This window comes from Microbacterium sp. oral taxon 186 str. F0373 (assembly GCF_000411455.1).
Classification (GTDB): Bacteria; Actinomycetota; Actinomycetes; order Actinomycetales; family Microbacteriaceae; genus Microbacterium.
The window spans coordinates 1,466,625-1,522,568 of sequence record NZ_KE150457.1 but is presented as its reverse complement, the minus strand read 5'-3'; the positions used below and the strand labels follow the sequence as shown (position 1 = coordinate 1,522,568).

Sequence of the window (55,944 nt, the reverse complement as noted above, 5' to 3'; positions counted from 1 at the left end):
CGAGGCGCTTCCGCGACGAGAAGCGCCGCGAGGACCGTCTGCGCCGCGCGGGGCATCCGGTCGCACGCTGGGAGATGGCGGACGCGGTGCGGGTCGAGCCGTTGGCGACCGCCCTGCAGCGCGCGGCCGTCCGGCTCGTCCGCCCGCGCGACCGCGCCGGACTGGCGAGCCTGCGCCAGACGTCCCGCACCCTCCCTCACCAACTGCAGTGAGAAACCACAACGGCGACGACACGCACCTGCAGTGGTGGTTTCTCGTGCCGAAGGTGGTTTCTCGCGGGCGCGGGGACGCGGCGGACGGGCGGGCGAAGCGGGCGGGCGGAGGGAGCGGCGGGGTCAGGCGCCGACGGCCATCTCCTTGGCGCGGGCGAGGGCGGCGTCGGTCGCTTCGGCGAACACGCCGTCCAGGCGGGCGCCCTGCAGCACCGCGATCGCACGCTCGGTCGTGCCCTTGGGACTGGTGACGCGCCGCCGCAGCTCGGCGGGGTCCTCCCCCGTGGCATCCAGCAGCGCCGCGGCGCCGATGAAGGTCTGCTCGGCCATCAGGCGCGCGTCGGCGTCGGAGAAACCCTTGCCGCGCGCGGCCTCGGTGAGCTCCTCGACCAGCAGGAAGAAGTAGGCCGGACCCGACCCCGAGATCGTCGACAGGGCGTCGATCTGCGACTCGGGCACCTCGATGACCGCCCCGCACGTCTCGAACAGCCGGCGCACCAGCGCCAGCTCGTCCGCGGATGCCGTGGGGCCCGCCGACAGGCCGGTCACCGCCTTGCCGACCACCGCGGGGGTGTTCGGCATGGAGCGGATCACCGAGACCTCTTCACCCACGATGGACGCGAATGTCGCGATCGTGACACCCGCGGCGAGGCTCACGATGATCGTCCCCGGACGCAGCACGGGCGCGATCTCGCGGAGCAGATCGGGCACCATCACCGGCTTCACACCGATGAGCACGATGTCGGCGGCTGCGGCGGCAGCCGTGTTCGCGTCGCCGTCGGCCTCGAGCGAAAGGCTCGTGACGCCGTCGAGTCCCACCAAGGCGTCAGCGCGCACGGCGGTGCGGTTGGTCACGGTGATCGCGGGGGCATCACCCGAGCGGACGAGGCCCTGCAAGATCGCGCCTCCCATCGAGCCGGCACCGAGGATCGCGATCGAAGGGAGGGGGGAAGCCATGCCCTCATCCTCGCAGAGGAACGAGCGGCGTGCAGAGAAACCACTCACCCGTGCTCGGCTGCGCCGGTTTCCCAGCTGAGGGAACCCGTGATCGACGGGGTCGCCGCCGCCGTGCGGTGGGCAGAGAGCCTGACGGCCCTCGGCAGACCCACCCGTACGGCAGGGCCGTACGCACCTCGGGACCACGAGAACGCATGGTCGGGTCCGCCGCTCGGCGCACTCCGACTCTTCACCTGAGAGTCCGTTCATGACGACAGGTCGGCGGAGTAGGATGCGGTCATGACGCTCCTCGACGGCATCACCGCCCGGATCATCGACACCGACCGGCTGCGCGTCGGCATCCTCGAACGCGTCGGCGACAACCCGGCCGCGACCGCGGACCAGACCGTGATCCTGGTCCACGGCAACGTGTCGTCGAGCCTGTTCTGGCAGGAGCTCATGCAGGATCTGCCCAGCGATCTGCGGATCATCGCCGTCGATCTGCGCGGGTTCGGCAACACCGAGAGCGCGCCCGTCGACGCCACCCGCGGCGTCCGCGACTTCAGCGACGACGTGTTCGCCACGCTGCAGGTGCTGGGCATCGACACGGCGCACCTCGTCGGGTGGTCCATGGGAGGAGGCGTGGTCATGCAGTACGCCATCGACCACCCCGTGCGCTCGCTCACCCTGCAGGCGCCGGTCTCGCCCTACGGCTTCGGGGGCACCCGCCGCGACGGATCGCGGGTGACCGCCGACGACGCCGGCTGCGGCGCGGGCGGCGCCAACCCCGACTTCGTGCAGCGACTCACCGACCGCGACATGACCGACGAGGCACCGACGTCGCCGCGCAGCGTCTTCCGCTCCGGCTATGTCGCACCGGGATACACGAGCGCGCACGAGGACATCTGGGTGGAGTCGATGAACACCACCTCCACGGCCACCGGCAACTACCCCGGCGACAGCGTCACCAGCGAGAACTGGCCCGGGTTCGCCGCCGGACGCCTGGGCGTGCTGAACACCATGGCGCCGCAGTACTTCAACACGTCGAGCATCGTGGACATCACCCCCAAGCCTCCCGTCCTCTGGGTGCGCGGCTCGGCCGACGCGATCGTCTCCGATGCCTCCTTCTTCGACATCAACCACCTCGGCGCCCTCGGGGTGATCCCGGGGTGGCCGGGCGCCGCGTCCGCACCCGCGCAGGAGATGGTGTCGCAGACCCGCGACGTGCTGGATGCCTACCGAGCGGCGGGAGGCGCCGTCACCGAACTGGTCTTCGAGGGCGTCGGCCACGCGCCGCACCTGGAGCGCCCCGCGGAGTTCCGTCGCGCCCTGCTGGAGAACATCGGCTACATCGGCCGTCGGGCCGACCCCGCCCCGCCCACCGAGGCGATCATCCTCAGCTCCTCGGACTGAGGCAGGGACCTCCTCAACGGCGGGCGTCGAAGAAGGTGCGCAGCAGGGCGCGCGCGTCGTCCTCCAGGATGCCGCCAACCACTTCGGCCCGCACCGGCAGCCGCCGGTCACGTAGCACGTCGTACACCGATCCCGCGGCGCCCGCCTTCTCGTCCCACGCGCCGAACACGACCCGGCCGACGCGAGCCTGCAGGATCGCGCCCGCGCACATCAGACACGGCTCGAGGGTCACGGTCAGCGTGCACCCCTCGAGGTTCCACGACCCGACGGATGCCGCGGCCTGCCGGAGGGCCACGACCTCCGCATGGGCGGTGGGGTCGGCGGTCGCCTCCCGCAGGTTGAGACCTTCACCGATCGCCGCACCCCCGGCATCCACGACGACCGCGCCCACCGGGATCTCTCCCGCGTCCGCCGCGCGAGCGGCCAGTGCAAGGGCACGACGCATCACCGTCTCGTCGTCGGCACGCACGGGCAGGCTCATCCCTTCAGCGTAGGCTGAGATCATGCGCGTGCACGTTGCCGATCACCCCCTCATCACCCACAAGCTCACCGTGCTGCGCGACGAGCGCACACCATCTCCGGTGTTCCGACAGCTCACCGAAGAGCTGTTGACCCTGCTCGCGTACGAGGCGACCCGCGGCGTACGCGTCGAAGAGGTCGAGATCCAGACCCCGGTGACCACCACGACCGGCGTGCGCATCTCGGAGCCGCGACCGCTGGTGGTGCCGATCCTCCGCGCCGGCCTCGGCATGCTCGACGGCATGGTGAAGCTGCTGCCCACCGCCGAGATCGGCTTCCTGGGCATGGCGCGCAACGAGGAGACGCTGCAGCCGTACACGTACGCCGAGCGCCTTCCCGACGATCTCAGCGACCGACAGTGCTTCGTGCTCGACCCGATGCTCGCGACCGGCGGCTCGCTCGGCGCCGCGATCGATTTCCTCTTCGCCCGCGGCGCGCAGGACGTCACCGCGATCTGCATCCTCGGCGCTCCCGAGGGCGTTGCGAAGATCGAGGAGCTCGTCGGCGAGCGCGACGTGACCCTCGTGCTCGGGGCGCTCGATGAGCGTCTCAACGAGAAGGGCTACATCGTGCCCGGCCTCGGCGACGCCGGCGACCGCCTCTACGGCACGGTCTGAGCGGCTTCATCCGCCCCGTGTCGTCGCTATCGGATGCCGAAGGCGACGCGAAGGTACGGACGAGCGAGGCTCACAGCCACCGCCGCCGCTTGAAGATCAGGTAGAGCACGGTGGGGAAGGCCACCATCACGCCGAGAGCGACGGGGTAGCCGTACTCCCAGTGCAGCTCGGGCATGACGTCGAAGTTCATGCCGTACACCGTGCCGATCAGCGTGGGCGCGAAGATGATCGCCGCCCACGAGGAGATCTTCTTCACCTGCTCGTTCTGCGCCAGGTTCACCTCGGTCTGCCGCCGGGAGACGAGCGCGGAGTGCACGATGAGCGCCTTGTCGAGCACCGCACGGAAGCCGTCGATGCGCTCCGTGACGCGGAGGGCATGGTCGCGGACGTCGCGCAGCCGCCGCTGCAGCTCGATGTCGACGTGGTAGGCGTCGTGGCCGCGCTGCAGCCATTCGATGATCGGCACCAGCGGGTGGGTGGCTCGGAAGAAGCGGTTCAGCTCTCCGGACAGCTCGTAGATGCGGCGCGAGAGGGCATCGTCGTCGGCGTCTCCGAACAGGTCGTCCTCGATCTCGTCGATGTCGTTCTCGATGCCGGCGACCAGCGGCTCGTACTCGTCGACGACGCGGTCGAGCACGGCGTACAGCAACGCCTCCGATCCCAGCGCCAACAGTTCCGGCTGCTGCTCGAGGCGCCGCCGCACCGCTCCGAGATCGGGGGATTCGGCGTGGCGGATGGTGATCACGAAGTCGGGGCCGACGAACAGATGCAGCTCGCCGATGTCCAGCTCCTCGCGCTCGTCGTCGTAGCGGGCGGGGCGCAGCACCACGAACAGCGTGTCGCCGTAACGCTCGACCTTGGAGCGCTGATGCCCCAGAGCCGCATCCTCGATGGCGAGCGGGTGCAGTTCGAACTCTGTCGCGACGGACGCCAGCTCCTCGTCCGACGGACGGTACAGGCCGATCCACGCGAAGCCCGTGTGGGCTTCCTGGAGGGCGTAGGCCTCGTCGAGCGAGGCGGGGGTGGCAACGCGCACCCCGTCCTTGTACACGGCGTTGTCGATCAGGGTCATGGGTCTCTCCTCGTGGACACGCGGTCGCCGAGCGCCGCGGGGCGGGCACGCACGAAGGATCGCGCGCACGTCGGAGCGTGCCGAGCGGACGGCACACACGAAAACGCCGCGGGTGCGCCGGCCTCAGAACGAGAGGATGCCGGCGGCGAGCACCGCGGCGCGGCTACTATCGTCTGCCATGGTGTCTCACCGCCTCTGATCGCGGCTCGTCGTGATCGGATGCACGGGGACGAGCCTCGGGGAGTATATCCCCCGAAGATGACCGGCGCGCGGTCGAGACCGGTCGCGGCCCCGGGCGACGGTATCGTCACCCTTCGGCGCGTCGCCCGGTCTCCTGCTCCCAGAACTCCAGCTGCTGGGTGAGCGCTTTCGCCAGCTCGAACACCTGCTGCGGGGGGATGCGCACTCGCTGCACCACCCGAGCGGGCACGACCGTGACGGGCGCACCGTCGGCATCCGCCCCGGCCTGCGGAGGCCGCACGAGAGAGACGAAGTCCATCACGAACACGTCGGGCGTGTGCCACACGTTCGCGAAGTCGGCGAAGCTGCCGGCGATCACCTCCGGCGGCAGATCGATCTCAAACTGCCGGGGCATCTCATCGCTCATGTCGTGCTCCTGTTCGCCACGTCGCGGAGGTGTTGCCCCGCGGAACTCGACCGGTGTGCGTCGACCGATAGGCCGAGTCTAGGGCGCGTCCGCGCCGACGAGACGGGCGAAGGCACTGAGGCGGGCGACACCGTCGGGAGTGCGGGGCAGGTCGTCGAGCAGCCCCGTACCGTAGACGACGAACGCGGTGTGCTCGGCCCGCGAGATGGCCACGTTCAGACGGTTCTGCAGCAGGAGGAACTCGAGCCCTCGCGGTGCATCACGGCCGCTGGATGCCGCGAGCGACACGATCGCGACGGCAGCTTCCTGACCCTGGAACTTGTCGACCGTTCCGACCGGGATCTCCCCGAGCCCGGCCGCTGCCAGCACGGACTCGACGAGCACCTGCTGCGCGTTGTACGGGGTGACGACGATCAGATCCGCGGCCGTGAGCGGTCGCGGGCGCGCCTGTTCGGATGGCGTCCACGCCCGCCCGAGGAGGTCGCGAGCGAGGGCGAGGACGGCGTCGGCCTCCTCCGGCGACTGTGTGGCGTTGCCCGCGTGGGTCAGCGGCATGGGGACGACGCCGGCCGCAACGCCGTCGAGGTGACGCCCCGAGGTGGACGGATGCGCCGCGAGTCGCCCGTCGTAGGACAGTTCGGAGACGGGAGCGGCGACCTCGGGGCGCATCCGCCGCGTCTGTGCGAGGAAGAAGCCGCGATCATCGGGGACGACCGCGACGCCGTCCATCACCCATCCGAGTGCGGAGGTGTCGACCGGCTCGGGATGGGTGCCCTGGCTCACCTGCGGCAGCTGCTGGGGATCGCCGAGCAGCAGCAGTCGCTGCGCCGCGACCGACACCGCGATGGTCGAGGCGAGCGAGAACTGTCCGGCTTCGTCGATGACGAGCAGGTCCAGACTCGCGCGGGGCACGCGTCCGGGGTGGCTCAGGTCCCATGCCGTACCGCCGATGACGAACCCGTCCGGGTGTGCCTGGGCGAAGGCCGCATAGCCGTCCTTCGCGATGGCGGTGAAACTCTCCGCACCGGATGCCGCGCCCTTCGTCGCCTTCGCGACGCGCTCACCCGGCACCCCCGCATCGACGATGCGCGCGAGCATGTTCTCCACGACCGCGTGCGACTGCGCCACCACGCCGACGCGGTATCCCTTCTCGCGGACCAGGCGCGCGACCACGTGCGAACCGACGTAGGTCTTGCCGGTGCCCGGCGGGCCTTGCACGGCCAGATAGCTGCGGTCGAGATCGTCGACGGCGCGGGCGATCTCGTCGACCGCGTCACCGTCGCCGCGCGCGAGCGTACCCGAGCGCGTGCGCGGGATTCTGCGCAGCAGCAGGTCGGTCGCGGGGTCGAACGGGAAGTCCGCCGAGCGCAGCGGGGCCGCCTGGATGATTGTGTCGGCCCAGTGATCGATCGCCGCCTGCTGCGACCCGGCCTGAGGCGGCGCGGGCGGGGTCGAGGCGATCGGCAGCTCCTGCCAGGTGAATCCGTGGACGGAGTTCTCCTCCACGACCATTCCGTCATCGAGGACGTCGACGACGCGGACCGACCGCGCGGCGTGGATCCATCGCGGGCTGGTGTCGATCGGGAACGGTGTCGGCAGCTCGTACAGCAGGAAGACCGATCCCCCCGCGGACAGCTTCGTTCCCGGCGCGAGGTCGCCGCGCAGCTCGAGCACCCGGCGCTGGACGCGACCGCCCTCCGGCACGTGCCAGTCGGTCAGGACCCGGCAGCGATCATGGTCGAAGACGACGACGTCGCGGGTATCCTCCCAGATCGAGACGGGCTCCCGCAGCCGCAGGAAATGCGTCGCCCAGAACGTCTTCGCCTCGCGGGGGTAGTAGTCGATCGCCGCCGCGGCGAGCTTCAGCGCGGTGACCGCGGCCTCGTCGGGCGCGTCGTCGGTGTCGGCGACGCCGGCCATCCGCGTGAGCGCCTCGGCACGCGGCGAGGGCTCGTACGGACGCTCTGCGGCGTCGACATCGGCGGAGGGCAGGAGCTTGGCCTCCCGGGCCCGCTCCACGAGCCAGTTGCGCAAGCGCCGCGTCGAGACGCAGTCGTAGCGGTTGTAGTCGGCGAGGTCATCGAGGATGGCCGCTCCCGCGGCATCCTCCCCCGCCGCCATCAGCTCGCGCGCTTCGACGTACTTGACAATCGAATCGTCGCCGCGCTGCACGTCGCTGGTGCGCACCTCGGCGCCCATGTAGAGCGGCTCGAGCTTCTTGATCGAGTACGAGCGCGACCCCACACGCAGGGCGCGCCGGACGATCGGATAGAGGTCCACGAAGACGCCTTCACGCAGCAGCGTGTCGACCTCGGCCTCGCGCACCCCGTACCGCGCGGCCATCGCCAGCAGGTGCGTCGGCTCGTACGGCGCGTAATGGTAGATGTGCATGCCGGGATGGGCGCGACGGCGCAGCGCCACCACATCCAGGAAATCCTCGAGCGCCCGCTTCTCCTCTGCGAACGAGTGCGCCCACAGTGCCGCGTACTGCTCGTCGTCGTCGACCCACCCGAACAGGTAGTCGATGCCCCACGACGCTCCCCCCGCGTCGGCGGCTTCGGTGTAGAGCGGATCGCCCTCGAAGTCGAAGAACAGGTCGCCGCGGTCGGGCCGGGGCAGCGCGCCGATCGCCTTCGGAAAGACCACCTCGAAGGTCGGCACCGGCGGCGTGGACGCGGTGGCCGTCTCGCCCACGCCGCCTGCGGGGCTGTCCAGCTGCAGACGCGCCTGCGTGCGCAGTCCGGCGAACGTGTCGCCCGACATCCGCTCGGGAGCTTCCGTCGCGGCGGCCAGGTCGTCGATGGTGCGGATACCGGCCGCACGCAGCCGATCGCGCTGCACGGGGCGCATTCCCGCGACCAGCAGCAGGTCGCGGTGCGCGACCACCTCCGCATCGCACGTCGCGCACCGCCCGCACGCGACGATCCTCAGTTCGCCGCGGTCATCTCCCCACCCGATCGGGGCAGCGTCGACGCCGGCCGCGATGTCACGGTCGACGATGAGCGCGCGCAGTCGCTGCCGGCGCAACCGGAAGACGGGCATGAGGTCGCTGACGGTGTGCGTCGAGGTCGTGCCGTCGCCGAGCAGCAGTTCCACCCGGCCGCTGCGCGGCGCGCCGAGACGGTCGAGCTGGTCGGCATATGCCGCCAGCTGCATCAACGCGGTCACGCGTGCGTGGCGCGCGAGCTTGGTGTCCTGGACGACCCACGGGTTCTCGGAGCCGTCGACGATGCGAGCGGGATCTTCGCGCACGAGGAAGTCGGCGAATCCGACGAACTCCGCGGTCGCGAACACCGCCTGATAGATGACCGCGACGGAGGGGTCGGCCAGCGCCGCCGAGGTCGCCGCGACCGCGGCGGCGACCGCGACGGCATCCGACGATCGCGTCTCGGGCAGTTCGACGACACGTCCGGGGTACTGCGCGCGGTACAGATCGAGCTGGCGCAGCTCGTGCTGTGTGCCGAGCCGACCGGCGCGCTCGAGGGTGAGGTCTTCGGGCTCGACGACCGCCGGCACCCGTCCGAGCTTGGCGTCGATCGCGCGCAGCCACGCGAACTCACACTCGGCGGCTGCTTTCAGGTCGCTCGCACTCCAGACGATGCGCGCGCCGTCGCCGGTGTCCTCGATGTATCGCATGTCACCCTTCCGCCTCCGACGCTAGTCGGCGCCGCCGACATCGCCCAGCGCCGGTGCACCTGCCAGACTGGAGGGGTGAGCGAGAACCTGCCGTTCGAGAGCGCCTACCGGCACGGGTTCGCCCGGGTCGCCGCGTGCACCATCCCCGTCGCGATCGCCGACCCGGCGCGAAACGCCGAGGCGGTCATCGATGCGGCCCGCGCGCTCAGCGACGACGCCGTCGCCGTCGCCGTCTTCCCGGAACTCTGCCTGAGCGGATACGCCATTGACGACCTCGTCATGCAGGATGCCGTGCTCGACGCCGTCCACGCCGCGATCGGCACCCTGGTCTCGGCCTCGCACGATCTGCGGCCGCTGCTGGTCGTCGGCGCGCCGCTGCTGCTGGGCGCCCGCCTCTACAACTGCGCCGTCGTGATCCACCGCGGACGCGTGCTCGGCGTTGTCCCGAAGAGCTACCCGCTGACGTACCGCGAGTTCTACGAGGCCCGCTGGTATGCCGCGGGCGCCGGCGCGCCGGCGACCGCCGTCCTGGCCGGACAGCAGGTGCCCGTCGGCACCGATCTGCTGTTCGCCGCCGACGATGTGCCGGGCCTGGTCGTGCACGCAGAGGTGTGCGAAGACATGTGGGTGCCGGTCCCGCCGTCCTCCGCTGCGGCCCTCGCCGGCGCGACGGTTCTCCTGAACCTCTCCGGCAGCCCCATCACCGTCGCACGGGCCGATGACCGTCACCTGCTCGCGAAGTCACAGTCGTTCCGCTGCAACGCCGTCTACGCCTACGCGGCTGCGGGCCTGGGCGAGTCGACGAACGACGTGTCGTGGGACGGCCAGACGATGATCTACGAGTCCGGCGCCTTGTTGGCCGAGACCGAGCGCTTCCCGGACGGCCCGCGCAGCGCCATCGCCGACGTCGACCTCGACCGCATCCGCCAGGACCGGCTCCGGCAGGGGACGTTCGACGACAACCGACGCGCGGTCGCCCCGGCAGCGGCGCCGATGCGCATGGTGTCGTTCACGGTCGATCCCCCGGCATCCGACATCGGGCTGCGTCGCCCGCTCGACCGCTTCCCCTTCGTACCCGACGACCCGGCACGCCTCGACCAGGACTGCTACGAAGCGTTCAGCATCCAGGTGTCTGCGCTCGCGCGGCGGATGCGCGCCATCGGGTCACCCAAGCCCGTGATCGGCGTGTCCGGGGGGCTCGACTCGACCCACGCTCTTCTCGTGGTCGCCCGCGCGATGGACCGCATGGGTCGCCCGCGCAGCGACATCCTCGCCTACACGATGCCGGGCTTCGCGACGAGCGATCACACGAAGTCGAACGCCATCGCCCTCGCCGAGGCGATCGGCGCGTCGATCCAGACGATCGACATCCGTCCCATGGCGACGGAGCTGCTGACGGGCATCGGCCACCCCTTCGCGAACGGCGAGCCCGTGTACGACGTGACGTTCGAGAACGTGCAGGCCGGGGCGCGCACCGACTTCCTGTTCCGACTCGCGAATCAGAACGGCGGATTCGTCGTGGGCACCTCCGACCTGTCGGAGCTCGCCCTGGGATGGGCCACCTACGGCGTCGGTGACCAGATGAGCCACTACGCGGTGAACGCCGGGGTGCCCAAGACTCTCATCCAGCACCTGATCCGATGGGTCATCGCCCACGCGGGCGAGGACGGCACGAGCCTGTCGGATGCGGCGAAGGAGGTGCTGCAGGCGGTGCTGGACACCGAGATCAGCCCCGAGCTGGTGCCCGCCGGCCAGGACGGCAAGGTGCAGTCGACCGAGGACACGATCGGACCCTACGCGTTGCACGATTTCGCGCTGCATCACGTGCTGCGCTACGGCTTCCGGCCGTCGAAGATCGTCTTCCTCGCGGAGCACGCATGGCGCGACGCGGATGCCGGGGCGTGGCCGCCGGGCTTCCCGGCATCCGACCGCTACGGCTACGACCGCGAGACGATCGTGCGCTGGCTGCGCGTCTTCCTGACGCGCTACTTCGGCTTCGCGCAGTTCAAGCGCACCGCGATCCCCAACGGCCCCAAGGTGCTCCCTTCGGGGTCGCTCTCGCCGCGCGGCGACTGGCGAGCGCCCAGCGACGGCAACGCCGCGGTGTGGCTCGCCGAGCTCGACCGCGCCTTCCCGTCCGCCTGAGCTCACCCTCACCTCGCGCCCCGCGGCGTTCGTCCGTCCGCTCTGGTCGACTCACCCTGTCGGATGCGGCAGCAAGGGACGGATGAACACGGGATTCAGGCCGCGGGAAGCGTTCCGATCGCGATCGTGATCACCCAGCTGTCGCGCGAGGCGTCCACGAGCGTGTACTTCATGTTGCGGTCCGGGATCCACCCCTTCAGCCGCCCCATGTCCAGCCGCACGTTGTCGGGTGCGACGCGCACCCCGCGACCGTCGGCCTCGAGCACCGCCTGCACCCGCACCCAGTGCTGGAGCAGGTCGGGGATGTTGTTCGGGTCGAACAGGTGCGAGTGCTTCTGCATGAAGCGGATGTCGGCGGGTTCCGGTGTCATGTCGCGGATGTCGATACCCAGCGGAAGGCCCGGGTCGCAGATGGCGACGATCGTGGCGGCACGGAAGCTCGCCGTCACGATCGCGATCGGCAGTTCCTCACCGTCGCGCGAGGCGATCAGGCGCGTGTGGTAGCCGAAGCCGCGCGGCGCCTCGCGCTCGATGCGAATGTCGTTCACGTCGCAGCCGAGGCGAGCGGCGATGAGCTCCTTCGCGAGAATGCGGCGACGATCGTGGACGGTCGTGGCCGGGTCCCAGCCGAGTCGCGCGGCCACCGAGGGCGGAGTGTCGAGCAGAACCGAAGTGAGTGTCATGGCGTCCCTTTCATCGGGCGTCCCACCGCGTGCTCGCACCGGCGGGATGCCGCGTACTCCCATCCTGTCTCAGGATGGCATGGCACGGTCACCGGATGCGACGTGAGAAACGTCGCGGACAGCTCACCGGGAACAAAGTCACAGTGAGTCGATAGGGTCGACATACCGCCGCCACGCCGACGTCCTTTGGACGAGGCCGCGCGATGTTCGGACACGACGAAGGAAGAGCAGATGTCGACACCCCCGCCCACGAATCCTCAGGATCCGGACGGCTCGGCCGCCGACGGCTCCGACGCGGTCGCTCCCGACGCTGTGGACTCCACCCCCACCGAGGTCTACCCGCCCGCAGCCCCGCCCACCCCGCCCGCTCCGACCGGCGGCTACGGGGATGCGTACGTCGCACCGACGGCGCCGCCGCTGCCACCCGTGCCCGGGCAAGCCAGCGCGCCCAACGGGGCACCGACCGTCCCCTACGGCGCGCCGACCCCGCCGTACGTGGCGCCCGCGGGCCCACCGGTGCCCGACACGAGGTCGAAGGCCATCGCGTGGACGGCGCTCGGGCTCGCCGCCGGCGGCACGCTCCTCAGCATCATCGGCATCGTGCCGGTGCCGTGGGTGGGTCTGGTGGCCGTGCTGATCGGCGGCCTGCTCCTGCTGGCGGGCTTCATCTTCTCCATTGTCGGGCTCGCGGGCAAGCGCTACGGCGGAAAGCCCCTCAGCATCACGGCGCTCGTGCTGTCGCTGGTGGGCGCGACGATCGGCTCTTTCGCTCTCATCTGGTCGATCATCCTCGTCGGCGTCTCTTCGGCGGGCTCATCGATCGACGAGATGATGAGCACGCCGAGCCCCGTCCCCTCCGTCGAAGTCAGCCCCGGCGACATCCTGCCCGGAGAGGGCGACGATTCTGCGACACCGACGGAGTCGGCGGAGCAGCAGGAGTTCATCGCGGATGTCCGCCCGAAGGTCAACCAGATCCTCGGGGAGGTCGACCCGACGGCGACGCCCGAGATCATCGAGCAGGTCCTCCCCGACGAGACGCTGATCCTCATCGGCGAGACGCTGCTCACGACCGGTGAGGCGGGAATCGACGACCTCGTGCAGCAGACGATCACCAGCGTGGGAGCCGATGAGAGCTCCGCCGACATGCTGCGAACGCTCTACGGCGAGATCCTGACCTCCGCGCGGACCTACCTGCAGTAAGTCAGCGCGCCCGCTCGACAACGGGGGCTCGGACGGCATCCTGACGGATGACGCTCGGGCCCTCCGGCGTCGATGCGACCTGCAGCTGCGCCGGCAGCTGCTCCTTCATCGCCTCCACATGGCTGATGACACCGACGGTGCGCCCGCCGGTGCGCAGGTCGTCGAGGGTCCGCAGCGCCAGCTCGAGCGTCTCGGGGTCGAGGGAACCGAACCCTTCGTCGACGAAGAGCGTGTCCAGACGGATGCCGCCGGCCCGGGCCGTGACGACCTCGCCGAGACCCAGCGCGAGGGCGAGTGAAGCGAGGAAGGTCTCGCCGCCCGACAGGGACTGCGGCGGACGCAGCCGGCCGGTGTGGGCGTCGAGCACGTCGATGCCCAGGCCCGACGCGCGCCCCCGTGCGGCACGGGCGTCGGAGTGGTGCAGGGTGTAGCGCCCCGACGACATCTCCGCCAGCCGGACGTTGGCGGCCGCGACGATTTCCTCCAGCTCAGCGGCCAGCACGAAGGTCTCGAGGTCCATCCGCATCGTGTTCGGCGCCCGCCCGGCCACACTGTCAGCCAGACGGATCACCCCGGCGGTCTCGTCGGCGCTCTCCTGCACCGCCGCCAGCGCCTGGTCGACCTGCTGCAGCAGGTCATCGAGCGCCTCAGCCGTGCGAACGGCTCCCGCGTGCGCGGAGATCGCCTCGGTGCGCGCGACGTCGGCGATTTCCACCGTGAGGCGGGAGGCGTCGACATCGCCGGCGGAGGCGTCATCGCCGCCGGCATCGAGTTCGAGTTCGAACAGTCGCGAACGCGTCGCCGACAGCTGTGCCGCATGGTCGGCGATCACGATGTCGATCGCCTCGATCTCCTCCTCGGAGATGAGCGCCGCCCGCGCGGCGTCGAGATCGTCGAATCCGGAGGCCGCGAGCCGCGTGTCGAGCTCATGCCGCGCGTCGCGGTGCGCACGCGCGCGCTCATCGCGTGCGGCGTCCGCCGCGACGACCGCGCGCGCCCGGTCACGCTCCGCCGCGACCGCAGCGATCCGCGCCGCAACGGTCGAGAACGGCCCGAGTGCGGCGGTCACGACCTTCTCGAGCCGCGCGATGTCGGACTCGGCCGCGCGGGCACGCTCGCGCGTGGTCGCGAGCTGTTCGACGCAGGCCGCACGCCGCTCGTCATCGGCCGCCGCGGCCTGATCGGCGGCGGCCCGGCGCTGCGAGAGCAGGGCGAGGGCCGCGGCCGCGCGCTCGGCCTCGGACTGCGCCACCGCCGCCGCGGCGAGCCGGTGCTCGGCCGTCGCGCTGTCGAGTCCTCCGGCGGCGATGCGGGCCTCGGCGAGAGCATCGCGCGCGAGCGCCGCGCGCTCGCGCGCGTCGACGTCGGCGGCGGAGGCGTCGTCTCGCGCGCGCTCGGCCGCAGCCAGCAGCTCATCGGTGACGGGGTCGTCGGCGGGCGGCGAGGGATGCGGGTGGTCGACGGAGCCGCACACCGGGCAGAGTTCCCCGGGCACGAGAGAGGCGGCGAGCTCGCCCGCGACACCGGCAACGCGTCGACGCAGCAGCGCGCCGAGCGCGGACGAGGCGGCCTCGGAGTCCGCCACCGCCGCTGCATACGCCGCCTCGGCCGCGGTGAGCGCGGCCGAGAGATCGTCGGCACGGCGCGCGGCGGCGACGTTCTCGCGCAGACGTACGTGTTCGGCCCGCAGATCTTCCAGACGCGTCGCACGCATCGACAGGTCGGCGATCTCGGCGTCGATCTCCGCACGTTCGGCGGGGCGGGCGGCACGGCGGGCGTCGATCTCAGCGAGGTCGTCCTGCAGCGTCGCGATCGTCGCGACCGCGGTCTCGTGCTCGACACGACGCGCGACGAGGTCCCGCTCCTGGGCGGCGGCGATCTCCCACCGGGCGAGGTCACCGGTGAGCTGCTCGACCGCGTGAGCGGCGTCGATCGAGACGTCGGCGCCACCCGCACGCCACCGGTCCCGTGCCGCCGCCGCGTCGTCCGCCGCCGCCAGGGCAGCACGCTCGGCTCGCTCGAGCGTGTCGAGCGGCGCGCGCAGCACCGCGGCGGCGCGCGCGTCGTCGAGTCGGCGACGCGCACGTCCGATCTCTTCGGCACGGCCCTCGAGTTCGATGAGGCGGTCGCGCAGCGCCTGCCGTTCCCGCGCGCGCTCGGCAGCGGCCACGACTGCGGCATGGGCGGCGGTGGCCGTGGCGAAATGCTCCTCTGCCGCGGTGCGCGCGAGCTCGGACTGTTCGACGCGGTACCGCGCGCGCTGGTACGCCCGGGCGAGACCCTCACGCCGGGTCGCCACCGTCGCCTGATCTGCACGCGTCGCATCAGGACCCGCTTCAGGGTTCGTTCCGGGCTCGTCGGCCGTCCCGAGGGCTCCGGGGTCGTCGTGGGTCTCCGCTGTGTCGAGGTCGTGAGCTCGCGCGAGCCTCTCCCCCTCTTCGACGAGCGTGCCGGCGCGGGACTCCACCGCCGCCAGAGCCGCCTCGGCCTCTCGGCGCCGCCGGTCGAGCTCATCACGGTACTGCTCGAAGCGACGCGTGCCGAAGAGCGTGCGCAGCAAACCCTGGCGTTCCTCGCCGGAGGCGAGCAGGAACCGCGAGAACTTGTTCTGCGCCAGCAGGATGACCTGCTGGAACTGCTGCGCGTTCAGCCCGAGGATCTCACCGAGCGCCTCGCCGACGGTGCGCGGCTTCGCCGCGCGGCCGACCCAGCGCCCCTCGACCTGCTCCTCCAACTCCGCCCGCGGTGGTTCGGTCGTCAGCCCGCCGCCGCGCTTGGCGGGACGGTCGTACTCCGGCGCCCGCGTCACGCGCCAGCGTCGCTCGCCGACGGTGAACTCCAGCCGCACCTCGGTCGGGTCCGTGAGACCGGCGTGGTCGCTGCGCAGACGCTTCTCGCTGCCGTCGTAGCGGGGCACGCTGCCATAGAGGGCGAAGCTGACCCCGTCGAGAATGCTCGACTTGCCGGTGCCGGTACGCCCCGAGATCAGGAACAGGCCGTCGGCGTCGAACGCGTCGAAGTCGACGACCTGCGTGTCACGGAAGGGTCCGAAACCGGTGAGCTCCAAGCGGTGGAGCTTCATGCGAACGCCTCGACGACGGCGCGCTCGTCGATGACCTCGCGCAGCACCTCGCGCTCTTGCTCCGTCAGCCCCTCGCCGCTGCGCACGTGCGACAGGAACGCGTCGATCAGCTCGACATCGCTGCGGGCGCCGCGGACACGATCGGTGTAGCCCCGGCCGTCGCTCTCGCGCGTGACGGCCGGCACGTGCACGACCTTCGCGCAGTACGGAAAACGCTGCTGGAGCCGGCGCAGCGGATCGCGCACCGGAAGATCATCGGTGTATTCGACGCTGACCCACGCGTCGCGAGCGTCATCGTCGGACGAGGTCGCGGCCAGGATCTCCTCGAACGGCCCGCGCAGGGTGACGAGGCGTCGGGGTACCGGCAGTTCGACCCACACCGCCTCCGTCGCTCCCTCGGCATCCATGTCGATGAGCCAGGATCCGCGCGGCTTGTGCCCTTCACCGAAGCTGTAGTGCAGCGGCGCGCCGGCGTAGCGCACATGCTCGGCCAGCTTCTGGCGACCGTGGATGTGACCGAGGGCGACGTAGTCCACACCGTCGAAGGCAGACAGGGGCACGACGTCGAGACCGCCCTGCTGGATATCGCGCTCGAGGTGCGGGGTGGGCTCGACGCCGGCCGCGAAGCAGTGCGCGATCGCCACCGTCCGTCCGCCGCGGGAGGCGTGGTCGACGCGGACGACGTCCATCGCACGGCGGAGCGCATCGGCCTGCGTACGCACCCCGGGCCACACCGCACGTACGAGCGCGGGTTCGAGGTAAGGGATGCCGTAGAAGTGCACCGGACCGTGCTCGTCCGACACCGTGATCGGCTCGCCGATCGCCGCCGGGTCGGTGCGCACGTGGATGCCGTCGCGCAGCAGCGCCGCCTGGAAGCCGAGCCGCGCCGCGGAGTCGTGGTTGCCGCTGGTGACGATGACCTGCGCGCCGGTGTCGGCCAGCGCCCGCAGCGTCTCGGACAGCAGCGTGTAGCAGGCGGCGGCCGGCGTCGCGGAATCGAAGACGTCGCCGGCCACGATGACGACGTCGACCGCGTGGGTGCGGACCTGTTCGGTGAGCGTCTCGAGCACGCCCCGCAGCGCATCGAGCGTCGAATGACCGTGGAAGGTCCGCCCGATGTGCCAGTCGGAGGTATGCAGGATGCGCATGGCTCCACGGTAGGCGCAGCCGCCGACATCGCACGGACGGCCCGCGGGTGGGCTCAGTCCTGGGCCGCTCTGCGCCGCGCGCCGAGGTCGATGACCCCCAGCAGCAGCGCGATGCCCAGGAAGACCCCGACGGCCACCATGCCGTAGGCGTACGCATCGTGGAAGACCGCGAGCGCGTCGCCCGCGCCGTCCTTCTCGCGATAGACCGTCGAGTAGAACAGCGAGAGCCCGATCGCGGTGCCCACTGCCGTGCCGACGCGCTGGCCGAGCTGGCCGACCGAACCGGCGAGGCCCCCCTCGCGCGTCGGGATCTCGGCGAGGGTGAGCGTCTGGTTCGGCGCGACGACGAAGCCGGCGCCGGCACCGGCGACCACCATGACGCCCGCCATCGCGTACTCCACGACTCCGGCCGGCACCGTGTACGCGACGATGGCGAGAGCCACGACGCTCACGAGCACCACGATCAGCCCGCCGACCACGAGGGGGCGCCCGAGCCGCGCGACGAGCGAGCCGCCGAACCACGCGGTGATGGCGCTGGCCACGGCGAAGCCGATCGACACCATGCCGGCGAAGACGGGCTCGGTGCCGATGCCGATCTGCAGGAACAGCGTGGTCAGCAGGAACATCGCCGGGATCGCCGTGAAGTAGGTGGTGACGACGAGGGTGCCGTTGCGAAACGACGAGATCGAGAAGAGCGAGAACGGCACGAGCGGCGAGCGACCGGATGCCGCATACCGCCGCTCCCACCAGGTGAACGCGCTCACGAAGACGACGAAGAGAACGAGGCTCCACCACCGACGCGGGTCGTCGGTCGGGGCGCCGGTCGTGAAGAGGAAGGGCCACATGAGGGTCACGATTGTGAACGCGAGCAGGATGAGGCCGACGGGGTCCAGCTGTAGGCGACCGGGCGTCGATCGACGCGTTCGCGGGAGCAGGCCCAGCACGCCGGCGATGACCAGTGCACACAGCGGCACGTTGATCCAGAAGATCCACCGCCAGCCGTCCTGCACCCCGCCGACGGCGATCATCAGGCCACCGAAGGTGGGGCCGATCGCGGTGGCGACACCGATCGTGGCTCCGAACAGTCCGAAGGCGCGACCGCGCTCCTTGCCGACGAAGATCTGCTGGATGGTCCCCAGCACCTGCGGCATCTGGATGCCAGCGGCGAGGCCCTGGACCAGGCGGGCAGCGATGAGCACCTCGATGGTCGGCGCGAGGGCGCACACGACACTGGTGATGAGGAACAGGCTCAACCCGACGAGGAACAGGGTTTTGCGCGAGCGTTGATCGCCGAGCCGCCCGAAGGGCACGAGCGCGAGACCGAACATCAGCACGTAGCCGGAGACGACGATCTGCAGCTGGGTCGAACCGGCGCCCAGCGCCTTCTCGATCGAGGGCAGCGCGACGTTCACCTTGCTCAGATCGAGGATCGTCAGCGCCGCGACGGACACGCAGACCCAGAACGCGCGCCAGCGCTGCCCGCCGTTGAGGGAGATGCTCGCGGTACCCGGACTGGTCATCCGTCCACGCTATCGCTCACTCACGCGCGGCCGTCCTCGACAGCTGACGCAGAGGACGGGCGGCTCGGAGACGCTCTCCGAGCCGCCCGTCGCGGTGGGTGCGGACTCAGCCGTTTCGGATGCGGCGGCGTCCGATCAGCAGGGCGGCTCCGGCCACCAGCAGTAGCGCTGCGAGCATGCTCGCCGCCGTGATCAGCACCGGGCTCTGACCGCTCGTGGCCAGCGAGGCCGCGCCCGGGTCGCTCTGACCTGCGCCGCTCTGGCCTGCGCCGCTCTGACCCGTGCCGCCCTGACCCGCATCGTCGGTGGGGACCGGCGAGGGCTCAGGTTCCGGCGTCACGACGACGTCGGCCAGCGTCACCGCGTCCGAGTTCGACACCTGCACGAGCTGATCATGGTAGCCGTCGTACTGCGCCGTGACGGTGCGGATTCCCGAGGGGACGACGACGCTCGCCACGCCGCGCGACACGGGCACCTGCACCGACCACGCGCTGGCGCGCGCCAGCGTGGAGGTGGCGGCCTGCCCCGTGAACGTGACGGTTCCGGCGACGTCGCCGCCGTCGGCGGCGGCGACACGTGCGGTGACCTTACGCTCCTGCGCGCTCAGCGACGTCGCCGAGGCGACCGCGCTCACGCCCGTCCACTCGTGCATGGCGGTCAGCACCGTCTGCGGAACGCTCACGAAGGCACCGTGGCGAGGGCTCTCCGGAAGACCCCCCGGCGCACGCACGCTCCAGGCGGCGCGCTGCGACAGCCGGTCGCTCTGCGTGCTGGAGGCGATCGCATCCGCACTGGTGACGAACGCGCGGTAGCCGCCGGCGCCGTAGTTGTCCACGAGGAACACGTAGCCGTCGCCCGTGTTGTTCGGGTCGCCCGCGTTGAGCTTGACGATCTCGGGGCCCTCACCGGCCTGGCCCGTCTCGAGGGACGTCATGTGCGTGTCCAACAGCTGCCACGTCGTCGACGGGTCGGCCGTCCAGCTGGATGCCGTGGTGGGAGCCGTGAGCACCTTCGAGCGCTCGAGGAAGATGTCCTTGCCCGCCTCGAGCGGACCGGCGGCGCCGCCCTCCTCGTTCTTCGTGAAGCGGTAGTAGTAGTCGCCGATCTTGGTGACGGTCGAGTCGATACGGGCGTATCCCGTGTCCTGCCAGCTCGCCGGGGGTGCCGTGTAGGTGCGGAAGTCACGCGTGAGCACAGCGAACATCCGCGCATACAGGTTGTCGTTGTTCGTGTGGCTCGCATCGGAGTACAGCCGCGACGCGAAGAACACGACGTACGACTGGAGCGCGTCGTCCCAGTACGCCTCCGGCGCCCAGGTCATCCCCGCAGCGGGCTGGTTGACCGTGATGCCGCTGTCCTCGCCGTTGGTGCGCTTCCAGTTCACGAGGTCCGTCGACTCCCACACCTCGATCTTGAGGCTGCCGGCGGATTGGGCGGGGCCCCAGCCGGTGCCGCACCCGATGCACAGATCGGTCGCGACCATGTAGTACTTGTCGCCGTCCTTCGAGCGCAGAATGTACGGGTCGCGCAGGCCCTTCGTGTCGGTCGTCGAGGTGATGACCGGGTTGCCGCCGTTGACCGGCGAGAACGTGAAGAAATCGTTGCCGCTGGTCGCCGCCTGGTAGATCTTCTCGTCGCTGTCGGACTTGAAGTAGGCCGCGGCGTAGCCCGCGTCGGGCGCGGTGCGACCGTGCTCGGCCACCGTGACGGTGAAGGTGCGCTCATCGTGCATGCCGTTGAGGACGGCGTGCGCCGTGAGGGTCACCTCACGGTCACCGGCGCCGTACGCCGGTCGGGTGACGATGCCACCACCGCGGTACGGGTCGGCGAGCCCGACGGCGGGCGCGGTGTACCCCGCGTCGGTCGCCGTCACCAGAGACGGATCGGAGGAGGTCCAGGTGATGGCCGCACCGTTGACGGCACCCGTGGTCGCCAGCGGCAGGTTCTCGGTGGTGCGGTTCGCGAGGACGATCGCGTCGAGGTCGGCCGAGACGGTCGGTGCGATGACGGTCACGTCGAACGTGATGGTCGAGCCGAGCGTGCTGACCGCGGTCAGCGTCACGGGGGTGTCGGACGAGATCGCCCGCGAGACCACGCCCGAGGTCGAGACGACCGAGGGCGCAGACGACGACCACGTCAGGCCGACGCCGTTGACCGTCGCCGGCAGGGTCAGATTCGACGTGACGTTCGTCAGCGCGGAGTTCGCGCCGAGCATCTGTGCCAACACGTCTCCGCGCAGCAGGGCCGCGGTGGTCGCCTTCTTCTGCTCGGCGGTCGGCATGCTCGCCGACACCTCGCCGGACGTCAGCGCGACGTCCCAGAACTTGACGTCCGACACGTCCGCGCGCAGCAGCGGGTCGCCCTGGTACAGCGAGCGGCCCAGGTAACCCATGACCGCACCCGTCGGGATGATCGAGCTCAGCGAGAGCGAGTGGGTGAGGGTCGAGATCTGCTGCCCGTCGCGGTACAGCGTCAGCGTGTTGCCCGAACCGACCATCGTGAGGGTCGTGAAGCCCGGGTTCAGGCCGCCGCCGGCCGGCATGCGCGTCTCGCCGTTGCTGTTGCCGTTCTTGACGCGGATCGCCGCCAGCACCTGGTCGGTGTAGCCGCCCTGCGCCGAGCGCGGGCTGAGGAAGATGTGGTTGCCGAGCTGCGTGGTGTTCCACGGGCCGACGCCGTCGCCGATGACCCATCCGAAGTGGTTGGCGGAGGTCTGGGTGGACACCGTGTACTCGACGGTGAAATTGTTGTCCGATCCGGTGATCAGGCCGGACGGCAACGACGCGTAGCCGTCGGCGCGGAAGCGCAGCACGGCGTCGCCCGCGGCATCCGCGAAGGAGGCGTCGGTCAGTCCGGTGAGCGTGGCATTGCGACCGTTGCCCGACATGTCGAGCAGCGTCGATCCGCTGTGCGACATGTCGTAGTGGGCGCTCGGGGCCGGCACGTCGGCGGCGGATGCCGCGTTCGGCGCGGCCAGGCCGACGCCGGTGAGCGCGAGAACGCCGGCAACGGTCGCGGCGAGTGCTCGACGCGGTGTGCGCCCGGGCGCCGAGGCGCGCGGGATCCGTGTTGATCTCATCATCGAGAGAGTTCCTCGTGTTTCGGGTGGGGGTGGTGAGGTCGGGGTCAGAGGCCCTGGGCCAGGCGGTAGTACGCCTGGTTCCAGCGCAACTCCTTCTGGAATCCGCGCACGGTCGTGTCCTCGTCGATGACGAGAAGCTCGGTGCCGGCGATGTCCGCGAAGTCGCGGAACACCTCGATGCCGACGGCGGTGGTCATCACGGTGTGGTGGGCGGCGCCGGCGGTGAGCCAGCAGGCGGCACTGGTGGCGAAGTCGGGGGCCGGCTTCCAGATCGCCCGCCCGACGGGAAGCTTCGGCAGGTCGGGGGCCTCGACGTTCTCGACGACGTTGGCCACGAGACGGAACCGATCGCGCATGTCACTCATCGCGACCACGACGGCCGGGCCCGGGTCGGCCGTGAAGACGAGGCGGACGGGGTCGTCCTTGCCGCCGATGCCGAGCGGGTGGATCTCCAGCCGCGGCTTCTGCGTCGTCAGCGAGGGCGAGACCTCGAGCATGTGCGCGCCGAGGATCTTCTCGTCCCCCGCGACCAGGTCGTAGGTGTAGTCCTCCATGAGGCTCGCTCCGCCGGGCAGCCCCGCGCCCATGACGTTGGCCACGCGGACGAGGATCGCGGTCTTCCAGTCGCCCTCCGCGCCGAAGCCGTATCCCTCGGCCATCAGGCGCTGCACGGCGAGCCCGGGGAGCTGCGGCAGAGCGCCGAGGTCCTCGAACGAGGTCGTGAAGGCACCGAAGCCACCGGCTTCCAGGAACGTCCGCAGACCGACCTCGATCGCGGCGCCGTCGCGCAGCGACTGGTGGCGTTCGGCACCGGGCAGCAGCTCCTCGGCGACGTCGTACTCGTCGAGGTACACCTGCACGAGGGCGTCGATGTCGGCCTCGGATGCCGCCGCGACGGCATCCGCGAGCTCGTTCACGCCCCACGTGTTCACCTGCACGCCGAAACGGAGCTCGGCCTCGGTCTTGTCGCCCTCGGTGACGGCGACGTAGCGCATGTTGTCACCGAAGCGGGCGAGCTTCAGCGTGCGCGCGGCCTGCCACCCGGCGGCGGCGCGCTGCCACTGCTCGATCTGAGCGAGAACGGCGGGGTTGGAGACGTGCCCGACGACCGTCTTGCGCGCCACGCCCAGGCGCGTCTGGATGTAGCCGAACTCCCGGTCGCCGTGGGCGGCCTGGTTCAGGTTCATGAAGTCGAAGTCGATGTCCTCCCAGGGCAGCTCGACGTTCGCCTGCGTGTGCAGGTGCAGCAGGGGCTTCTGTAGGGCGTCGAGACCTGCGATCCACATCTTCGCCGGGCTGAACGTGTGCATCCAGGCGACGACGCCGATCACCGAGTCGTCACTGTTGGCGTCGAGCGCCAGGCGCCGAATGGAGTCCGAATCGGTGAGCACGGGCTTCCACTCGACGCGCACCGGCAGGGCGCTCAGGCCCGCCGCCACCTGCTGGGACTGCGCGGCGACCTGGCGCAGGGTCTCCTCTCCGTACAGCCCCTGGCTGCCGGTGACGAACCAAACGGTGTAGTTCTCGAGAGAGGTGGAGAGGGTCATGATGTCTTTCCGGTCGGTGAGTGTGAGAAGCCTCGAAGATCGAGACGTCCTCAGAGTGAGTGGACGGCCGCCGCCTCGACGGCGAGGCCGGCTCGGTAGCGGTCGAGGTAGGTGGCGAATCCCGCGACATCCGCGGGAACGGGCTCGACGACGGATGCCGCGGCATCCGCGAACACGGTCTCGTCGAGGTAGGTGCCCAGCGTGAGGTCGCGCCCCTGGGCCACGGCGCGGTGGAACGCCGCCAGGACGGCGATGCCCCACGCCCCGCCCTCCGAGGCGGTCTCTCCCACGGCGACCGGCGCATCCAGCGCCGCGGCGAGGAAGCGCTGCGCGACCCCGGCCGTGCGGAAGACCCCACCGTGCGCGTACATGCGATCCAGCGCCACGCCCTCTGCGGCGAGCACCTGCATGCCGAGGGCGAGCGTGCCGAACACGCCGTAGACCTGTGCGCGCATGACGTTCGCGAGACTGAGTGTCGATTCCGGGGTGCGCACGAAGAGCGGGCGCCCCGCCGTGAGGCCGGCGATCGGCTCACCGGCCAGGTGGTTGTACGCCAGCAGGCCTCCCGCGTCGGCGTCGCCGTCGAGGGCTTCGCGCAGCAGCACGCCGAAGACCTCGTCGTCGTCCAACGGGGTGCCGGATGCCGCCGCGAACCGACGAAACAGCCCCGCCCACGCCGCCAGCTCGCTGGCGCCGTTGTTGCAGTGGACCATCGCGACGGGGTCTCCGGCGGGAGTGGTGACGAGATCGAGCTCGTGGTGCTGGGCGGCGAGCGGGCCCTCCAGCACGACCATCGCGAAGATGGAGGTGCCGGCGCTGACATTGCCGGTGCGCGGCGCGACGGCGCCGGTCGCGACCATGCCCGTGCCCGCATCGCCCTCCGGAGGACACAGCGGGATGCCGGGACGCAGTCGGCCGCTCGGATCGAGCAGGGCCGCACCGTTCGCCGTCAAGGTGCCGGCGTTCGCGCCGGCGGGCAGCGCCTCGGGCAGCAGGGCACGCAGCGGGGGGATCGCTCCCGGCGCGAGTGCGTCGAAGCGCGCGATGAGCCGCTCGTCGTAGTCGGCGGTGCCCGCGGCGATCGGGAACATGCCCGACGCGTCACCGACGCCGAGCACGCGACGACCGGTCAAGCGTTCGTGGACGTATCCGGCGAGCGTGTTGACGGCGGCCACTCGCGACACGTGTGACTCTCGGTCGATGACCGCCTGGCGCAGGTGCGCGATCGACCAGCGCAGCGGAATGTTGACCCCGAACAGCTCGGACAACTCCGCCGCCGCTGCGGCGGTGTTCGTGTTGCGCCAGGTCCGGAAGGGAACGAGCAGCTCGCCCGCCTCGTCGAAGGCGAGGTAGCCGTGCATCATCGCCGACACACCGATCGATCCCACGGACTCGGGGGTCACGCCGTGGGTGCGCTCGAGATCGGCGACGAGGTCGGCGTACGCGGCCTGCAGCCCCTCCCAGATCGCTTCCAGCGGGTAGGTCCACAGGCCGTCTTCGAGTCTGTTCTCCCACGCGTGCGAGCCGACGCCGAGCACGCTCGCGGGCGCTTCGGCGTCCACGAGACAGGCTTTGATGCGCGTCGAGCCGAACTCGATGCCGAGACTCGTGCGACCCGTGCGGATCGCGTCCGCCGCCTCCCCGCTCATCGACGCTCGTCCGTTCCCTGCCCGTAGACGTTCTGGTAGCGGTTGTAGAGCGCGTCGATCTTGTCCTGCGGGATCGGGATCAGCTCGCCGGCCTGGCGCGCGATGTGCACCGTCCGGGCGACGTCCTCGCACATGACGGCGGCCTTCACGGCATCCTTGGCGTTGACGCCGATCGTGAAGGGGCCGTGGTTCTGCATGAGCACTGCGCGACTGCGGTGCCCGCGCAGCGTGTCCACGATGCCGCGGCCGATGGAGTCGTCGCCGATGATGGCGAACGGCCCGACCGGGATCGGCCCACCGAACTCATCGGCCATGGCCGTGATGACGCAGGGAATCTCCTCGCCGCGCGCCGCCCACGCCACCGCGTAGTCGGAGTGGGTGTGCACGACACCGCCGACCTCGGGCATGTGCCGGTACACGTACGCGTGGGCCGCGGTGTCGCTGGACGGGCTGCGGTCGCTGCCCGACGTTCCCGCGATGACGGCGCCGTCGAGGTCGCAGAGGATCATGTTCTCGGGGGCGAGGTCGTCGTAGGAGACGCCCGAGGGCTTGATCACGAAGAGGTCGCTGTCCGGCACGCGCCCAGAGACGTTGCCGCCCGTCCAGACCACCAGGCCGTACCGCACGAGCTCCGTGTGCAGCGCGGCCACATCGGCGCGGACGGCGTCGATGCGCTCCTGCAGGTGCTCGTCGATCATCGGGCTGCCTGCCGGCGCGCTCACTCGCTCCTCCGCTTCGTGAGCACCCGCTGCAGCAGCACGAAGGCGAGGAGGATGCCGCCGGTGATGATCGTGAGGTACTCGGGCTTGATCGAGCCGTCCTTCGTGATGATCATCCACAGGGCGGCGAGCACGAGCGTGCCCACCACGGAACCCAGCACGTAGCCGACGCCGCCGGTGAGCAGCGTGCCGCCGATCACGACCGCAGCGATCGCGTCGAGCTCCCAGCCGATGCCGGTGACGTTCTGCGCTTTGCCGCCCACCTCTGCGGTGTAGACCACTCCGGCAAGGCCGGCGAGAGCGCCGCTGAGGATGTAGATCCACACACCCGCGTGCGGGCCACGGGCAGGCCCATCAGCTGGGCCGACGACTCGGCACCGCCGATCGCGTAGATCGTGCGTCCCGTGCGGGTGCGGTGCAGGAAGAAGACCGCGGCGATCACGACGACGACGGCGATGAAGAAGCCGGGCGTGAGGACGAGATCGTTGGTCTTAGGGCCGTCGATGAGCTTGAAGTCCGTGGCCAGCAGCAGGATCGGAGAGCCCTCCGGCGCGTGCACGGGCACCGTCGACAGGATCGAGGCGAGGCCGCGCGCGAGGAACATCATCGCGAGCGTCGCGATGAAGGGCTGCACGTTGAAGAACTGGATCAGCACGCCCGAGACCAGACCGAACAGCGCGCCGAGCACGATCATGATGACGATCGCGAGCCACGCGTTCACCCCCGCGCCCATGAGCATCACCCCGGCGACCGAGGTGAACGCCACGACGGCGCCGACGGACAGGTCGATGCCGCCGGAGAGGATCACGATCGTCATGGCCACGGCCAGGATGATCGTCGGGGCGAAACTCACGAGCAGACTCGACATCGTGCCGAGGTGGAAGACCCGGCCGTAGGCGATCTCCGCGTACACGAGCATGCTGATGAACAGCACGACCGCCGCGAGCGTGGGAATCAGCGACTGGCTGCGGCCCCAGACACGCGACCACGCGGTTGCGCGGGGGGTGGCGATCGCCGCGGCCTGCCCGGCCGACGGGGGCGTGGAGCGTTCGCGAGTGGTGGATGCGTCGCTCATGCGACGACCTCCTTCGGCTGCGTGGACTCGGAGAGGGGGGCCGCGGGTGTGCGGGTGCGGTTGCCGCCGCGGAGCACCAGGGAACGGATGCGCTCGGACTGCAGCAGCACCAGCGCGACGATGACGATCGCCTTGAAGGCCGGCGTCGCGGCGGCCGAGACTCCGAGGAAGAGGACCGTCTTGTTGAGGGTCGCGATCAGCAGGGCGCCGATCGTCGAGCCCACGATCGAGAACTTCCCGCCGGCGAGCGAGGTGCCCCCGATGACGACGGCGAGGATCGCGTCGAGCTCCATCTGGTACCCGGTGCCCGAGACGTCGACGGTCATGACCTCCGACACCGTGAACAGTCCGCCGACAGCGGCGAGCGCCGCCGACAGCACGTACACCGCGATGAGGATGGGGCGGGGGCGGATGCCGGCGAGCCGGCTGGCCTGCGGGTTGATGCCGATCGACTCGATCATGAGGCCGAGGGCGGTGCGGCGCATCACGAGCGCGACGACGATGACGATCGCGATCGCGAGCACGAAGCTCAGCGGAAGCCCGAGGAACTGACCGTTCGCGAGAGCCCGGAAGGGCGCGTTCTCCGCGTTCGTGTTCTGGCCGCCGGTGATGACGCGCGCGATACCGCGCCCGGCGAGCATCATCACGAGCGTGCTGATGAACGGCTGCAATCCGATGACGGCGACGAGCAGGCCGTTGATCGCGCCGAGCACGATACCCAGCAGCACGGCGAGCCCGATCGCGGTGAACATCGCACCGACCGAGGTGGGCTGGCCCAGACCGCTGACGGTGACCATCGCGACCGCGCCGCCGACGGCCATGACGGAGCCGACCGACAGGTCGATGCCGCTGGTGGCGATGACGAACGTCATGCCCAGCGCGATCATCACGATCGGCGCCGACACCCGCAGGATGTCCAGAAGGTTGCCCGACAGCTGACCCGTCGTCGGGTTGACCCCGAGGGCGAGGTAGGTGGGGTCCTTCAGCGTGTTCAGCGCCAGCAGCAGGACGATGCCCACAATGCCCCAGAACCAGGGGGTGCGTACGAGCGCCCTCAGACGGGTCATGCCTGTTCTCCTTCGACCTCGTCGGCGAGCGCTTCCGCGTTCGCTTCGGCGGCGGCCTCGGAGTCGGCGGCGATGATCGAGACGATCCGCTCCGCCGTGACGTCCGGACCGTTGACGACCTCGCCGACCTTCTGGTGGTCCTTCATGATGACGATGCGCTCGGAGAGGCGGACGACCTCCTCCAGCTCCGAGGAGATGAAGACGACGCTCATGCCGCCCTCGGCGAGCTCGGCGACCGTCTCCTGGATGTCGGCCTTCGCGCCGACGTCGATGCCGCGCGTGGGCTCATCCAGCAGCAGCAGCTCGGGATCGGTCGCGAGCCAGCGCCCGAGGAGGACCTTCTGCTGGTTTCCGCCGGACAGCAGGCGGATGGGCCGATCGGGGTCGTTGGGGCGCACGCTGAAGCGCTCCATGTACATGGTGACGAGCCGGTCGACCTCCTTGGCGGGAACGCGCCGCAGCCATCCGCGCTGCGCCTGGACGGCGAGCATGATGTTCTCGCGGATGCTGAGGTCGCCGACGATGCCGTCGTCGCGACGGTTCTCCGTCGAGTAGGCGATGTGGTTCGCCAGGCCCGAGACGGGCGAGGTGATGCTGGCCTTCTTGCCCTTCAGGCGCACCGTGCCGGCATCCGGCTTGTCGGCACCGACGATGAGGCGCGCCAGTTCGGTGCGGCCCGAGCCGAGCAGGCCGGCGAAGCCGACGACCTCACCCTTGTGGATCTCGATGTCCGTGGGGGCCAGAGCACCCTTGCGGGCGATGCCGTCCGCGGCGTAGACGGGCGTCTGCGTGCGGTCGCGCTCGTCGACCTGGCGGTTGGAGCCGAGGGCCCGCAGGGCGCCGAGGTCCTTGCCGATCATCTTGGAGATGAGCTCGGTGCGGTCGAGGTCGTTCTTCAGGTACTCGCCGACGAACCCGCCGTTTCGGAGCACCGTGATGCGGTCGCTGATCGCGTAGACCTGGTCGAGGAAGTGGGAGACGAAGAGGATGGCGACGCCCTGGTCGCGCAGCTGGCGCATGACGCCGAAGAGGGTCTCGACCTCCGCGGCATCCAGGCTGGAGGTCGGCTCGTCGAGGATCAGGACCTTCGACTTGGTCACCATGGCCCTACTGATCGCGACGAGCTGCTGCAGGGCGATCGAGATCGACTGCAGCGGGGCACGCGGGTCGAGGTCGCCGAGACCCATCTCGGTGAGCACCTCGTGGGCGCGGGCGTGGGTCTTGCGCCAGTCGATGCCGAAGAGGGAGCGGCTCTCGTGGCCGAGCATGACGTTCTCACCGATGGTGAGGTTGGTGCAGAGGTTGACCTCCTGGTACACCGTGGAGATCCCGGCGGCCTGCGCCGACGCCGTGCCGGAGAAACGCCGTTCCTCGCCGAAGACGAGGATCGATCCGGAGTCGATCTGGTAGACACCGGTCAACGCCTTGATGAGCGTCGACTTTCCGGCGCCGTTCTCGCCCATGAGGGTGTGGACCTCACCGGGCAGGAGGCGGAAGTTCACGTCGTCGAGCGCCTTGACGCCCGGGAACGTGATCGACGTGCCGCGGACTTCGACGATCGGGAGGGGTTCGGTGACCACTGCAGACTTCCTCGTTGAATCGGGTGGGCTCGCCCGTGCAGGGCGGATGGCGGGACGGGGACCGCCGCAGGTGGCGATCCCCGTCCCCGTTCTGTCCGAGCGGGCTCGGGGTGACTGCTGCTCGTGCTTAGAAGCCGAGACCCTGGTCGAGCGCCTTCTGGGCCGCCTCGGGCGAGTCGAACGTGGCGCTCTTGACGATGATGGTCGAGTCGACCTTCTCGCCCGCGAGGGCCTTCTTCACGGCGTCGACCGCGTCGGTGCCGAAGAAGGGGTTGTACTGGGCGACGAAGCTCAGGTCACCCTTCGCCAGCGCCTCCAGCGCGCCCTTGGTGCCGTCGATCGTCGCGATCTTGACGTCGGTGCCGGGCTTGAGGCCCGCCGCGCTCACGGCCTGCGCCGCGCCGATGCCCATCTCGTCGTTCTGGGCGAAGATGAACTGGATGTTGTTGTTGTTGGCCTTGAGGACCGTCTCGATGACGGACTTGCCCTCGTCGGTCTTCCAGTTGGCCGTCTGTGCGCCGACCTTGTTCCAGCCCGACTTGCCGGCGATCGCGGCGTCGAAGCCCTCGTTGCGCTCGTTGACGACCGACAGGCCGGGAACGCCCTCGAGCACGAAGTAGTTCGCACCGCTCGGGAACGTCGTGGCGGCCCACTCGCCGACCGAGTTGGCGACCTGCTTGTTGTCGGGCGCGATGCGCGTGACGTACAGGTCGGCGGAGGCGTCGACACCGCGGTCCAGCAGGATCACGGGGATGTTGGCCTCCTTGGCCTTCTTCAGCTCGTCCTCCCAGCCCGATGCCTCGGTCGCCGTGAGGAGGATGACATCGACCTCGTCGTTGACGAAGGTCGAGAACGCGTCGAGCTGCGACTTCTGGTCGCTGGGGCTGGCCGCCGGAGCGTACTTGAGGTCGAAGCCCGCGTCCTTGGTGAACGCGTCCTTGATGGCCTGCTCGTTGGCGTTGCGCCAGCCGCCCTCGGGGCCGACCGCGACGAATCCGACCGTGATGGGCTTGTCACCACCGGCTGCGGCGCTGCCGCTGCCGGCGGGCTCTGCGCCACCCGAGCACGCGCTCAGCCCGACGACCATGGCGCCGGCCGCTGCGACCGTGAGCAGTCCACGGAATCCGCGCTTGCTGATGTCCATTCTTTCTCCTCCTTGAGAGTCCGCCGCGACGGTTGCGGTGGATGTGTGTGGTGCCCCGGGGGGCGCATGGGATGCTGCACTCCGATTGTGCGCGCTAACAATTCCCGAGCACAAGTGGCATCGACTCCCCCGAGCCTTTCGTTACTCTTTTGTTACCGCGAACAGTGACGCCCCGCGGCGGAGGAAGACAGCCTCAGCGGACGGCGGCTGCGGTCGATGCGCGCAGCACCAGCTCCGGGGCGATCAAGGCATGCATCGCGGTGTCGTCCCCGTCGATGGCGGCGATGATCAGCCGGAGCGCGAGGGCACCGAGAGACGCGAAGTCCTGCCGCACCGTCGTCAGCGGCGGCAGGAAATGACGGGCGTCGGGCAGGTCGTCGAATCCGACGACGCTGATGTCCTCGGGAACGCGTAGGCCCCGTTCTACGAGGCCGTGCACGGCCCCCAGAGCCATCTGGTCATTGGCGGCGAAGACGGCCGTGGCCCCGGCGAGCTGTCGGGACCGTCCGATCTCATAGCCGCGGTCAGAGGTCCAATCCCCCTGCACCATCGGACCTTCCCCCAGCCCTGCCGCCTCCAGCTCATCGCGCCACCCCTGCCAGCGGGCGCGCGCGTCGTACCAGTCCAGGGGACCGGCGACGTGAGCGATCGTGCGGTGGCCGAGTCCGATGAGGTGCGCGACGGCCATGCGCGCGCCGGTGTACTGGTCGACGGCCACCGTGTGCAGGTGGGGATCGGGCTCGGCCTTGATCACGAGCGTGGGCATGTTCGAGCTGTGCTCACGGAACAGCTCCAGCGCCGACGAGCGCGGCGCGATGACGCACAGGGCGTCAATGCCCTGCGCCACGAGATCGGCGATGCCGGTCGAGATCGTCGCGGCATCCTCGTCGGACGTCGAGAAGACACTCACCGAGTACGCGCTCGCGCGGGCGGCCTCCTCGATCGCGCGCAGGGTGCTGTTCGGCCCCCACTGCACCGGACTGTCGACGAGAACACCGATGCGCATGGACTTGCTCGTCGCGAGGGCGCGAGCGATGGAGCTGCGCGTGTACTGCATCTCGTCGATCGCCTGCAGGACGCGCACGCGGGTGGATTCGCGGATGTTGGGATGACCGTTGAGCACGCGCGAAACGGTCATGTGCGAGACGCCGGCGTGATTCGCCACGTCGTAGATACTGGGTTTGGCCCACCCTCGGCCGGACTGATCAGCCATCTGCGCCTTTCCCCTGGCAAGCTCCGCACCGACGTTGCGTCGACGTGACCGTTCCGACGGAGTCCTCACGCGCTCAGGAGCGGATGCCTCATCGTTTCACACTCCATCCGCCGGGAGCCGTCGGCACGCGCCGCGCATCACTACTCTCGATCCATGCACTGCGCCGACCGAACGCCCGAGTCTCCCGTGGATGCCGCCGCGGAGGCAGTCTCGCAGCTGACGGATGCCGTCGATCGCGCGATCGACGAGATCACGGGCGTGCCCACCGATGCCGGGCGCATCGAGGTTTTCGCACACGGCGGCGCGAGCGTCGTGGCGGAGCGTCGCGGCGATGCCGCGTCGGCGTGCACGGTGGTGCTGGTGCACGGGATCGGCATGGGCCGCAAGGTGTTCGCAGATCTGGTGCGCCACCTGGAGAACGAAGCGCTCGTGGTGGCCCTGGACCTGCCCGGCTACGGCGACGCCCCGGAGCCGACGCGCACGCCCACGATCGAGCGCATGGCCGACCTCGTCGCGGCGTATCTGCGCCATCTGGGACGCGGTCCGGTCGTGCTGCTCGGGCACTCGATGGGCACGCAGGTCGTCGCCGAAACCGCGGCCCGACACCCCGACACGGTCGACCGCCTCGTCCTGGTCGCCCCCACCGTCGACCGCCATCGCCGCCGCGCGCTACGTCAGCTGTGGCGCTTGGCGCGCGATCTCTGGGGAGAAAGCCCGAAGGTGCTGCTGCTGGGTGCCCGCGAGTATCTGCGGGCGGGACCGAACCTCCGGCGCAAGATGCGGGCGATGCTCACCCACCGCCCCGAAGCCGCCTACGCTCGGGTCTCGGCACCCACCCTCATGGTGCGGGGCGAATCCGACGTCGTCGTTCCCCCCGAGTGGTTCGATGAGGTCGTCGCCGCCATCCCGGACTCGCGCGGCTTCGTCGTCGAGGGCCACCGTCACGAGACGCTCATCCGCACGGCGGAACCGACTGCCCGGGAGCTGGGCCGGTGGCTGTCGGAGCAGTGACGCGCGTCGACGGGCGCCCGCCGCGTGCGCTCAGTCCGCGGATTCGTCCGCTGCGAGCTCGGCGATCAGCGCGAGGATGACCTCCTCCTCGGCGGGTACCCCGGTCTCGGCGAGGCGACCGCGAACGGCCTTGTCGACGGTGGCCGCGTTCTGACCGGCGACGTCGGCGCGCAGCTGGGCGATCAGCCCATCGAGGCGCTCCTGATCCGATGTCGAGTGAAGGTCGAGACGGGGCTCATCCTGCGCCCCGTCTGGCGTGGTGTCGTCCGCGTCGCTCATCGCAGCGCCTCCTCGTCCTCGTCGTCGCTAGCCTGCTCGTCGGTGCGCAGGTCGGGATCGAGTCCGGCCTGGATCTCCGCGCTCTCCACGAACCCGTCGGGCGCACCGTCCACGGCTTCTCCGGCTCGCTCGGAGGCCGCGCGCGTCTCGTCATCGGCGACGTCCCCGCTCTCCCAGCCTCCGGCCGGTTCGGCATTGACCACGCCGTCCGGGAGTTCATCTCGATCGGTGCTCATGGCTTCTCCTCACATCGGTCGTCCCCACTGTGCGGGGCCGTGCGGCGACCGGCCAGACCCTTGACGGGGCCGGCGGCGGGAAGCTAGGAGACGATCGGTCACGCCCCTCGCGGAGGCGCCAACAGCGACCGGCGCTCGGGATGCGCCGCGAACCAGTCGGCGACATACCAGCACACCGGGCTGATGACGCGATCGCCTCGAGCGGCGACGTCGTCGACGGCCCGGGAGACGACCTCTGCCGCGTAGCCGTGACCCCGGAAAGTCGGCACGGTGTACGCCCGCGTCATCGCGACGGTGCGGCCGTCGTCGCGGTAGTCCAGCGCGCTCACGATCTGCTCCCCTCGGCGCAGCGTGTAGCGCGACGCGTCGGGCTCGTTGCTGAACGACAGCTCGTCGGCGGTTTCTGTCATATCTCTACGCTACGCCGGGGCGCAGGGGGCGGGGCGGGGATGGGACGGGCGCGGGGCTACGCCGCGGGACCGGCGGCAAGCGAGCGCACCCAGTCGTCGACCTCGCGCTGGCCCCGCAGCCGCCGCACGGGGTCGCCCGCGGTGATCCGTGCCTCCATCCGCCGGCGCATGCCCGGATAGCTCGTCCAGGCCCAGCGGATGATGTTGTCCTCCGGCTCCCATTTCAGCCACGAGCGCACGCTCTCGCGGTTGCCGTGCCAGAGCTCTTCGCGCAGGATGCCGCGACGAAGGGTTCGCCGGAGCACCCGCCACATCACGACGCGACGCGGGTGGTCGACCCACACCACGACGTCGGCCCCGCCGGCGGTACCAGGCTCCATGAGACCGCCCAGCCGTGAGTTCCAGTTGCCGTCCGCGACCCACCCCTCGGGGTGCGCGGCGAGGAACGCTCGCACGCGTCCCCGAGCCTCCTCGAGGTTGCGGTAGGTCCACCCCGCATCCCAGAACACAGCGTCCAGTTCGAGCCGGGCGATATGCATCCGCGCCGCGACGTCCTCCGCCAGCCGCGACTTGCCCGAGCCCGAGGTCCCGACGATGCGGATGCGGGCGGGCGGCGTCGTCGGGGCGTTCACGACCATGCACTCTGTCACATTCCGTCATCTTGTGACGGCGGCATCCGTGCGGTTTGACACATCGCGACGCGATTCGTCATAATCAGGCCCATGACTGACAACGCACGCACTCTGTCCGCCCTGGAGGCGAACGGACATGCCGGCATCATGATGATGCCGCGCGTTGCCATGTGTTGCCGAATGTGCCACTGACGGTGAACCCCGCCGGGTGCGCCCGCCGACGCTGACCCACCTCCGTCAGCCGGCCGCCACCCCCCGAGCACCGCGCCGCGCACAACGCGAACGCCGGCTGTCTCGCACAGGCCCTCGCATCCCATCCGATGCGGATCTCGCACCGGGCCTCACGCAACACACACCCGAACCCGCTCCTGGGCCGCACGCCCCGGGTTCCGCCCCGAAGGACATTCCCGTGTCGAACACCGCTCTTCTCGCCTCGCCCGCTCCCGTCCGTCACCTGCGCGCCGTCTCGGACGTGCCGCAGCGTCCCGCCGTGGCCGCCCCGGCCGCGAGCGCGGCGACCCCCGCCACCGGCACCGTCCCGGTCGGCACCGCGCCGCGCGGCTTCGCTCTCTACGTCGGCATCGACGAGGCGAAGGCGGCGGCAGACGGCGTCTCGCTCTCCACGCTCGTCGAAGCTCTGCGCCGCACGCTCGGCGAACTCGCCCCCCACGCCGAGACCTATGCCACGGTCGCCCTGGCCCCCGCGTCCGCCGGTGGCCGTGACGTCGACGTCGTGCGCCTCGCGCTCCACGAGCCGAGCGCCGTCGCCCGCACGAAGCAGGACGAGCCCGAGGACGACCACGTTCCCGGAGGGGTGACGATCGACATCTCCCGCCGCCGCGTGCACATCGAGGGCGAGACCGCGCAGCTCACCTTCAAGGAGTTCGAGCTGCTGCAGTACCTCGTGCTCCGCGAGGGCCGCACGATCGAGCGTGCCGAGCTGGTGTCGTCGCTCTGGAGCCACGCGGATGCCGAGGAGGCACCCGGCGAACGCACGATCGACGTGCACGTGCGCCGCCTGCGCTCCAAGCTCGGCCGCTACGAGGACATCGTGCGCACCGTCCGCGGCATCGGCTACCGCTTCGACCGCCACGCCGACGTCGTCATCCGCTATGGCCACGGCGCCCCCTCGCCCGACCGCTTCTGATCCGCATCCACGCCGCGCGCGTCGGGATGTCGGAGGCCCTGACATAGGGTGACGGCATGACCACGCGGGAGAGGATGCCGCTGCGCGCTGCGCCGCCGGCGACACGCGACCCGCGTCAGCCTTCCCCTCGACCCCTCGAAAGCGAGTACCGGCCGCGCGTACCCACCGACGTCGCGCGCGCCGTGCGCCCCCAGCAGCGCGGCGCGCATGATCCGTCGCAGCTCGAGCACCAGGGTGTGATCTGGCGGGCCACGCGCACGCCCGAGGGTGTTGCGACCCTGGCGTTGCGCATCGACCGCGACCGCGTCCGTGCCGCGGCCTGGGGGGCCGGTGCCGCCTGGACGCTGGAGCAGCTGCCGCGACTGTGCGGCGCCGACGACGACCCGGCCGGTTTCGAACCCCACCGACATCCGCTCATCTCCGACACCCATCACCGGCATGGCGATCTGCGGCTCGGTCGCACCGACCTCGTCTTCGACGCGCTGATCAGCGCCGTGTTCGAGCAGAAGGTGACGGGGCTGCAGGCCTTCGGCGCCTGGCGGATGATCCTCACCTGGTGCGGCGAGCGCGCACCTGGCCCGACGCCCCGGCCGATGTTCGCGCCCCCGGCCGACTGGCACCTCATCCCGAGCTGGACGTGGCACCGCGCCGGACTCGAACCGCCGCAGTCGCGGACGATCGTGCAGGCGGCCGCCCGGCGCACCTCGATCGAGCGGGCCGCTCGCGACCCGGCATCCGCCGACAGCGCCGTGACGGGCCTCCGCGGCATCGGGGCGTGGACCAGCGCGGAGATGCGCATCCGCGCCTTCGGCGATCCCGATGCCGTCAGCGTCGGCGACTACCACCTCTCCCACCAGGTGGGCTACGCCCTGACCGGTCGCCGCGTCGACGACGACGGGATGCTCGAGCTGCTGGAGCCCTGGCGTGGGCACCGTCAACGCGTGATCAGACTGATCGGGCTGAGCGGCCGGCTCGAACCGCGCCGCGGTCCCCGCTTCGCACCGGAGGACCACCGCGGGCGATGACACCGGGCCGACCTTCTACGCTGGTGCCATGCCCCACAGAGGATGGCCACGCGGCCGCATCGGCTGGTTGATCGGAACCGTGGTGCTGCTCGGCGCGGGAGTGCTGTTCGGACTCATCATGCAGAACGTGCTGCTCGGCGTGCTGTTGGCCGTGATCGTCTCGATCGGCTGGCTCATCGCGTACGAATCGTGGCGCGGACGCACGCCTGAGCTCGAGGACCCGTGGGACGACGGCGCGCAACTGTGAGCGTGAGCCCTCACACGAGCGAATGATCGCGCGCTCACGCATCCTCGCCTTCGGCTACCGCGCCGTGGCGGCGCTCGTGATCGTGATCGGCATCGCCCGCGTGTCGGGGCTGTGGACGGCGAGTCCCAACTGGTCGGCCTTCCTGTACTACACGGTGCTGAGCAACGTGCTGTGTCTGGGATGGATGGTCCTTTCCGCCCTCGCCACACTCCGCGATGCGCAGCACGACGGCTGGAGCGGAACGTCGACCCCGTCGCCCCGGGCGGCGGCGGCGGTGATGCAGACGATCACCGTCACGATGCTGATCTACCTCTTCGTGCTCGCGCCCGCGCTGTTCACCCAGCCGGGCACCTACCGGCCGTTCACCCTCACCGACAATCTCGTCCACATCGTCACGCCGATCCTCGACTGGGCGCTGTTCGTCCCCAAGGGTCATCTGCGCCGCCACGACCCGCTGCTGTGGGTGCTCATCCCGTTCGCGTATGTCGCGTTCGCGTACACCTACAGCGCGGTCGGGGCCGGCTCGCGGGCGGCACGAGCGTGCCGTACCCGTTCATGAACGTCGCGAAACACGGGGTCGGCGGCGTCGCGCTGTGGATCGGCGGGCTGACCGTGGGGCTCGTCGCGGTCGGCTATGTCGTCGTGGGATGCGACCGCCTGCTCGCGCGGAAGCTCACATCTCCTCGTGCGTCTCGGGGTCCCCGCCCCACAGACGACCCCGCTCCAGGGAGCTGAGTGCCGCCATCTCGTCATCGGTCAACGTGAAGCCGAAGACATCCGCATTCTCACGCTGACGCGCCGGCGTCGCCGACTTCGGGATCGGGGTCGAGCCGAGCTGGGTGTGCCAGCGCAGCACGGCCTGGGTGGGCGTGACCCCGTGCGCGGCGGCGACATCGGCGACCACGTGCTCGCCGAGCAGCTCGCTGCGCCGGGCCAGCGGACTCCAGCTCTCCGTGCGGATGCCGTGAGCGGCATGGAAGGCGCGCAGCGCGGCCTGGGGGAAGTACGGGTGCATCTCGACCTGATTGACCGCCGGCACCACGCCCGTCTCGTCGATCAGCCGGGAGAGCATCGCCGGCGTGAAGTTGGAGACACCGACCGAGCCGACCTTGCCCTCGCTTCGCAAGTCGACCATCGCGCGGAACGTCTCGACGTAGCGGCCGACGCTGGGATTCGGCCAGTGGATGAGGTAGAGATCGATGCGCTCCAGGCCGAGACGCTCAAGGGAGGCGTGGGCGCTGCGGATCGCCTGGTCGTAGCCGTGGTCGCGGCCCGGGATCTTCGTCGTCACGATGAGCTCGTCGCGAATGCCGCTGCGGCGGACCGCCTCGCCGACCTCGGTCTCGTTCTCGTAGTTCACGGCCGAGTCGAGCAGGCGATAGCCCGCGCCGATGGCCGCCTCGATCGCGGCGACACCGTCCTCGCCCTGCAGTTTGTAGGTGCCGAAACCGAGCTCGGGAAAGGACGTGCCGTCGTTGAGCGCGACCGTGGGGATCATGACCATGCCTCCAGGCTACGCCCGGCGCACGCTCACGGTGCGATCAGCTCCTCGATGACCGTCAGCACCCCGGCATCCGCATTCGAGGGCGCCCGGAACCGCGCGACGGCCGCGACATCCGGGTGGGCGTCGGCCATGGCGTACGACCAGTGCGCGGCACCGAGCATCTCGAGATCGTTGAGGTAGTCGCCGAACGCGGCGGTCTGCTCGGCCGTCACACCGAGCGCATCCTGCAGCGCTCGCAGCGCGACCCCCTTGTTGACGGTCGCGTTCATGATGTCGACCCAGTGGTGACCGGAGACGACGACCCGGTGGGTCTGGGCGAGATCGGCGAAGGCGGGCGCGGAGTGCTCCTCTCCGCCGTCGAGGTCGTAGATCGCGAGCTTGAGGATCTGATCGTCCACGGTGAGCAGATCGGCCACGACCTCCCGACGCGCGTAGTACTTCTCGACCTCCGCGAGGAAGCGAGGAGCGGTGTCCTCGACGTACGCCGACCTCTTGCCGCACAGCACGAGCCCGGCGCGAAGGGTCCCCGCCGCGACAGCGTCGCGCAGGCGCGAGACGACGGATGCCGCGACCGCCGGATCCACCGCGTCGGAGCTGACCTCGACGTCGCCGCGGACCACATACGCGCCGTTTTCGGCGATGTAGTCGAGCTCGCCGTCGACGGCGGCGAACGTCTGCTGCAGCGTCGCCAGCTGACGACCGCTGGCCGGGGCGAACGCGATGCCGCGCTCGCGCAGCCGGTCCAGCAGCGGCCAGAGTCCGTCGGGCACCGATCCGTCGGGCCGCAGCAGCGTCCCGTCCATGTCGACGGCGATCAGGCGGATGTCGCGGACGCTCATTCCTCCATCCTCCCGCACGCCCTCCCTCGGCGCGGAGCCGGCCGGTGGGGATAACCCCACCCCGATTCGGGGGACCGCTCCCTGCGTCCGCGCCGTGGCGCGCCCTAGCGTGGAGTCATGTCAGAGACCGCCGCCCTGCCCCCGGCATCCGTGCCACACGCCGCACCCCCGCCGCCTGCGTCAACGGTGCCGGCCCGCCGTATCGGACTTCTCGCCCATCTCGGCGCCATCGCCCAGCTGGCGGCGATGGGGCTGGCGGGCACCGCGATCTTCAGCCTGCTCCTGCTGCTGTTGAGCCTCGGCGTCGGGCTCCTCCCCGCTCTCGGGGTCGGGGCGTTGTTCCTGGTCGCGTTCCTCTACGCGACGTGGGCCACGGCGTGGCTCGAGTACGCACGGGTCGACGGCCTCTACGGCTACGACCTGCCCGCGCTGACGGTGCGCCACAGCGCCCAGCCCGGGTTCTCCGGATGGCTGCGGACGCTCTGGCAGCAGTTCACCGACGGCCCCATGTGGCGCGGCGTCGCCTCGGCTGGCATCTCGACGATCCTCGGACTCATCGTGCTGCCGATCGTCGGGGCGCTGTCCTCGAGCGTGGTGCTGCTTTTCGCACCGCTGATCGGCGAGGATGCCGCGCGCATCCCCGCCACGGATGTGCAGATCGGCATCGAGGCGGCCATCCCGGTCGGCATCGTGGGCATCATCGTCAGCCTCGCGCTGCTGATCGGCGCTGCGCTCCTGCATGCGGTGCTCACCCGGGCGGTCCTCGTGCCGAGCCGTGAAGCGGTGCTCGTGGAGCAGGCCCGCGCCGCCGGCACGCAGCGCGAGAGCGCGGTGCGCTCCGGCGAACTGGAGCGCACGCGCATCGAACGCGACCTCCACGACGGCGTCCAGCCGCGACTCGTCTCGGTGGGGATGACGCTGGGGCTGGCCCAGCAGAAGATCGACAGCGATCCTGCCGCGGCCAAGGCGCTGATCGACGAAGCCCACACCTCGACCAAGGCGGCGATCACCGAGCTGCGCCAGCTGGCCCGCGGCATCCACGCCTCCGTCCTCGACGACCGGGGCCTGGATGCCGCCCTCAGCGCCCTGGCCGCACGATCGCACGTCCCCGTGACCCTCGACGTGCGTCTGCCCGATGCCTCCGGGGACCCGTCGAATCGGTGCAGCCGCACGGCCGAGGCCGCGGTCTACTTCGCCATCGCCGAGTCGCTGACCAACGCGGCCAAGCACTCGCGGGGCAGCGAGGTGCGCGTGACGGTGCGCCGACGCGATGGCGTCGATCAGGGCGCGCCGATGCTCTGGGCACGCGTCGAGGACAACGGTGTCGGCGGTGCCCGCGTGCTGCCCGGCGGCGGCCTCGACGGCATCGCGCATCGGATCGCGGCAGCCGGCGGGGTGAGCCGCCTCGACAGCCCCCACGGCGGTCCGACCGCTCTGGAGGTGAGTGTGCCGTGCGCATCCTGATCTGCGAGGATTCCACCCTGCTGCGCGAGGGTCTCGTGCGCCTCCTCGACGACGCCGGTCACGAGGTGGTCGCCGCGCTCCCCGACGCCGGGGCGCTGATGGATGCCGTGGCCACCTCCACCCCGGATCTGTGCATCCTCGACGTGCGCCTGCCGCCCACGTTCACCGATGAAGGCATCCGCGCCGCGGTGCACCTGCGCGCCGCACATCCGGAGGTGGCCGTGCTGGTGCTCAGCCAATACGTCGAGGAGCGGTATGCGGGCGAGCTGATCAGCACGCAGTCCGCGGCGCTGGGCTACCTGCTGAAGGATCGCGTGGCCGATGTCGGCGATTTCCTCGATGCGGTCGAACGCATCGGCGCGGGCGCCACCGTCCTCGACCCCGAAGTGGTCGCGCAGCTGCTCACCCGCCGCGGACGCGACGCACGCATGGAGCGGCTGACCGAACGCGAGCGCAGCGTGCTGGCGCTGATCGCCGAAGGCAAGAGCAACCAGGCGATCGCACAGACGCTGTTCGTCACCGAGGCGAGCGTCGAGAAGCACATCACCTCGCTGTTCCAAAAGCTCGACCTCGAGCAGGACGAACACGGCAACCGACGGGTGCTGGCCGCCCTCATCCACTGGGAGAACGGAACGAACCGATGACCACCACCCTCACACCGCCTCCGCCGACCGCCGGCGCGGGCGGGCCATCCGCCGGCCGTCCCGACGGACCGCCGCGTCCGACCGGCCCACGCCCGGCGGCCCGCGTCGTGGCGATCCTGACGATCGCGCTCGGCGCCGCCCTGATCTTCGGCGCGTTCGCCACCTCGGCGCTCGGCGCGATCGCCGGCGCCGCGCGCGGCAGCGGCACGCTGACGGCGGATGCCGCGGACGTACGCGCCCTCACCGTCGACGTGGCCGCCGCGGATCTGAGCATCGTCTACGGCGGTGACCGCGCGTCGCTGGAGGTCGACGGTGCCGTCGCGGACTGGCGCCTGCGTCGCGACGGCGATCGGCTCGTGGTCACGACGCAGCGTACGTGGTGGAGCGCGATCCGCCCCTTCGGGCGCAGCGACACCGCGGTGCTGACCCTCCCCCGTTCGCTGGAGCGGGTCGCCCTCGACGGCGATCTCACGCTCAGCGCCGGCGCGCTGCGGGTGCAGGGCACGTACGGGACGGTGGACGCCACCGTGAGCGCCGGATCGATGGAGCTGTCTGGGCGAGCGGCAGCGCTCACCGCGGACGTCTCCGCCGGGCGACTCGTCGTGGATCTCGCCGGAGTCGATCGCGCGGGCTTCAAGCTGAGCGCCGGGTCCGTCGAGGGCAGCCTCACCGGGTCCGCGCCCCGGACACTGACGGCGGACCTCAGCGCGGGCCGGCTCGCTCTCGTGCTGCCCGACGCGACCTACGCCGTGTCCACCGACGCCGCCGCCGGGGACGTGGAGAACCGTCTGCGCGTGGATCCGGATTCGCCGCGGCGGATCAGCCTGACGGTCTCGGCAGGGTTCGCCTCGCTGCGATCGTGAGGACGGGACCGTTTCCTGGCAGGACGGTATGCGAACGATATGCACTCGGCGGACGTGCCTCCGGTCGTGACCTGGCCGTTATAACGTGAGTCATCGCCGAATCCGGACACCGACTCCATGAGCCGGAGGAGGCGACGCAGGACTCTCCCCCTGCGAATGCGGTGCAACGGATTGCAGGGCCGGTCGTCCTCTCGGACGGCCGGCCCACCGTCGTTTCCGGGGCTCGCGCATCGATCTCGTCCGGCCATGCCTTTCTCACAGGACTCGCGTCTGCACACCCGGCTCGCGGACGCTAGCGTAAAGGCGTGAGCACTCCCATCGACGCCACCCGCACTCCCGCCTGGGCCGATCTGTCCGCACGCGCCGCGGATTTCGCCCCCGACCTCCGCGCCTGGTTCGCCGACGACCCGACGCGGGTCGAGCGGCTGACCTTCGACGCCGCCGACCTGCACGTGGACCTCTCGAAGAACCTCGTGGACGACGGCATCCTGACCTCGCTCCTGGCCCTCGCCGACGACGTGCACCTGGCCGATCGCCTCGCGGCCATGTTCCGCGGCGAGCACATCAACACGACGGAAGACCGCGCCGTGCTGCACACGGCGCTGCGACGCCCGGCCGGAGCGACGCCCGAACTCGTCGTGGACGGCCAGCACGTGGATGCCGATGTGCAGGCCGTGCTGAACGCGATGAGCGCTTTCGCCGATCGCGTGCGCTCGGGCGCGTGGAAGGGTGTCACCGGCAAGACGGTCACGCACGTCGTCAACATCGGTATCGGCGGCTCCGACCTCGGTCCCGCGATGATCTCGACCGCGCTGGAGCCGTATGCGACCGCGGGGATCAGCGCGCGTTTCGTCTCGAACATCGACCCGTTCGACCTGGCGCACAAGACGAAGGACCTCGACCCCGAGACGACGCTGTTCATCGTCGCCTCGAAGACGTTCACGACGCTGGAGACGCTCACCAACGCGCGTCTCGCGCGCGACTGGCTGTGGACGGGCCTGGCCGCCGCCGGGGCGATCGACGGCTCCGACGCGCAGAAGCAGGATGCCGTCGCGCACCACTTCGTCGCGGTCTCGACCGCCCTCGACAAGGTGGCCGACTTCGGCATCGACCCGGCCAACGCCTTCGGATTCTGGGACTGGGTGGGCGGCCGCTACTCGGTCGACTCCGCCATCGGCCTGTCGCTGATGGTCGAGCTCGGACCGGACGCGTTCCGCGAGCTTCTCGCGGGCTTCCACGCGATCGACGAGCACGTGCGCACGACCCCGTTCGCGCGCAACGTGCCGGTCCTCATGGGCCTGCTCAACGTCTGGTACACGAATTTCCTCGGCGCGCAGTCGCACGCCGTGCTCCCCTACGCCCAGCAGCTCAGCCGCTTCGCCGCGTACCTGCAGCAGCTGACCATGGAGTCCAACGGCAAGCGCGTGCGCTGGGACGGCTCGCCGGTCACGAGCGACACGGGCGAGATCTTCTGGGGCGAGCCGGGCACCAACGGTCAGCACGCCTTCTACCAGCTGATCCATCAGGGCACCCGCCTGATCCCGGCGGACTTCATCGCCTTCGTGAACCCCGCGTACGACCTGAACGACGGCGGCCGCGACGTGCACGGCCTGTTCCTGGCGAACTTCCTCGCGCAGACCAAGGCTCTCGCCTTCGGCAAGACGGCGGAGGAGGTCGAAGCCGAGGGCACCACCGGCGCGCTCGTGGCGGCACGCACGTTCCCCGGCAACCGCCCGACGACGTCGATCTTCGCGCCGGCGCTGACCCCGCGCGTGCTCGGCGAGCTGGTCGCTCTGTACGAGCACATCACCTTCACGCAGGGTGTGGTCTGGGGCATCAACTCCTTCGACCAGTGGGGCGTCGAGCTCGGCAAGCAGCTCGCCCTGCAGATCGCCCCGGCGATCGAGGGGGACGAGGCCGCGACGGCTGCGCAGGATGCCTCGACCCAGGCGCTCCTGTCGTACTACCGCACGCACCGCGGCTGACGCGGCCCGCGCCCCCGATCCGGAGTCCCGGATCGGGGGCGTGACCCGCGGCATCCCGCCGCCTCACACAACCGATCGCGACACCGATTCCCACGAGTCCCGCGGCACCCGCAAATCGGGGTCCCTATCCGCGGCATCCCACCGGCTCACACAACCGATCGCGACACCAACTCCCGCCAGTCCCGCGGCACCCGCAAATCGGGGGCGCAACCCGCGGCATCCCGCCGCCTCGCACAACCGATCGCGACACGCATTCCCGCGGGGTGTGCCTGCGGCCGGTCAGGGCAGGCGCGTGTGGAAGCGCTCGCCGGCGGCGCTGAAGATGCTCAACACCTCGGCGGGGCCCTCGGCGGTGGCACTGATCGAGTGCGGCAGACGGGTGTCGAACTCGGCGGCCTCCCCTGGGGTGAGCACGTGCTCGCTGCCGTCGAGGGCCAACCGCACCCGTCCGCTCAGCACGTAGAGCCACTCGTAGCCCTCGTGGATGCGCGCGGCGGGCGCGGCATCCATCGGCGGATAGACGATCTTCAGCGCCTGCACCGGGGACTGCTCGAGCGTCAGGGGCGCGATGACCATGCCGTCGCGGCGCTCCACGGCGCGGTGCACACGCGGGTCCGGCGTTTCGGTGGGAAGCAGGTCGTCGATGCGGATGCCGAGTCGACGCGTCAACGGAAGCAGCAGCTCGAGGGAGGCCTGCCGCTTGCCCGACTCGAGCCGTGACAGCGTGCTCACCGAGACGCCAGCGGGTCTGGCCAGCTCCTCCAACGTCCAGCCGCGCGCCTGACGCGCCGCGCGAAGACGAGCGCCGACCTGATCCAGCGTGTAGGGCACGCCTCTAGTTTGCCAATTGTGCAATTCAGATTGCAATAGGCGTCGCCGCCTTCCACAGTGGAGGCATGCAGAACAGAGAGTGGGATGCCGTCGTCATCGGCGGCGGCGCGGCCGGTCTGAGCGCCGCGCAAATGCTGGGGCGTGCACGCCGACGGACGCTGGCGATCGACGAGGGCAGCCCGCGCAATCGCTTCGCCGCGCACGTGCACGCCGTGCTGGGGCACGACGGGATCGATCCGCAGGCGCTGCTCGCACGCGGACGTGACGAGCTTGACCGCTACGGTGTGCACGTCGAGAAGGGCGCTGTCGCCGACATCCGTGATGAGGGTGCCGTGCTGCGGCTGACGCGCGTCGATGGCACCGTCGACACCGCTCGTGCGGTCATCATCGCGACCGGAGTGCGGGACGAGCTCCCCTCTGTCGCGGGGCTCGACGAGCTGTGGGGCCACAGCGTGCTGCACTGCCCGTACTGCCACGGCTTCGAGGTCGCCGGCGCTCGGCTGGGCGTGCTCGCAACGTCGGCGCTGAGCATCCATCAGATCGAGCTCGTGCGCCAGTGGAGCGCCGAGGTCACCGCGTTCACCGCCGCGATCGAGCCGCTCGACGAGACCGTCCGCACGCGGCTGCGCTCACGCGGCATCCACATCGTCGACACGCCCGTCACCGCCGTCCGCGCCCACGACGGAGCGCTGCGCGCCGTGCAGGATGCCGCGGGCGTCGCACACGAGGTCGATGCGCTCTTCGTCGCGCCGAGCGTGGTCGTCGACATCGCGTTCGCCGACGGTCTCGGTCTCGCGCGCCATGACGAGCCCGGCTCACCCCTCGCGGTCGACGGGCGGGGTGCGACGTCTCATCCGCGCGTGTGGGCCGCCGGCAACGTCGCAGCCCCGCACGGGAACGTGCCCGTGGCGATGGCGACCGGCTCGATGGCCGGGGCAGCCGTCAACGCCGCGCTCGTCGATGAGGACACCGAGTTCACCGTCGCCGCGAGCGCCCGGCGGCGCGCCGTCGAGTGGGAGCAGCGCTACGCGTAGCGCGACAGCGTCTGGTCCGGACGGGTCAACGCGGCCGTGGCCGACGTCACCGCCGATCTCGAGGCGGGCACCGCCCTCGAGATCGGCTGCGGCGAGGGAGCGGATGCCGTGTGGCTCGCGGAGCGCGGATGGCGTGTGACCGCGGTGGACCTCTCCCCGACCGCGATCCGGCGCGCCAGGGCGGTAGCCGCCGAGCGGGGCCTGAGCGACCGACTCTCGTTCGTCGTCGGCAGCGGTGCCGACGCTGCCCCGCCCGGGACGTTCGACCTCGTCAGTGCCAGCTTCCTCCACTCGTGGGACGAGGACTTCCCGCGGATCCCGCTCCTGCGCGCGGCAGCCGATCGCGTTGCGGGCGGCGGCCACCTTCTCGTCGTCTCCCACGCCGCCGCGCCGCCCTGGTCCACCGGCCACGGCGACGGTCACACGCCCCGGCTTCTGCCGCCCGAGGAGGAGCTGCGCCTGCTCGCGCTCGACCCCGACGCGTGGGAGCACGTGCTCGTCGAGACGCGCCGCCGCGAGGTGACGGACCCCGATGGCCGACCGGCAACGCTCGAGGACGGCATCCTGCTGCTGCGTCGGCGCCCGGAGCGGACTCAGATCACGGACGCCTGACGGGTGAGAGCGCGACGATAGCTCGCCTCCAGGCGCGGACGCAGGAAAAGCACCATCGGATACGCGAGCACACCGCGCACACCGGCGGGAGGGAAGCCTCGTGATGGACTCCGACGCGGCCGCTCGCGGCCTCGCGGCGCTCCGGGCCGTCGCCGGTCCCGGCCGTGACCTCGAGTTGGCAGCAGCCATGCAGGCCGCTTTCTACCGCGACGGCAAGAGCCTCTCCGAGGTCAGCACCTACGCGGATATCGCCGTCGCCCACGGACTCGACGCCCAGGACGTCGTCGCGCACCTGTCAGACCCGCAGGTCGCGGAGCTCGCCCGTCGCGAGCAGGACGAACTCGCCGAGGCCGGCACCCACAGCTACCCGATGCTGCTCCTGCGGCGAGGCGACGGGTTCGTGCAGGTCGGCGGCCCCACCTCCTCGGCGTCGCAGCTGCGAGCACACATCGACGCCGCCTGACCGCCGTCACATCGACGAGAAACCAGTTCCGACGCGAGAAACACCCCACCACATGGTTTCTCGTGGTGGCTGTGGTTTCTCGCTGTCGGACGCGGAGGCGGCCTCCGCGAGACCCAGGGGTCAGCAGAACGCCTCGCGGGCGCGCCATCCACAGCTCGGCGCCGTGGCGTGGCGGTACCATCACGTTCGCGGGTGGGTTGGTGTCGCCACGGGGATTCGAAGCGAGCACGAAGGCGCTCGCGAAACCCGCATCCGGGCGGCTGTGGTCAGTGCAGGTGCGGGCGGTTCCAGCGTCCCGGCTCGTCGAACTCGGCGTACCGCGCCTCGACGCCGTCGGGTCCCAGTGAGACGGCGCACACCAGCAGCGACAGGGTCGGGTAGCCGAAGGGTCGGTTGTCGCGGACGATCGCCCGGTCGTCGGTGGAGCCCACCGCGCTCGTGCGCTCGAGGGTGTCGAGCCAGGGCTCCCACCACCGTGCGTGGGCGGAATCCGGGGCGGTGAAGGCATCCCGCCACGCCGCGATGCGTGCCGTCGCCTCGTCGTCGACGTCGTCGTGCGCGATCATGTGGATGCCCGGAGTCAGGTCCACGCGCCGCAGGGCGCCGCCGTCCCACATGGTGACACGGGCGCCGGCTGCCGTCGCTTCGACGAGGTTGAACCCCTGCGCATGCGGTGGACTGTCCGGGGTGCGGCCGGCGACGGCGTCGAGGACGATCCGGCCGCGGGAGACCGGCGGCTCCGCCTGCCCAGTCGGGTCGGCGACCAGCACGTCGGCGCGGTTGAGGATCACCGCGACGCGGCCGGCCTCGGCATCCACCGCCAACCACGCGCCACCGGCACGACGGTCGCGCACACCCTTCACCCCCGGAAGCTCGGGCCACCACGCGCCGAGCGGATCCCAGGTGCGCTGCGGATCCTCGTCACGGACGGCGAGCAACCGTACGGGCGCGCCGTCGTCGTGCGGGACGTGGACGATGACGGTACACACGGTGCTCGTGACCTCTCCGTCCGTTCCTCGTGCCCGCGCCGGCGGGCGTGGGAGGATCGGACCATGTTCGTTGTCGTGGGCGTGACGGGCGGCATCGCCGCGTACAAGACGGTGCACCTCGTGCGCGCCCTGGTGACCAACGGACACGAGGTGCACGTTGTTCCCACGGAGGACTCGCTGCGCTTCGTCGGGACGACCACGTGGGAGGCCGTCAGCAGGAATCCTGTCACGACGAGCGTGCACGACGACGTCTCACGCGTGCGCCACGTGACCCTGGGCACCTCCGCGGACCTCGTCGTCATCGCCCCGGCGACCGCGAACACGCTCGCCAAGATGGCCGCGGGGATCGCGGACGAACTGCTCGGCGTCACCCTGCTCGCCACCACCGCTCCGGTGGTCGTGGCCCCCGCGATGCACACCGCCATGTGGGAGCATGCGGCCACGCAGGCCAACATCGCCACCCTCCGCGCCCGCGGCGTGCACGTGGTGGGACCGGCCGACGGTCCGCTCACCGGCGGCGACAGCGGGCCGGGGCGCATGGTGGAGCCCGAGGAGATCGTCGCGGCGGCGCTGGCCGTCGCCGCCGCGCGTCCGGCGGATCTCGCGGGGCTGCGCATCGCCGTGTCGACCGGCGGCACGCGCGAGCCGATCGATCCCGTCAGGTTCCTCGGCAACCGCTCCAGCGGCCGGCAGGGGGCCCAGCTCGCCCTGGCCGCCGCCGATCGGGGCGCCGAGGTCGTGCTCGTGGCGGCACACGTGGACGAGGGCGTGTTGGATGCGGCATCCCGCCACTCGCGCATCGCCGTCGTCCACGTGAGGACGGCCGCTGAGCTGCAGGCGGCGATGACGGATGCCGCGGCCACCGCCGACGTCGTCGCGATGGTCGCCGCGGTCGCGGACTTCCGCGTCGCGGAGGTCTCGCACGAAAAGCTGCGCAAGGAGGACGGCGTGCCGCGGCTGGATCTCGTGCCGAACCCCGACATCCTGGCGGGCATGGTGGCGGCGCGGCGGCCGGGCCAGACCGTCATCGGGTTCGCGGCCGAGACGGCGGCGGACGACACCGAGCTGCTGGGGCGCGGGCGCCGCAAGCGGGAGCGCAAGGGCGTTGACCTGCTCGCGGTCAACCGCGTCGACTGGGACCACGGCTTCGAGACGACCGAGAACCGCGTGCTCCTGCTGGATGCCGCGGGCTCGGTGGTCGCGGATGCCGCGGGCTCCAAGCGCGTCGTCGCCGACGCCATCTGGGACGCGGTCGCCGCGACCCGCTGACGGCGGGGGTCACCGCGTTTCGACTCGTCGCTGCGCGCCTCGCTCAACGACCGGGGGAGGCCTCCCCCGGTCGTTGAGCGAGAACAGCGAGTCGAAACGCCGCGGTCAAGCCTTCTTCTGCACGTCCAGCAGCGGCGATCCGTGCGTGACGGGGCCGAGGGCGACCGGGTCGACGGTGTCGAAGGTGTCGCCGTTGAGGACGATGACCGGCGTGATCAGCGGATAGCCCGCCTTCTCGATCACGGCCCGGTCGAAGGTCACGAGCGGCGTGCCCGTCTCCACCCGGTCGCCGTTCTTGACCTTGACGTCGAAGCCTTCGCCCTTCAGGTTGACGGTGTCGATGCCGACGTGGATCAGCACCTCCGCGCCGTTGTCCAGCTGCAGACCGAACGCGTGTCCGGTCGGCTGCGCGGCGACCACGGTGCCGGCACCCGGCGCGTAGACCGTGTCTCCGGTGGGCTCGATCGCGACGCCGGGGCCCATGACGCCGCCCGCGAAGACGGGGTCGGGCACCTGGTCGAGGGCGACGACGGTTCCGTCCAACGGTGAGGCGAGCTGGATCAACGCACCGACGGCATCCGGACGCTCTGCGACCGCGGTCGCGGTCGTGGCCGCCGTCGCCTCACCGGCGACACCGGCGAGCTCCGCGCCGCCGGCGACGGCCGGGATGGTGTCGCGCGCCGTGCCCGGGGCGACCGATGCGGCACCCGCCGTGGCCGCCGCAACCGCCGCGCCGGCGGGCTCCGGGTTCTTGTAGCCCGAGATGATGACCAGCACCATCGCGACGACGAACGCGCCGGCAACGGCGACCAGGTAGAGCCCGATCGGGTTGAAGGCGGGGATCGTCAGCAGCGAGGTGAAGACGAACGCCTGCGTCGTGATGCCGTGGGGAAGACCCAGCACCAGCGAACCGATGCCGATGATGAGACCGCCCGTGAGGCAGCCGACCAGCATGCGCGGATAGATCCGCTTGAACCGCAGATGGATGCCGTACAGGGACGGCTCGGAGATGCCGCCGAGAAGACCCGCTGCGAGCGCACCCGTCGCCGTCTGGCGCATCTGCTTGTCCTTCTCCCGCCAGGCCAGCACGAGCACGCCGGCGGTCGCGCCGAAGCAGGCGAAGTTCCACGCGCCCATGGGGCCCTGGATGAAGTCGTACCCGAGGGTCTGGATGTTCAGGAGCATGATCGCGTTGATCGGCCAGTGCAGACCCAGCGGCACCATGAAGGGGTAGGCGAGCGGAATGACGATCGCGAAGATGAACGGCGAGAACGTGTTGATCGCCGCGAGCGCGCTCGCGAGCCCGGCACCGACGTACACGCCGATCGGGCCGATGAGGAAGGCCGTCAGCGGGATCATGATGAGCATCGCCAGGAACGGCACGAAGATCAGCTGGATGTTCTCGGGGATGACCTTCTTGAGGCCCTTGTAGACGAGACCGAGCACCGCGGCCATCAGCAGCGGTGGGAACACCTGCGAGGAGTAGTCCGCGATGGGCATCGGCAGACCCCACACCTGCACGATCGCGACCTGCGCCTGCTGGAACCCGAACAGCGGCGTCTTTTCGACGCCCGTCGCGAGACCGGAGAAGCTCGGGAGCATCAGCACCGCCATGATCGAGAAGCCCACCCACGGGTCGGCCCCGATCTTCTGCGACGCGTTGTAAGCGACCATCAGCGGCAGGAAGACGAACACACACTGCCACATGAGGTTGACGAACGCCCACGACGGGTCGAGGGTGACGCCGGGGGCGTTCCAGGCCGGGATGACGTGGAGGGTCGCCATGAGCGCCATGAACGTGATGAACAGCGACGCGCCGAGGAGGGCGCCGAGGATGGGTCGGAACGAGTCCGAGAGGAACTCGAACAGCGAGTCGAGCCAGGCGTTGGTGCCACGGGGGCCCTTCGCGCGCTCGCGCGCCTTGATGTCGGCGATGCTCTCGTCCGCGCCGCCGCCGGCGGATGCGCCGCCGGCCATGACGGGCAGCGCCATGATGTCGTTGTAGACGGTCTGCACGCCGCCGCCGATCACGACCTGGAAACGGTCGCCGGCCTGCGGAACCGCGCCGAGCACTCCCGGAATAGCTTCGACGGCGGTCTTGTCGACCTTCTCACCGTCGTTGAGCTGGAAGCGCAATCGTGTAGCGCAGTGGGTCAGACTCGCGATGTTTCCGGGACCGCCGACGGCGTCGACGATCTCGGATGCCGAAGTGGATGCCATTTTTTCGCCTCTTTTTCGTTATGCGACGTCCTGTCGATGACGATCTGTCGCAGGCGACTCTATATCGCCGTCGGGACAGCGGACAGGGCCCGGACCGTGGCAAAAGGCCCGGAGGAAATGCGCCCCGACGGCCGGTTGACGTTCAGGGATCACTCAGGTTCTGCGCCGGGGATGTCCAGAAAACGTTGTGAAGCTGTGACCTTCGTGTCCACCCGAGGACGCACACCGCTCGCGCTCCGGCGCCTGGGCGGTGCTGATTCACCGGAAGTACTCTCTTTATGCCCCGTCTGCCTTACCGCCCCGTGACATCCGCCCTCCTCGGCCTCGGCCTCGTGATCGGCGCCGCCACGACCACCGCGGGGGCCCTGCCGGCCTTCGCTGCGAGCGATGCTCCCGCCGCCTCCACCGGCTCGGTCACCGTCGAAACCACCTCCGCACCGCTCAGCGCGATCACGGCCGGCGGCGTCACCGCCATGAGTGCCGCACAGAGCGCCGTCGCCGCCGCCGCGAAGGTGTCGATCGACATCTCGGCCTCCGGCCTCGACGTCGGCACCACCGCCACCACCGTCGACACCGACAAGCTCGGTGGCCTCATCACGAAGTTGCGCGCACTCGATGTGACGCCCGCCATGATGATCCCCACCCTTACCTCCGACGCGAAGGCCGAGACCGAGGTCGTCGCTGCCAAGACCGCGCAGCTGCGCGCCGCGCTCGATGCCGCCGTGCAGCGCAAGGCCGCCGAGGAGGCCGCTGCCAAGGCTGCCGCCGAGGCTGCGGCCAAGGCCGCCGCGGAAGCCGCCGCCGCGGCGGAAGCCGCCGCGAAGGCGAAGGCCGAGGAAGAGGCCGCCGCGAAGACCGCGTCGGTCTCGTCGCGTCCCGCGGTCGACGTCAACGTCGACCCGGCATCCGCCCAGGGCATCGCCCGCTCGATGGCTGCCGCCAACTACGGCTGGGGCGACGACCAGTTCGCCTGCCTCGTGTCGCTGTGGAACAAGGAGTCGGGCTGGCGTGTCAACGCCGCCAACAGCAGCGGTGCGTACGGCATCCCGCAGGCGCTCCCGGGCAGCAAGATGGCTTCCGCCGGCGCCGACTGGGAGACCAACCCCGCAACCCAGATCGCGTGGGGCATGGGCTACATCGCGGGCCGCTACGGCACGCCCTGCGGCGCATGGGACCACTCGGAGTCGGTGGGCTGGTACTGATCGCCACCGCCTGCTCGAACGGCCTGGACTCGGCGTCTGGGCCGTTCGCTCGTTCTAGGGTGGGCGCATGACGTGGCAGACGTGCGCATCGCGCACCGTGTACGAGAACCGCTGGATCCGCGTCGAGGAGAACGATGTCGTCGGCCCTCACGGCGAGGGCATCTACGGCGTGGTGGAGATGCAGCATCCCGCCGTGTTCGTCGTCGCCGTCGATGACGATGATCGCGTCTGTCTCGTCTCGCTCGAGCGCTACACCACCGGCCCCTCCTGGGAGGTTCCGGCGGGCGGCTCGGACGGCGAGGATCCTCTCGTCGCGGCGCAGCGAGAGCTCGCCGAGGAGGCCGGCATCACCGCGGCACGCTGGACGGCGCTCGGGCGGATGAACGCCCTCAACGGCATCGCGCGCGCACCCGAGTTCGTCTTCCTCGCGCAGGGCATCTCCCGAGGTGCGGATGCCGACGCCTCTCAGCACGAGGAGGGCATAGACGAGGTCCGGTGGGTCCCGTTCGCCGACGCGCTGCGGATGATCGCCGCGGGCGAGATCACCGACGGCGAGAGCGTCGCGGCGCTCGCGTACGCCGGCATCCACCTCGGCCGCTTCGCCTGAGCGTCCTGACGCGATCGGCGACCACCGCGGCGGCAGCGCTCACCCCTGCCGCCCCTTGAACCGCGGGTTCTGCTTGTTGATGACATAGACGCGGCCGCGCCGGCGAACGACCTGCGCACCGGGCTGTTCCTTCAGGGACTTCAGCGACGCTCGAACCTTATGAGATCTCCTTGTTGATAACTATTCTCAATAAGAAGCTAGAGTGAGGACGTCCCTTCGTCAAATGTGAAAGCAGGCCCGTTGTGCTGCCCTCTCCCCTGATCGTCGCCGGCGTCTGCACTCCGGAACGTCGGCGCTATGCCGCCGGGCTGGCCGTCGCCACTCAGCGCGGACTGCTGCGCATCTCGACGAGCAACACCGCCGCGGCGCCGAGCCCGAACGAACCGGTCGCCGTCGCTCTGACTCGTGAGCGCCGCGATGTCGAACGATTCGTGATCGACGCCGGCATCGACGTCGACGTGCTGCACCTGGACATCGTCACCCGCACGCCGTCCGCGCCGATCGTGTGCGTCGTGGACGCACGCCACATGCTCGACGATCTGCGCGATCCGAGTCCGCTCGACGAGCGTGGAGCTGCCGGCGACGGCGACAGTGGCGCGCGTGCCCGACGGGCCGTCACGCTGCTGGAGGCCGCCACGCTCGTCAGCATCGTCCGGTGGGAGCAGGTGACGACAACCGAGCTCTCGATGCTCATGGCGCTGGCCTCGCACCTGGCGCCGCGCGCTCGGGTGCGCCTGTCACGGGGTCCCAGCGAAGACGTCCGAGCACTGATCGACTCCGCGCCGCAAGCCGTCGACGGGCCCGTGCTCGAGCGCGCCGGTTGGGTGCGGGCGCTGAACGACGAGCACGACCCGTACATGACCGACCCGCGCGTGAGCACCCTGCGCTACGAACGCCTGCGCCCCTTCCACCCCTCGCGACTCACCGTCGCCCTCGACGAGATCGACTCCGGGCGCTTCGGTCTCCTGCTGCGATCGGCGGGCTTCTGCAGGATCGCGACGCGGCCCGGCATCCTGGCCCGATGGAGCCAGGTCGGCTCGGCGATGTGGATCGACCCCCAGGATGCCGGGACGGAAGCGGCCTTCACCGCACAAGACATCGCCCTCACCGGGCTCGATCTGATGGCCGGCGCGGTCATGGCGAAGCTCGACGAAGCGCTGCTGACCGACGCGGAGCTGGAAGCCGGGGCTGCAGCCTGGGTGGCGTTTCCCGATCCGCTTCCCGACTGGCCGACGCTCGCGGAGGACCCCCTCCCCCGCGACCCCTCGGCCTGATCGGGATCAGGATCCGGATGCCGCGGCATCCGGATCGGTAAAGCCGCGAGCGAGCAGATCGATGATCGCATCGGCGCGGGTATCGTCGCGCGTCGCGAGCCACCACTGCGCCAGCCCGCCCGCCGCCGCGAGAATCGCCCCGGCCACGACCTCCCGCGGTGCGAGGGAGTGGACGCCCCGGGCAGACTCCCACGCGCGCAGGCGGGCATCGATCTCGCTGAGCGCTGCAGCACTCTCGATCTCCGCAGCATCCGCCGGCTCGCCAGCGGATCTGGCCAGCGCCGTCAGTTCCGCAAGACTCTCATGGCGACGGGGATCGGCCCGCACATCGTCGAGGTAAGCGCGAAGTGCCCGCGCCACGGCGCGCTCGCGGCTCTCCTCCGCCAGTGGCACGGCCCAGGCAGCTTCGACCGCACGCGCGGACTCGCGCTCGAGCAGGGCGGCCACCAGCGCGCTCTTCGTCCCGAACGCGTACGTGACGACGCGATGGGCCACCCCTGCCCGTTGCGCCACCGTGCGCAACGACAACGTCGCCGCGCCGCCGTCACGCATCACCTCCCAGGCTGCGTCGAGCAGCTGGCGACGCCGGTCGTCGATGCCGAGATACGCACGAGGCGACGACACATCATTCACAGCATCCTCCAGGTTCGACACCAAGCGCATCGCTCATACTCATCTTATCCACTTGGACCATTTGGAGGAGACATGTCGGAGATCACCATCACCCCCGCTCGTCGCGGCGACCTCCCGGCCGCCGCCGACGTGCTCGCCGAAGCCTTCGAAGCAGATCCCGTCTTCGCCGCCATCATGCCGACCACCGGCCGGCGTCGCACGCGGCTGGCGCACCTCTTCCACGGAATCCTCGCCGCGGGAGCCTTCGCGACCGGCACGGTCGACCTCGCCCGAGATGACGAAGGGTCGATCCTGGGTGTCGCGGCGTGGGAGGGCCCCGAGGCCCGACGCGGCGCGCTCCGTCGACTGGCCCGGCACGCGCCGCACTTCACCCGCGCTCTGGGGTGGCGCGGCATCCCCAGCGCCCTGGCGCTGTTCTCCCGCCTGGAGCGCGAACGGCCGCGCTCGCCGCACTGGTATCTCGCGGAGGTGGGAGTCAGCGCCCGCGCACGCGGCAAGGGTGTCGGGGGCCGCCTTCTTTCCGCTCAGCTCGAGGCCCTCGACGTGATGCGCCAGAGCGCCTACCTCGAATCCTCGACACCAGTGAATCGACGCCTGTATCGACGCCTGGGTTTCGAAGAGGTCCGCGCGATCGGCGGCATCCCCGGCGCCCGCCCCG

51 protein-coding genes and 1 pseudogene (2 of these 52 running past the window's edge) are annotated in these 55,944 nt (G+C 70.5%); 22 read left to right on the top strand and 30 right to left on the bottom strand.

What is annotated here, in order from left to right; genetic code table 11:
• Positions 1-212: the final stretch of a hypothetical protein gene (locus HMPREF1529_RS07105; RefSeq protein WP_016464299.1), read on the top strand. It extends 784 nt beyond the left edge of the window; 212 of the gene's 996 nt are visible here — the last part of the coding sequence; its start codon lies beyond the left edge, outside the window; it ends in the stop codon at positions 210-212.
• Between the two features lie 123 nt (positions 213-335).
• Here the strand turns inward: HMPREF1529_RS07105 and proC are convergent, their stop codons facing one another.
• On the bottom strand, positions 336-1,169 hold the full coding sequence (gene proC, locus HMPREF1529_RS07100; RefSeq protein WP_005049778.1) for a pyrroline-5-carboxylate reductase: 834 nt from the start codon (positions 1,167-1,169) through the stop codon (positions 336-338).
• 279 nt (positions 1,170-1,448) lie between these two features.
• Between proC and HMPREF1529_RS07095 the strand changes: the two genes are divergently transcribed.
• A complete protein-coding gene (locus HMPREF1529_RS07095) occupies positions 1,449-2,561 on the top strand; it encodes an alpha/beta hydrolase (protein WP_016464298.1) in 1,113 nt (370 codons plus the stop codon).
• Between the two features lie 13 nt (positions 2,562-2,574).
• On the opposite strand, the gene tadA is transcribed toward HMPREF1529_RS07095, so the two are convergent.
• Positions 2,575-3,042 carry a tRNA adenosine(34) deaminase TadA gene (tadA, locus tag HMPREF1529_RS07090; protein WP_005049776.1) on the bottom strand — a complete coding sequence of 156 codons (468 nt, stop codon included), beginning with the start codon at positions 3,040-3,042 and terminating at the stop codon, positions 2,575-2,577.
• A gap of 22 nt (positions 3,043-3,064) precedes the next feature.
• On the opposite strand from tadA, the gene upp reads away from it, so the two are divergent.
• On the top strand, positions 3,065-3,697 hold the full coding sequence (gene upp / locus HMPREF1529_RS07085) for a uracil phosphoribosyltransferase (protein WP_016464297.1): 633 nt from the start codon (positions 3,065-3,067) through the stop codon (positions 3,695-3,697).
• Positions 3,698-3,767: 70 nt separating this feature from the next.
• Here upp and HMPREF1529_RS07080 read toward each other — a convergent pair whose 3' ends face one another.
• The 3 genes from HMPREF1529_RS07080 to HMPREF1529_RS07070 all read right to left on the bottom strand — a co-directional run bounded on the left by HMPREF1529_RS07080 (position 3,768) and on the right by HMPREF1529_RS07070 (position 9,012).
• Positions 3,768-4,769 carry a magnesium and cobalt transport protein CorA gene (locus HMPREF1529_RS07080; protein ID WP_016464296.1) on the bottom strand — a complete coding sequence of 334 codons (1,002 nt, stop codon included), beginning with the start codon at positions 4,767-4,769 and terminating at the stop codon, positions 3,768-3,770.
• 307 nt (positions 4,770-5,076) lie between these two features.
• Entirely contained in the window at positions 5,077-5,376 is a 300-nt protein-coding gene (locus HMPREF1529_RS07075; protein ID WP_005049773.1) for a DUF3467 domain-containing protein, read from the bottom strand.
• A 78-nt stretch (positions 5,377-5,454) separates the two neighbouring features.
• Positions 5,455-9,012, bottom strand: a complete 3,558-nt coding sequence (locus HMPREF1529_RS07070) for a TM0106 family RecB-like putative nuclease (protein WP_016464295.1) — start codon at positions 9,010-9,012, stop codon at positions 5,455-5,457.
• A gap of 75 nt (positions 9,013-9,087) precedes the next feature.
• Between HMPREF1529_RS07070 and HMPREF1529_RS07065 the strand changes: the two genes are divergently transcribed.
• Positions 9,088-11,157 carry an NAD(+) synthase gene (locus HMPREF1529_RS07065; RefSeq protein ID WP_016464294.1) on the top strand — a complete coding sequence of 690 codons (2,070 nt, stop codon included), beginning with the start codon at positions 9,088-9,090 and terminating at the stop codon, positions 11,155-11,157.
• Positions 11,158-11,252: 95 nt separating this feature from the next.
• Here the strand turns inward: HMPREF1529_RS07065 and HMPREF1529_RS07060 are convergent, their stop codons facing one another.
• A complete protein-coding gene (locus HMPREF1529_RS07060; RefSeq protein ID WP_005049770.1) occupies positions 11,253-11,840 on the bottom strand; it encodes a hypothetical protein in 588 nt (195 codons plus the stop codon).
• A gap of 231 nt (positions 11,841-12,071) precedes the next feature.
• Between HMPREF1529_RS07060 and HMPREF1529_RS07055 the strand changes: the two genes are divergently transcribed.
• Positions 12,072-13,040: a hypothetical protein gene (locus HMPREF1529_RS07055; protein WP_016464293.1), complete on the top strand. Its 969-nt coding sequence runs from the start codon at positions 12,072-12,074 to the stop codon at positions 13,038-13,040.
• Position 13,041: 1 nt separating this feature from the next.
• On the opposite strand, the gene HMPREF1529_RS07050 is transcribed toward HMPREF1529_RS07055, so the two are convergent.
• From HMPREF1529_RS07050 to HMPREF1529_RS06995, 13 genes are all read right to left on the bottom strand, one after another.
• Positions 13,042-16,122, bottom strand: coding sequence for an AAA family ATPase (locus HMPREF1529_RS07050; protein WP_016464292.1), 3,081 nt, complete (start codon positions 16,120-16,122; stop codon positions 13,042-13,044).
• Entirely contained in the window at positions 16,119-17,270 is a 1,152-nt protein-coding gene (locus HMPREF1529_RS07045) for an exonuclease SbcCD subunit D (protein ID WP_016464291.1), read from the bottom strand. The genes HMPREF1529_RS07050 and HMPREF1529_RS07045 overlap by 4 nt, the downstream gene beginning before the upstream one ends.
• A 53-nt stretch (positions 17,271-17,323) precedes the next feature.
• Entirely contained in the window at positions 17,324-18,790 is a 1,467-nt protein-coding gene (locus HMPREF1529_RS07040) for an MFS transporter (RefSeq protein WP_016464290.1), read from the bottom strand.
• Positions 18,791-18,896: 106 nt separating this feature from the next.
• Positions 18,897-21,872: an immunoglobulin-like domain-containing protein gene (locus tag HMPREF1529_RS07035; RefSeq protein WP_016464289.1), complete on the bottom strand. Its 2,976-nt coding sequence runs from the start codon at positions 21,870-21,872 to the stop codon at positions 18,897-18,899.
• A gap of 44 nt (positions 21,873-21,916) precedes the next feature.
• A complete protein-coding gene (gene araA, locus HMPREF1529_RS07030) occupies positions 21,917-23,419 on the bottom strand; it encodes an L-arabinose isomerase (protein ID WP_016464288.1) in 1,503 nt (500 codons plus the stop codon).
• Positions 23,420-23,469: 50 nt separating this feature from the next.
• On the bottom strand, positions 23,470-25,068 hold the full coding sequence (locus HMPREF1529_RS07025) for a xylulokinase (RefSeq protein WP_016464287.1): 1,599 nt from the start codon (positions 25,066-25,068) through the stop codon (positions 23,470-23,472).
• The gene (locus tag HMPREF1529_RS07020; RefSeq protein ID WP_036282799.1) at positions 25,065-25,766 is read right to left on the bottom strand and encodes an L-ribulose-5-phosphate 4-epimerase; all 702 of its coding nucleotides are present in this window, start codon (positions 25,764-25,766) and stop codon (positions 25,065-25,067) included. Before HMPREF1529_RS07020 ends, HMPREF1529_RS07025 begins: the two co-directional genes overlap by 4 nt.
• Before the next feature lie 20 nt (positions 25,767-25,786).
• Positions 25,787-26,068: a hypothetical protein gene (locus tag HMPREF1529_RS16410; protein WP_332248098.1), complete on the bottom strand. Its 282-nt coding sequence runs from the start codon at positions 26,066-26,068 to the stop codon at positions 25,787-25,789.
• A complete protein-coding gene (locus tag HMPREF1529_RS16405; RefSeq protein ID WP_016464284.1) occupies positions 25,984-26,862 on the bottom strand; it encodes an ABC transporter permease in 879 nt (292 codons plus the stop codon). The genes HMPREF1529_RS16410 and HMPREF1529_RS16405 overlap by 85 nt, the downstream gene beginning before the upstream one ends.
• A complete protein-coding gene (locus HMPREF1529_RS07010; protein ID WP_016464283.1) occupies positions 26,859-27,929 on the bottom strand; it encodes an ABC transporter permease in 1,071 nt (356 codons plus the stop codon). Before HMPREF1529_RS07010 ends, HMPREF1529_RS16405 begins: the two co-directional genes overlap by 4 nt.
• Positions 27,926-29,509 carry a sugar ABC transporter ATP-binding protein gene (locus HMPREF1529_RS07005; protein ID WP_016464282.1) on the bottom strand — a complete coding sequence of 528 codons (1,584 nt, stop codon included), beginning with the start codon at positions 29,507-29,509 and terminating at the stop codon, positions 27,926-27,928. The genes HMPREF1529_RS07010 and HMPREF1529_RS07005 overlap by 4 nt, the downstream gene beginning before the upstream one ends.
• A gap of 127 nt (positions 29,510-29,636) precedes the next feature.
• A complete protein-coding gene (locus HMPREF1529_RS07000; protein WP_016464281.1) occupies positions 29,637-30,653 on the bottom strand; it encodes an ABC transporter substrate-binding protein in 1,017 nt (338 codons plus the stop codon).
• 193 nt (positions 30,654-30,846) lie between these two features.
• Complete coding sequence (locus HMPREF1529_RS06995; protein WP_232212077.1) at positions 30,847-31,818, bottom strand: LacI family DNA-binding transcriptional regulator; 972 nt, start codon at positions 31,816-31,818, stop codon at positions 30,847-30,849.
• A gap of 201 nt (positions 31,819-32,019) precedes the next feature.
• Between HMPREF1529_RS06995 and HMPREF1529_RS06990 the strand changes: the two genes are divergently transcribed.
• A complete protein-coding gene (locus HMPREF1529_RS06990; protein WP_232212076.1) occupies positions 32,020-32,877 on the top strand; it encodes an alpha/beta fold hydrolase in 858 nt (285 codons plus the stop codon).
• Between the two features lie 30 nt (positions 32,878-32,907).
• Here the strand turns inward: HMPREF1529_RS06990 and HMPREF1529_RS06985 are convergent, their stop codons facing one another.
• The 4 genes from HMPREF1529_RS06985 to HMPREF1529_RS06970 form a co-directional block, all read right to left on the bottom strand.
• Positions 32,908-33,156, bottom strand: coding sequence for a hypothetical protein (locus tag HMPREF1529_RS06985; RefSeq protein WP_016464278.1), 249 nt, complete (start codon positions 33,154-33,156; stop codon positions 32,908-32,910).
• Entirely contained in the window at positions 33,153-33,392 is a 240-nt protein-coding gene (locus tag HMPREF1529_RS06980; protein ID WP_016464277.1) for a hypothetical protein, read from the bottom strand. Before HMPREF1529_RS06980 ends, HMPREF1529_RS06985 begins: the two co-directional genes overlap by 4 nt.
• Positions 33,393-33,490: 98 nt before the next feature.
• The gene (locus HMPREF1529_RS06975) at positions 33,491-33,802 is read right to left on the bottom strand and encodes a GNAT family N-acetyltransferase (RefSeq protein WP_016464276.1); all 312 of its coding nucleotides are present in this window, start codon (positions 33,800-33,802) and stop codon (positions 33,491-33,493) included.
• A 56-nt stretch (positions 33,803-33,858) separates the two neighbouring features.
• Positions 33,859-34,440, bottom strand: coding sequence for a hypothetical protein (locus HMPREF1529_RS06970; protein WP_016464275.1), 582 nt, complete (start codon positions 34,438-34,440; stop codon positions 33,859-33,861).
• A gap of 403 nt (positions 34,441-34,843) precedes the next feature.
• On the opposite strand from HMPREF1529_RS06970, the gene HMPREF1529_RS06965 reads away from it, so the two are divergent.
• From HMPREF1529_RS06965 to HMPREF1529_RS06950, 4 genes are read left to right on the top strand one after another with little or no spacing between them, the layout of a single operon-like run.
• Positions 34,844-35,581, top strand: a complete 738-nt coding sequence (locus HMPREF1529_RS06965; protein WP_005049740.1) for a winged helix-turn-helix domain-containing protein — start codon at positions 34,844-34,846, stop codon at positions 35,579-35,581.
• Between the two features lie 56 nt (positions 35,582-35,637).
• Positions 35,638-36,606: a DNA-3-methyladenine glycosylase family protein gene (locus HMPREF1529_RS06960; protein WP_016464274.1), complete on the top strand. Its 969-nt coding sequence runs from the start codon at positions 35,638-35,640 to the stop codon at positions 36,604-36,606.
• 28 nt (positions 36,607-36,634) lie between these two features.
• Complete coding sequence (locus HMPREF1529_RS06955; protein WP_005049738.1) at positions 36,635-36,853, top strand: hypothetical protein; 219 nt, start codon at positions 36,635-36,637, stop codon at positions 36,851-36,853.
• A gap of 22 nt (positions 36,854-36,875) precedes the next feature.
• Positions 36,876-37,412, top strand: coding sequence for a Pr6Pr family membrane protein (locus HMPREF1529_RS06950; RefSeq protein WP_016464273.1), 537 nt, complete (start codon positions 36,876-36,878; stop codon positions 37,410-37,412).
• Between the two features lie 114 nt (positions 37,413-37,526).
• Here HMPREF1529_RS06950 and HMPREF1529_RS06945 read toward each other — a convergent pair whose 3' ends face one another.
• Both HMPREF1529_RS06945 and HMPREF1529_RS06940 read right to left on the bottom strand, forming a co-directional pair.
• Complete coding sequence (locus HMPREF1529_RS06945; RefSeq protein ID WP_036282796.1) at positions 37,527-38,357, bottom strand: aldo/keto reductase; 831 nt, start codon at positions 38,355-38,357, stop codon at positions 37,527-37,529.
• Positions 38,358-38,383: 26 nt separating this feature from the next.
• Entirely contained in the window at positions 38,384-39,196 is an 813-nt protein-coding gene (locus HMPREF1529_RS06940; RefSeq protein WP_016464270.1) for a Cof-type HAD-IIB family hydrolase, read from the bottom strand.
• Between the two features lie 117 nt (positions 39,197-39,313).
• On the opposite strand from HMPREF1529_RS06940, the gene HMPREF1529_RS06935 reads away from it, so the two are divergent.
• The 4 genes from HMPREF1529_RS06935 (at position 39,314) to pgi (ending at position 44,152) form a co-directional block, all read left to right on the top strand.
• The gene (locus tag HMPREF1529_RS06935; protein ID WP_016464269.1) at positions 39,314-40,660 is read left to right on the top strand and encodes a sensor histidine kinase; all 1,347 of its coding nucleotides are present in this window, start codon (positions 39,314-39,316) and stop codon (positions 40,658-40,660) included.
• The gene (locus HMPREF1529_RS06930; RefSeq protein WP_016464268.1) at positions 40,648-41,304 is read left to right on the top strand and encodes a response regulator; all 657 of its coding nucleotides are present in this window, start codon (positions 40,648-40,650) and stop codon (positions 41,302-41,304) included. Before HMPREF1529_RS06935 ends, HMPREF1529_RS06930 begins: the two co-directional genes overlap by 13 nt.
• Positions 41,301-42,167 carry a hypothetical protein gene (locus HMPREF1529_RS06925; protein WP_016464267.1) on the top strand — a complete coding sequence of 289 codons (867 nt, stop codon included), beginning with the start codon at positions 41,301-41,303 and terminating at the stop codon, positions 42,165-42,167. Before HMPREF1529_RS06930 ends, HMPREF1529_RS06925 begins: the two co-directional genes overlap by 4 nt.
• 305 nt (positions 42,168-42,472) lie before the next feature.
• Entirely contained in the window at positions 42,473-44,152 is a 1,680-nt protein-coding gene (gene pgi, locus HMPREF1529_RS06920) for a glucose-6-phosphate isomerase (RefSeq protein ID WP_016464266.1), read from the top strand.
• Positions 44,153-44,431: 279 nt separating this feature from the next.
• Here the strand turns inward: pgi and HMPREF1529_RS06915 are convergent, their stop codons facing one another.
• Entirely contained in the window at positions 44,432-44,983 is a 552-nt protein-coding gene (locus tag HMPREF1529_RS06915; RefSeq protein WP_005049727.1) for a helix-turn-helix domain-containing protein, read from the bottom strand.
• A gap of 65 nt (positions 44,984-45,048) precedes the next feature.
• Here HMPREF1529_RS06915 and HMPREF1529_RS16285 point away from each other — a divergent pair, with 65 nt between their 5' ends.
• The 3 genes from HMPREF1529_RS16285 to HMPREF1529_RS06900 all read left to right on the top strand — a co-directional run bounded on the left by HMPREF1529_RS16285 (position 45,049) and on the right by HMPREF1529_RS06900 (position 47,092).
• A complete protein-coding gene (locus tag HMPREF1529_RS16285; protein WP_016464265.1) occupies positions 45,049-46,017 on the top strand; it encodes an NAD(P)/FAD-dependent oxidoreductase in 969 nt (322 codons plus the stop codon).
• Between the two features lie 36 nt (positions 46,018-46,053).
• Positions 46,054-46,629 (top strand): SAM-dependent methyltransferase, encoded by a 576-nt coding sequence (locus HMPREF1529_RS16280; protein ID WP_016464264.1) that lies wholly within the window; start codon positions 46,054-46,056, stop codon positions 46,627-46,629.
• Positions 46,630-46,732: 103 nt separating this feature from the next.
• On the top strand, positions 46,733-47,092 hold the full coding sequence (locus tag HMPREF1529_RS06900) for a hypothetical protein (RefSeq protein WP_005049724.1): 360 nt from the start codon (positions 46,733-46,735) through the stop codon (positions 47,090-47,092).
• Between the two features lie 266 nt (positions 47,093-47,358).
• Here HMPREF1529_RS06900 and HMPREF1529_RS06895 read toward each other — a convergent pair whose 3' ends face one another.
• Complete coding sequence (locus HMPREF1529_RS06895; protein WP_016464263.1) at positions 47,359-48,081, bottom strand: NRDE family protein; 723 nt, start codon at positions 48,079-48,081, stop codon at positions 47,359-47,361.
• A gap of 63 nt (positions 48,082-48,144) precedes the next feature.
• Here HMPREF1529_RS06895 and coaBC point away from each other — a divergent pair, with 63 nt between their 5' ends.
• Positions 48,145-49,350: a bifunctional phosphopantothenoylcysteine decarboxylase/phosphopantothenate--cysteine ligase CoaBC gene (gene coaBC / locus HMPREF1529_RS06890; protein WP_016464262.1), complete on the top strand. Its 1,206-nt coding sequence runs from the start codon at positions 48,145-48,147 to the stop codon at positions 49,348-49,350.
• A 105-nt stretch (positions 49,351-49,455) separates the two neighbouring features.
• On the opposite strand, the gene HMPREF1529_RS06885 is transcribed toward coaBC, so the two are convergent.
• Positions 49,456-51,570: a glucose PTS transporter subunit IIA gene (locus tag HMPREF1529_RS06885; RefSeq protein ID WP_016464261.1), complete on the bottom strand. Its 2,115-nt coding sequence runs from the start codon at positions 51,568-51,570 to the stop codon at positions 49,456-49,458.
• A gap of 278 nt (positions 51,571-51,848) precedes the next feature.
• On the opposite strand from HMPREF1529_RS06885, the gene HMPREF1529_RS16400 reads away from it, so the two are divergent.
• Together HMPREF1529_RS16400 and HMPREF1529_RS06875 are read left to right on the top strand one after the other, a co-directional pair.
• Positions 51,849-52,772 (top strand): lytic transglycosylase domain-containing protein, encoded by a 924-nt coding sequence (locus HMPREF1529_RS16400; RefSeq protein ID WP_016464260.1) that lies wholly within the window; start codon positions 51,849-51,851, stop codon positions 52,770-52,772.
• 67 nt (positions 52,773-52,839) lie between these two features.
• Positions 52,840-53,379, top strand: a complete 540-nt coding sequence (locus tag HMPREF1529_RS06875; protein ID WP_016464259.1) for an NUDIX domain-containing protein — start codon at positions 52,840-52,842, stop codon at positions 53,377-53,379.
• Positions 53,380-53,418: 39 nt separating this feature from the next.
• On the opposite strand, the pseudogene ykgO reads toward HMPREF1529_RS06875, so the two are convergent.
• Positions 53,419-53,538 (bottom strand): annotated as a pseudogene (gene ykgO, locus HMPREF1529_RS15600) (type B 50S ribosomal protein L36); the annotation flags it as partial.
• 83 nt (positions 53,539-53,621) lie between these two features.
• Between ykgO and HMPREF1529_RS06870 the strand changes: the two are divergent.
• Positions 53,622-54,653 (top strand): GTP-binding protein, encoded by a 1,032-nt coding sequence (locus HMPREF1529_RS06870; protein ID WP_016464258.1) that lies wholly within the window; start codon positions 53,622-53,624, stop codon positions 54,651-54,653.
• A gap of 6 nt (positions 54,654-54,659) precedes the next feature.
• Here the strand turns inward: HMPREF1529_RS06870 and HMPREF1529_RS06865 are convergent, their stop codons facing one another.
• Positions 54,660-55,286 (bottom strand): TetR/AcrR family transcriptional regulator, encoded by a 627-nt coding sequence (locus HMPREF1529_RS06865; protein WP_232212075.1) that lies wholly within the window; start codon positions 55,284-55,286, stop codon positions 54,660-54,662.
• Between the two features lie 72 nt (positions 55,287-55,358).
• On the opposite strand from HMPREF1529_RS06865, the gene HMPREF1529_RS06860 reads away from it, so the two are divergent.
• Positions 55,359-55,944 carry the 5' portion of a GNAT family N-acetyltransferase gene (locus tag HMPREF1529_RS06860; RefSeq protein WP_005049708.1) on the top strand. The gene runs 59 nt beyond the window's last position, so 586 of the gene's 645 nt are visible here — the first part of the coding sequence; it begins with the start codon at positions 55,359-55,361; the stop codon falls past the right edge of the window.

Excerpts from the sequence above, each read along its gene's own strand:
- HMPREF1529_RS06945 (WP_036282796.1), bottom strand. The coding sequence starts at position 38,357 with ATGGTCATGATCCCCACGGTCGCGCTCAACGACGGCACGTCCTTTCCC.
- HMPREF1529_RS07040 (WP_016464290.1), bottom strand. The coding sequence starts at position 18,790 with ATGACCAGTCCGGGTACCGCGAGCATCTCCCTCAACGGCGGGCAGCGC.
- HMPREF1529_RS07070 (WP_016464295.1), bottom strand. The coding sequence starts at position 9,012 with ATGCGATACATCGAGGACACCGGCGACGGCGCGCGCATCGTCTGGAGT.
- HMPREF1529_RS06900 (WP_005049724.1), top strand. The coding sequence starts at position 46,733 with ATGGACTCCGACGCGGCCGCTCGCGGCCTCGCGGCGCTCCGGGCCGTC.
- HMPREF1529_RS06875 (WP_016464259.1), top strand. The coding sequence starts at position 52,840 with ATGACGTGGCAGACGTGCGCATCGCGCACCGTGTACGAGAACCGCTGG.
- HMPREF1529_RS07050 (WP_016464292.1), bottom strand. The coding sequence starts at position 16,122 with ATGAAGCTCCACCGCTTGGAGCTCACCGGTTTCGGACCCTTCCGTGAC.
- HMPREF1529_RS06925 (WP_016464267.1), top strand. The coding sequence starts at position 41,301 with ATGACCACCACCCTCACACCGCCTCCGCCGACCGCCGGCGCGGGCGGG.
- HMPREF1529_RS07045 (WP_016464291.1), bottom strand. The coding sequence starts at position 17,270 with ATGCGCATCCTGCATACCTCCGACTGGCACATCGGGCGGACCTTCCAC.
- HMPREF1529_RS06960 (WP_016464274.1), top strand. The coding sequence starts at position 35,638 with ATGACCACGCGGGAGAGGATGCCGCTGCGCGCTGCGCCGCCGGCGACA.
- HMPREF1529_RS06985 (WP_016464278.1), bottom strand. The coding sequence starts at position 33,156 with ATGAGCGACGCGGACGACACCACGCCAGACGGGGCGCAGGATGAGCCC.
- HMPREF1529_RS06885 (WP_016464261.1), bottom strand. The coding sequence starts at position 51,570 with ATGGCATCCACTTCGGCATCCGAGATCGTCGACGCCGTCGGCGGTCCC.
- HMPREF1529_RS06950 (WP_016464273.1), top strand. The coding sequence starts at position 36,876 with ATGATCGCGCGCTCACGCATCCTCGCCTTCGGCTACCGCGCCGTGGCG.
- HMPREF1529_RS06980 (WP_016464277.1), bottom strand. The coding sequence starts at position 33,392 with ATGAGCACCGATCGAGATGAACTCCCGGACGGCGTGGTCAATGCCGAA.
- HMPREF1529_RS07035 (WP_016464289.1), bottom strand. The coding sequence starts at position 21,872 with ATGATGAGATCAACACGGATCCCGCGCGCCTCGGCGCCCGGGCGCACA.
- HMPREF1529_RS06935 (WP_016464269.1), top strand. The coding sequence starts at position 39,314 with ATGTCAGAGACCGCCGCCCTGCCCCCGGCATCCGTGCCACACGCCGCA.
- proC (WP_005049778.1), bottom strand. The coding sequence starts at position 1,169 with ATGGCTTCCCCCCTCCCTTCGATCGCGATCCTCGGTGCCGGCTCGATG.
- HMPREF1529_RS16285 (WP_016464265.1), top strand. The coding sequence starts at position 45,049 with ATGCAGAACAGAGAGTGGGATGCCGTCGTCATCGGCGGCGGCGCGGCC.
- HMPREF1529_RS07095 (WP_016464298.1), top strand. The coding sequence starts at position 1,449 with ATGACGCTCCTCGACGGCATCACCGCCCGGATCATCGACACCGACCGG.
- HMPREF1529_RS06955 (WP_005049738.1), top strand. The coding sequence starts at position 36,635 with ATGCCCCACAGAGGATGGCCACGCGGCCGCATCGGCTGGTTGATCGGA.
- HMPREF1529_RS16405 (WP_016464284.1), bottom strand. The coding sequence starts at position 26,862 with ATGAGCGACGCATCCACCACTCGCGAACGCTCCACGCCCCCGTCGGCC.
- HMPREF1529_RS07025 (WP_016464287.1), bottom strand. The coding sequence starts at position 25,068 with ATGAGCGGGGAGGCGGCGGACGCGATCCGCACGGGTCGCACGAGTCTC.
- HMPREF1529_RS07080 (WP_016464296.1), bottom strand. The coding sequence starts at position 4,769 with ATGACCCTGATCGACAACGCCGTGTACAAGGACGGGGTGCGCGTTGCC.
- HMPREF1529_RS07000 (WP_016464281.1), bottom strand. The coding sequence starts at position 30,653 with ATGGACATCAGCAAGCGCGGATTCCGTGGACTGCTCACGGTCGCAGCG.
- HMPREF1529_RS07060 (WP_005049770.1), bottom strand. The coding sequence starts at position 11,840 with ATGACACTCACTTCGGTTCTGCTCGACACTCCGCCCTCGGTGGCCGCG.
- upp (WP_016464297.1), top strand. The coding sequence starts at position 3,065 with ATGCGCGTGCACGTTGCCGATCACCCCCTCATCACCCACAAGCTCACC.
- HMPREF1529_RS06940 (WP_016464270.1), bottom strand. The coding sequence starts at position 39,196 with ATGAGCGTCCGCGACATCCGCCTGATCGCCGTCGACATGGACGGGACG.
- HMPREF1529_RS07010 (WP_016464283.1), bottom strand. The coding sequence starts at position 27,929 with ATGACCCGTCTGAGGGCGCTCGTACGCACCCCCTGGTTCTGGGGCATT.
- HMPREF1529_RS06970 (WP_016464275.1), bottom strand. The coding sequence starts at position 34,440 with ATGGTCGTGAACGCCCCGACGACGCCGCCCGCCCGCATCCGCATCGTC.
- HMPREF1529_RS06975 (WP_016464276.1), bottom strand. The coding sequence starts at position 33,802 with ATGACAGAAACCGCCGACGAGCTGTCGTTCAGCAACGAGCCCGACGCG.
- araA (WP_016464288.1), bottom strand. The coding sequence starts at position 23,419 with ATGACCCTCTCCACCTCTCTCGAGAACTACACCGTTTGGTTCGTCACC.
- HMPREF1529_RS07055 (WP_016464293.1), top strand. The coding sequence starts at position 12,072 with ATGTCGACACCCCCGCCCACGAATCCTCAGGATCCGGACGGCTCGGCC.
- HMPREF1529_RS06990 (WP_232212076.1), top strand. The coding sequence starts at position 32,020 with ATGCACTGCGCCGACCGAACGCCCGAGTCTCCCGTGGATGCCGCCGCG.
- HMPREF1529_RS07020 (WP_036282799.1), bottom strand. The coding sequence starts at position 25,766 with ATGATCGACGAGCACCTGCAGGAGCGCATCGACGCCGTCCGCGCCGAT.
- tadA (WP_005049776.1), bottom strand. The coding sequence starts at position 3,042 with ATGAGCCTGCCCGTGCGTGCCGACGACGAGACGGTGATGCGTCGTGCC.
- HMPREF1529_RS16400 (WP_016464260.1), top strand. The coding sequence starts at position 51,849 with ATGCCCCGTCTGCCTTACCGCCCCGTGACATCCGCCCTCCTCGGCCTC.
- HMPREF1529_RS07075 (WP_005049773.1), bottom strand. The coding sequence starts at position 5,376 with ATGAGCGATGAGATGCCCCGGCAGTTTGAGATCGATCTGCCGCCGGAG.
- coaBC (WP_016464262.1), top strand. The coding sequence starts at position 48,145 with ATGTTCGTTGTCGTGGGCGTGACGGGCGGCATCGCCGCGTACAAGACG.